This is a genomic window from Tepidiforma sp. (assembly GCF_026419595.1).
GTDB lineage: Bacteria > Chloroflexota > Dehalococcoidia > Tepidiformales > Tepidiformaceae > Tepidiforma.
Map to the genome: position 1 here is coordinate 55349 of NZ_JANZZD010000007.1, position 55873 is coordinate 111221.

The window sequence follows — 55873 nt, forward strand, 5'->3', positions numbered from 1 at the left end:
CGTCGCGCTCGATCTCCCAGGTCGATGCCGATTCCTCGGTGCGGACTAGAAACTTCTCGGCCATCGGCCCATGCCACCTCCGCGGGACGTGAGACCGGCCTGCTGCCGCCGCCAGGCGCCGATGGCGGCGCGGTAGCCGTTGGACGGGGCTGCCTGCCCGTTGAGCGGCTGGTCGCCGCTGTCGCGGTCGCCGCTCGTGACCATGAGCAGGGCGGCGATCTCGGCGATTTCGCGCTGCTCCTCGAAGTGCTCCTCGGCGAGCACCTGGTTCCGGTCGAGGAAGCCGGTATCGATGTCGCCGCTGATGAAGTCGGGCAGGTCGAGAATTTGCTGCAGGTAAGGGATGTTCGTTGCGACGCCGACCACCCGGAACTCGGCGAGGGCGCGCTTCATCCGCTGGCGGGCGCCTTCGCGGTTGCGGCCCCAGGCGGTGACTTTCGCGAGCAGCGAATCGTAGTAGGGCGTCACTTCGATGCCGTCGTACAGGGCGCTTTCGACGCGGATGCCAGGGCCCGCGGGTTCGCGGGCGAAGACGACGCGGCCGACGGAAGGGAGGAAGTTGTTGAAGGGGTCCTCCGCGACGATGCGGCACTCGATCGCCCAGCCGCGGGTGAGGAGGTCGGCCTCTTCGTAGGGCAGCTCTTCGCCGGCGGCGACGAGAATCTGGTCCTTCACGAGGTCGGTGCCGGTGACGATTTCGGTCACCGGGTGTTCGACCTGGAGGCGGGTGTTCATTTCGAGGAAGTAATGCTGGCCGTCCTCGTTGAGGAGGAACTCGACCGTGCCTACGTTATGGTAATCAGCGGCCCGGGCGATGCGGACGGCGGCGCGGGAGAGGGTGCGGCGGAGCTGGGGGCTCACCGCGACCGAGGGGCACTCCTCGATGATCTTCTGGTGCCGGCGCTGGATGGAGCACTCGCGTTCGCCCAGCGGGACGATGTTGCCGTAGCGGTCGCCGATGACCTGGACTTCGATGTGGCGAACCCGCTTGAGGTTCTTCTCGACGTAGATGGCGGGGTTGCCGAAGGCGGCTGCGGCTTCCTGCATGGCGCGGGCGGCGGCGCCCGGGAGCGCTTCGGGCGACTCGATGAGGCGGATGCCGCGGCCGCCGCCGCCCGCCGCGGCTTTGATCATGACGGGGTAGCCGATGCGCTCGGCGAAGGCGAGGGCCTCATCCACCGAGGTGAGTTCGCCGCTGCCGGGAAGGACGGGGACGCCCGCCTGCTCCGCAATGCGGCGCGCGGCGATCTTGTCGCCCAGGAGCCGGATCGACTCGGGCGAGGGGCCGATGAAGACGAGGCCGGCGGCCTCGCAGGCCTCGGCGAACTCGGCGTTTTCGGCCAGGAAGCCGTACCCCGGGTGGATCGCGTCGGCGCCGCATTTTTTCGCGACGTCGATGATGCGCTCCACGTTCAGGTAGCTCTGGCGGGCGTCGGCCGGGCCGATGTAGTGCGCCTCATCCGCATAGCGGACGTGCTGCGACAGGCGGTCCACATCGGAGTAGACGGCCACCGAACGGATATCGAGGTCGCGCAGGCCGCGGACGATGCGGAGGGCGATTTCGCCGCGGTTCGCTACCAGGACCTTGGAAAACATTGCAGGGGCCTTTACTTCTCTCGGGAAACTCGATAGCTCCACAGCATACGCGGAGCGGGCCGGACAGGCGAACAGCGTGTCGTGTTGGTCGGCACTTCGTGTAGCTCGTACACTAACTCCCATGGCCGGCCCGGGAGCTACAGGGGAGCGGTTCGCCGTCATCGTCGTCGGCAGCGGAATTTCCGGGCTGTTCGTCGCGCTGGAGGCGCGGCACCTCGGCCCGGTGCTCGTGCTCACGAAGGGCAGCATCGACGACTGCAACACGCGCTGGGCGCAGGGCGGCATCGCGGCGGCCGTCGGCCCGCTCGATTCGCCGGAGCAGCACCTGGCTGACACGATTGCGGCGGGAGCGGGCCTGGTCGACGAGGAGGCGGCTCGCATCCTGTGTTACGAGGCGCCGGCGCGGATCCGCGACCTCGTCCGCTACGGAGTGTCGTTCGATTCGCTCGGCGGCGAAGTCGCGCTAGGGCGGGAGGCGGCGCACAGCCGCGCCCGCGTGCTGCACGCCGGCGGGGATCGCACCGGGGCCGAGATCGAAACCGCGCTCTCGGAGGCCGCGAAGGACCCGGCGATCACCATCCTCGACCATACGCTCGTCACGCGCGTCATCGTGCAGGAGGGGGAAGCGGCGGGCGTCGAGGCGGTCGCGCTGCAAACGGGCGAGCGCGAGGTGTACCTCGCCGACGCGGTCGTGCTCGGGACGGGCGGCGCGGGCCAGCTCTTTTCCCACACGACGAACCCGGAGGTGGCGACCGGCGACGGCGTGGCGCTCGCCTTCGATGCCGGCGCAGAAATCGCGGATATCGAGTTCTACCAGTTCCACCCGACGGCGCTGCGCGTGCCGGGTGTGCCGACGTTCCTCATTTCGGAGGCGGTCCGTGGCGAAGGGGCGGTCCTCCGCAACCGGGCCGGCGAGGCGTTCATGAAGCGCTACCACCCGCTGGCTGACCTCGCCCCGCGCGACGTGGTCGCGCGTGCGATCGTGCGCGAGATGCGGAGCGAGGGCAGCGACCACGTCTTGCTGGACTGCACCGGGCTGAAATCGGTCGACCTGGCGGTGCGGTTCCCGGCGATCTTTGCCTACTGCATGGGCGCCGGGATCGACATCCGGGTCGATCCCATCCCGGTGGCGCCGGCAGCGCACTACCTGATGGGCGGCGTGCGGACCGACACGTGGGGCCGGACGACGATCCCGCGGCTGTACGCCTGCGGCGAATGCGCGTGTACGGGCGTCCACGGGGCGAACCGGCTGGCCAGCAACTCGCTCATGGAGACGGTCGTCTTCGGCAAACGGGTCGTCGAACACCTCGCGGCCGGGGGCGGCGGCGCGGCCGCAGCGACCCCGGACCGCGCGGCGCTGCCGCTGCCGGCGACTGCCGCACCCTCGCACGCGGAACTCCAGGCGATGATGTGGGAGTGTGCCGGGATCGAGCGCGATGCGGCCGGGCTCGGGCGCGGCCTCCAGGCGATCGCCGGGTGGCCCGCGCGCGGCGAGGGGGCCGTGACCCGGGAGGCCTTCGAACGGCAGCAGATGACGACCGTCGCTGCCCTGATGCTGACGGCCGCGCTGCGCCGTACCGAAAGCCGGGGCGGGCACTACCGCAGCGACTTCCCGCAAACCGACGACCTCCACTGGAAGCGCCGGCAGGTGTTCGTCCGTGAGCGCTGAGCTGGACCCGGGGCTGGTGGAGCGGCTGGCGCGCGCCGCGCTCGAAGAGGATCGCGCCTTCGACGACGTCACGACGCTGGCGACGGTCGACCCCGGGCTCGAAGGGCGCGCGGCGTTCCTCGCGAAGGAAGCGGGCGTGCTCGCCGGGATGCCGGTCGCGGCGGCCTGTTTTCGGCTGGTCGACTCGCGGTGCCGCTTCGACCAGCTCGTCGGCGAGGGCGAGCGGTTCGACCGGGGCGCCGTGCTGGCATCGGTGACCGGGCCCGTGCGCGCGCTCTTGCAGGCCGAGCGGGTCGCGCTGAACTTCGTGCAGCGGCTGAGCGGCACGGCGACGCTCACGCGCGCGTTCGTCGACGCCGTTGCGGGCACGAAGGCGGTCATCCTCGACACGCGGAAGACGACGCCGGGGCTGCGGGACCTCGAGAAGTACGCGGTCCGGTGCGGCGGCGGCACGAACCACCGGCGCGACCTCGCGGCGATGGCGATGGTGAAGGACAACCACCGCGAAGCGATCCGGCGCGAGGGCCGGACGCTTGCCGAGGCTGCGGCGGCGATCCGGGCGCTGCGGCCGGGCGTGGCCGTGGAGATCGAAATCGACGGTCTCGACCAGCTCGACGAGGCGCTCGCGGCGCGGCCGGAGTGGATCCTGCTCGACAACATGCCGCTCGAGGCGATGGCCGAGGCCGTGCGGCGGGTGGCGGGGCGGGCGAAGCTCGAGGCCTCCGGCGGAGTGCGGCTGGAGACGGTCCGGGCGATCGCCCGGACCGGCGTGGATGCGATTTCCGCCGGGGCGCTGACCCACAGCGCGCGGGCGCTGGACATCAGCCTCGAGCTGGAGTTCTAAGCGAGCCCGATGCCCTCGAGGAACGGCCGGGCGGCACGCACGCGGTCGTCCGGCTGATGCTGGTTGATCTCGAGCGTGTGGCTTTCGAGGTGCCCGACGCCGGTGGCGATGTAGTCCCAGCTGACGTCGCCGTCGCCCGGGGCGCGGTGGTCGCCGATGCCGTCGACGTCGTGGAGGTGTGCGCCGATGCAGCGGGACGACCAGCGGCGCAGCCACTCATGCCGGTCGATGAGGCCGAGGCGGTGGAGCACCTCGGCGTGCCCGACATCGTGCCAGTAGCCGGCCTCCGACGGGTCGAAGCCGTCGAGGATGATTTCGTACTCCGCCGGGTGCGGGATTTCGTGGTAGTGGTAGCGGTTTTCGATGCCGATGGCGATGCCGCGCGGGCGCGCGGCGGCGACGAGCTGTTCCAGCGACCGGCGGGCAGCAGCGAGGTGCGGCTCGGCCAGCGCGGCGCGGCGTTCGACCAGCGCGGCGCGGAGGCCCTCGACGCGCGGGCCGCTCCGTTCCCCGGCGTCGAAGGCGCGCCGGAGGGCGAGCTCCTCCTCGAACTGCTCGCGCGGGCTGCCGACGTGACCGAGGTGGACCACGATGCGGCGGGCGCCGACCTCGGCCGCGAGCTCGATCGAGCGGAGCGCGGCCGCGACCGCAGCGGCGCGTTCGCCGTCATCGAGCGCGGCGAGGTTGAGGCTCCCGTTGCCGCGGCCGTTGGGGAGTTTTTCGTAGGGGGCGGGCTGGTGGATGGAGACGATGGGCAGGAGGTTCGCCGCCCGGATGGCGGCGGTCTTTTCGAGCGGTGTCGAGTGGCTGATTTCGATGGCATCGTAGCCGGCTTCGGCGGCGAACCGGGCGAACGCGGCGCCGTCCTCGAAGCGCGGCTGCTGGGCGAACATCGTCGAGAGAGCGAGCTCGCTCATCGCTGGGGCGGCACCTCCGCGTGAGGGCTGGCGGCGGGGGATGGGAGGCGGGCCCACTGCCGCAGCGCCATCAGCGCCAGCGGGACGAGGAACGCAGCGGCGAAGCTCGCAGCGAGGCCGGCGGCGCCGGTCGCCCCGGCGATCGGGACGGCGAGCGCGGCGACGATGCCGGCGAAGAGGCAAAGCGGGAGGTTCCAGAGCCCGGCCCGGCCGCGGGTCGCGACGCTCCAGCCGAGCCACGGCAGGAAGGCGGCGACGCTCCAGCCGAGGAGGTAGAGCCCGACGAAGATGGCGGTGTACATCAGCTCACGAGGCGCGCGATGTCGAAGTACGTGACGATGAGGACGCCGAACAGGAGGAGCGCGAAGCCCATGAAGTGAACGAGCGCCTCCTTTTCGGGGGCGATGCGGCGGCCGCCGCGCAGGATTTCGATGAAGACGAACAGCATGCGCCCGCCGTCGAGCATCGGGATCGGCAGGGCGTTGAAGATTGCGAGGTTGAGGCTGAGGAGCGCGGCCAGCTCGATGAGCGGGCGCCAGCCTTGCTGGTCGATGATCGTGCCGGTCGTCTCGGCGATGCCGACGGGGCCGGTGAAGGCGGGCTGGCCATTCGACATCGAGGCGCCGGAGGTTCCGGCGATCATGACGCGGATTTCGTTGACGGTCAGGCGGAAGGTCTCGCCGAGCGAGCCGATGGCCTTCGGGAACGCCACCCACGGCCAGTCCCAGACCTTTTCGGTGTAGGGATAAAGGAGCTGGCAGGAGGTCGGATTGCCGTCGGCGTCGGTCGTGCAGCTGGCGGGCGCGCCGATGCGGATGCCCGTAGGCCCTTGCCCGGGCGGCGGGTCCCAGCGGGCGTAGACGTAGGCGGTGAGGATGGCGCCGCCGCGGTTGATGACCCAGCGCTGTGTTTCGCCGAGGTTGAGGCGGTTCGCGTAGACGAGTTCGGAGGTGTTGCGGACCTCTTTGCCTTCCACTTCGAGGACGATGTCGCCGGGCTGGAGGCCCTGCTGCGGGAGGGACCCGTCGCGCATCACGCCTTCGATCCGCGCCTCGGCGGCCGGGGAGCCGGGGGCGACTTCGATGACCTGCGCCATCGTGAGGGCGCGCTCGCGGGGGACCATGAAGCCGACGGCGAGGAGGACGATGGCGGTGACGAGGTTCATCATCACGCCGGCCGACATGACGACGAGGCGCTTCCACGCGGCCTGGGCCGCGAGGCTGCGCGGATCGCTCGGGTCCTCCTCGCCGAGGAGGCGGACGAAGCCGCCGATCGGGAGCCAGTTGAGGGTGTACTCGGTTTCGCCCTTGCGGAGGAACGTCCAGGCGCGCGGCGGGAAACCGATGCCGAACTCGAGGACTTTGATGCCGAACGCCTTGGCCGCGAGGAAGTGGCCGAACTCGTGGATGACGACGAGGACGACCAGCATCGCGAGGAAGGGCACCGCGGCCTGCAGGATCGCGAAGGGGTCGATGGCGAGGAAGGTCATGCCGGAACTCCTGCGGGGACGGCGGCCGCGAGCCGGCGCGCCTCGGCATCGGCGGCGAGCACCTCATCGAGCGAGGGGTCGGCCACGGGCCGGTGCTGTTCGAGGACGCGCTCGATGACGCGGGGGATATCGAGGAAGCCGATCTCGCGGCGGAGGAAGCGCTCGACGGCGATTTCGTCGGCGGCGGCCATGGCTGCCGGGACGGTGCCGCCGGCGGCGCCGGCGTCCATCGCCAGGCGGAGGCAGGGGAAGCGTTCGGTATCGGGCCGGCCGAAATGGAGCGTCCCGGCCGCAGCGAGGTCGAGCAGCGGGACGGCGGGCTCGGGCATCCGCTCCGGGTAGCTGAGCGCGAGCTGGATGGGCAGGCGCATGTCCGGAACGCCGAGCTGAGCCTTGACGCTTCCGTCGGAGAACTCGACGAGGCTGTGGACGATGGATTCGCGGTGGAGCACGACGTCGACGGCCGCCATCGGCACGTCGAACAGCCACATCGCCTCGATCGTCTCCATCCCCTTGTTCATGAGCGTCGCGGAATCGACGGTGATCTTGCGGCCCATCTTCCACGTCGGGTGGTCAAGGGCCTGTTCAGGGGTCACGGCGGCGAGCTGGTCCCGCGAGAGGTCGCGGAACGCGCCGCCGCTGGCGGTGAGGATGATGCGGCGGACGCTGCCGGGCGCTTCTCCCCAGAGGCACTGCCAGATGGCGGAGTGCTCGCTGTCGACCGGGCGGAGGTCGCCGCCTCCCTCCTGCATGGCGCGGCGGACCAGGTGACCCGCCATCACGAGCACTTCTTTGTTGGCGATGGCGACGGGTTTGCCCGCGCGGAGCGCGGCGAGCGTGGGCAGCAATCCGGCCGCCCCGGCGGTCGCGACGAGGACGATGTCCACGTCGGGCGCCACAGCGACCTCTTCGGGCGGGATGAACCGGGCGCCGGTTGCAGCCGCGGCGGCTTCGAGCGCGTCGCAGGGCACAGGGGCGTAGACGTAGCGCGGGCGGTGGAGAGCGGCCTGCTCGGCGAGGAGGGCCGTGTTCGCGCCGCCAGCGAGGGCGACGGCCTCGAAGCGCCCCCCGGAGCGGGCGATGACGTCCAGCGCCTGCCGCCCGATGGAACCGGTCGAACCGAGGACGGCGATGCGGCGCGGTGCGGTCACATCATGATCGTACGTCGCTTCGATGCCAGCCGGCCAGTCAGCGGGCGAACGCCGGGATGACCTCGTTCGCCCAGGCGTGCAGCCCGGCCCAGTCGACCGGCGGGCGGATGGCGATGTTGACGCGCGCCGCGCCGGCATCGCGGTAGCCGCCGACGAGATCGACGGCCTGTGCGGGAAGGCCGGTCACGACGCCGCGGCTGCGCATCGCATCGGCGACCGGCCCCCAGGTGGCGCGGAATTGCTCCTCGACCCGGGGAAGGCTGGCGGCGTCGGCCGCCATGTGGAACGAGAGGTTCACGGTCCGCTCGATCGAGGCGGGGTCGCGGCCCTCTGCCTCGCACCAGCGGTCGAGGACGGCCGAGAGCCGGGCGAACTCCTCGGGCGAGGTGTAGGGCGTGTTCCAACCGTCGGCGTGGCGGGCGGCGATGCGCAGGGTGCGCTTCTCGCCGTTGCCGCCGACCCAGATGCGGGGGCGGGGCTGGACCGGCTTCGGGTTGCAGGCCGCGTTTTCGAGCCGGTAGTAGCGCCCGGCGAAATCGGAGCGGTCGCGGGTGGTGAGCAGGCGGACGACCTGGATGCCCTCTTCCAGCATGTCGAGCCGCTCTTTGATGGGCGGGAACGGGATGCCGTAGGCGCGGTACTCGGGCTCGTGCCAGCCGGCGCCGAGGCCGATTTCGAGCCGGCCCCCGCTCAGGTGGTCGATGGTGCAGAGGGCGTTGGCGAGGACCGCCGGGTGGCGGTAGCCCATGCCGAGGACGAGGACGCCGACGCGCACGCTCGACGTCTCGCAGGCCATCGCCGCCATGCAGGTCGTCGCTTCGAAGCAGGAGCCGTTCCCGTCGACGGGCGGCGCTTCGTAGAAGTGGTCCCAGACGTCGACCCAGTCGAAGCCGGCGGTATCGGCCCAGCGCCAAAGGCGGCGGAGCTCGTCCATCGAAATGTTCTGCTGGCCGATGTGCAGGCCGAAGTTCATCGCGGCACCCCCTGAGGTGGGGCCGATTCTACGGGCCGGCTTCGAACCAGGCGCGGACCCGGTGGCGCTGGAGCTTGCCGCTCGCGGTGCGCGGGAGTTCGCCGGCGCGGAGCCAGCGGCGGGGAAGCTTGTAGCCCGCCAGCCGGCCGCGCAGCCAGGTCTCGAGGTCGTCCCAGCCGGCCGCGGCGCCGGGTTCGAAGGCGACGGCAGCGGCGACGACCTGCCCCCAGCGGTCGTCCGGCAGGCCGACGACCGCCGCTTCGCGCACCGCCGGGTGGGCTTCGAGCGCGGCTTCGACCTCGGCCGGGTAGACGTTCTCGCCGCCGGAGACGACGAGGTCATCGCGGCGGTCGAGGACGTAGAGGAAGCCCTCGGCGTCGAGGCGGCCGATGTCGCCGGTGCGGAGCCAGCCGCCCCGGACGGTGCGGGCGGTGGCATCCGGGTCGTCGAAGTAGCCGGCGAAGACGGTCGGCCCGGCGACGAGGATTTCGCCCGGTTCGCCGGGGGGCGCATCGACGCCGACGCGGATGGAGAACAGGGGCTTGCCGGCGGAGCCGAGGTGCCCGAGGGCGTCGGCGGGCGGAAGGGTCGTGACCTGGCTGGTCGCTTCGGTCAGGCCGTAGGTCTGGAGCACGGGCAGGCCGCGTGCTGCAGCCCGTTCGAGGAGGTCACGCGAGACGGGACCGCCTCCGACGAGGACCGCCCGGAGCGCCTCCGGGAACGGGTCGGCGTCGGATTCGAGCATCCGGGCGAGCATCGTCGGGACGACCGAGAGGAGGGTGATGCGCTCGCGCCGGAGGGCGCGGTTCACGGCTGCGGGCTCGAAGCCCGGATGAATGACGATGGTCGTGCCCTGGATGAGGGAGCGCGTGGCGATGGAGAGGCCGCCGACGTGGCAGAGGGGCATGCAGGCGAGCCAGCGGTCGCCCGGGTCGACGCCGATGTTGAAGGCCGACGCTGCGGCGCTCGCGAAGAAGTTCTCGAACGTGAGGCGTGCAGCCTTCGGCCGGCCCGTCGTGCCGGAAGTGAACATGAGGATGAAGTCGCCCGTCCACGTCCCGGGCCAGTTTTCAGCGGACGGGGACAGGGCATCCTCGCGGGCCGTCTCGAGGCTGAGCGCGCGGGCGCCGGCCTCTGCAGCGAGGGCCGCGGCCGCGGCGGCGTAGACCGCGTCGTGGAGAAGGGCGCGGGCGCCTAGCCGCCGGACCTGCCAGGCGAGTTCTGCGTGCGACAGGCGCCAGTTGAGCGGCGCGAGCTGAACGCCGGCCCGGGCCGCGCCGAAGACTGCAGCCACGAACGCGTTCGAATTCGCCGCGAGCAGCGCCGCCCGGTCGCCCGGCTCGAGGCCGGCGCCCAGCAGGAGGGCCGCGACGGCCGACGCGCGGCGGTCGAGTTCGGCGAAGGACCAAACCTCAGCGCCAAATTCCACCGCGGGGTGTCCGGGGAGGACGGCGGCGCGGTGGGCGAGCCAGTCGAACGCCGGGGACTCACCCGGGGCGCTCACCGCGAGGTCTCCCGGGCGACTGCGAGACGGGGAACGACGCCGGCCGGCGGCAGCGCGATGGACCCCGCGGCCGGCCGCGGCACGCCTTCGACGAGGTCGTCGGCGACGGCGAGGGCGGTCGCCAGCCCGTGCGCCGTGCCCGGAGAGCCGAAGGCCGCGGCGAACTCGAGCACAGCGGCGTACCCCGCCCCGGACTCGAACGCGCCGGTGACGATGACTTCGATGCCGGCCGCGCGCGCGGTGCGCGCCAGCCGGGCCGCAGCCGCGAGGCCGAGCTGCGACGGCTTGAGCACGATCGCGTCGCAGGTTTTCGCGGCAACGAGGGCGGCTGCACCGGAGCCGGCGAGGGACTCATCGAGGGCGATACGGAGACCATTGCGCGCCCGCAGCGCCGCGAGGCGGCCCGGCTGCGCGGCTTCCGCGGGGGAAACCGGCTGCTCCACGAGGTCCACGTCTGCGTCGCGCAGGGCGGGGGCAAGGACAAGGAACTCCTCGCCGGGCCACGCGCCGTTGGCGTCGAGCCGCAACCGGACCCGGGAGCCGAGACGTTCGCGGAGGCTGCGGAGCAGTTCGAGGTCGCGGTCCCGGCCGAGCCCGACCTTCACTTTGAGGACGGCGTAGCCCTCGGCGGCGGCCAGCTCGGCCTGCTCCAGCGCGGCGGGGACGTCGGCGGCGTCGACGAGTGCGTTGACCGCGAGGCTGGAGGGGCGCGGCCTGTTCGGTTCGAGCTGCGCCGAAAGCGGGAGGCCTTGCTGCTGCGCGGCGAGGAACCCGACGGCGCTCTCGAGGGCGAACGCCGCGGGCCCGGGCAGCAGCCAGGCGGCCGCCGTGTGCCGTTGGTAGAGGTCCGCGGGCGCGGCGCCGGCGAGCGCGGGCAGGACCTCGCGGAGGGCCGCGACCGCCGCATCGAGCGGGTCACCCGGGCCGGGCAGCGGACAGCAATCGCCGAGCGCCGACCGCCCCTCCGCGTCGGTGAGCTCGAGGAGCACGCCTTCCCGGGAGCTGAAGCCGCCGCGGGCGTCTGTGTGCGGCGCGGCGAGCTGCAGCCGGTACGGCACGAGCCGGGCAGCGGCGATGGACGTCACGGCCTTCGGGGGAACTTCGCGAAGTCGGAATAGGCGGGCTCGCGCTTTTCGAGGAAGGCGTTGCGGCCCTCCTTCGCCTCGTCGGTCATGTAGAAGAGCATGTTGGCGTTGTGGGCGAGCTCGGTGATGCCGACCATGCCATCGAGCTCGGCGTTGAACGCCGACTTGAGCATACGGATGGCGAGCGGGCTCATCTTCAGGATTTGCTTCGCCCAGCGGACGCCTTCAGCCTCGAGCTCCTCGAGGGGGACGACGGCGTTGACGAGGCCCATCTCGAGCGCTTCGCGGGCGTCGTACTGGCGGCAGAGGTACCAGATTTCGCGGGCCTTCTTCTGGCCGACGTTGCGGGCGAGCTGGATGGCGCCGAAGCCGCCGTCGAAGCTGCCGACCTTCGGGCCGGTCTGGCCGAAGCGGGCGTTCTCGGCGGCGATGGTGAGGTCGCAGATGACGTGGAGGACGTGGCCGCCGCCGATGGCCCAGCCGGCGACCAGGGCGATGACGGGCTTCGGGATGGAGCGGATGAGCTTGTGGAGGTCGGTGACGTTGAGGCGCGGGACGTTGTCTTCGCCGACGTAACCGCCGTGGCCGCGGACGCGCTGGTCGCCGCCGGAGCAGAAGGCGCGGCCGCCCTCACCGGTGAAGAGGATGACGCCGACCTCCGGGTCTTCGCGGGCGCGGGAGAAGGCATCGATGAGTTCGAACGTCGTCTTCGGGCGGAACGCGTTGTGGACCTCGGGCCGGTTGATGCTGATGCGGGCGATGCCTTCGGCGCGCTGGAAGATGATGTCGTCGTACTCGTGGACGGTCTGCCAGTCGATCGCAGTCACAGGTGAGCCTCCAGTGGGAGATGGGCGGATTCGGCGAGGAAGCGGGTCACGGCGGCTGCCGTTTCGGCCGGGGCCTCGAGCTGGGCAGCGTGCCCGGCGCCGGGGATGGTCTCCGCCCGCGCATGCGGCGCGAGCGCGGCCATCGCCGCAGCGGCCTGCACGTATTTTGTGTCGAGCTCTCCCGCGAGCGCGAGAAAGGGGACGCGGAGGTCCCGGAGCGCGCCGTGGAACGGCGGCTGCGCGCCGGCTCCCATGCCGCGGAGGCTGTTTGCGAGGCCGCGCGGCCGGTTGGCGAGGCGGATGGCGCGCTGGGCGTCGCGGACGTCGGCGGGCAGCCGCTCCTGCGTCGCCCAAAGGGGGAGCGATTCCCAGTAGACGACGAACGCCTCGATGCCTTCGCGTTCGATGCGGTCGGCGAGCGCCTCGTCGGCGAGCCGGCGCGCCGCGCGCTCAGATGCGTCGGCGATGCCGGGCGACGCGCCGATCGTGACGAGGGCGGAGACCGCACCCGGGTGGAGGCAGGCGACGGCGATGGCGGTGCGGCCGCCCATCGAGTAGCCGAGCCACGGGGCCTGCTCGACGCCGCAGGCGCGCACGGCGGCGACGGCATCGCCGGCCGCAGCTTCGATGCGGTACCGGCTCACGTCATCCGGGGCGTCGGATTCGCCGTGCCCGACGATATCGACCCCGATGCAGCGGAACGAGCGGCCGAGCAGCCGCCCGAACTCACCCCAGGCGCGGGAGGAGCCAGTGAAGCCGTGGAGCACTACGAGGGGCGGCCCCTCGCCCCAGGTTTCGACGTTCAGGCTGAAGCCGGGGGCCAGCTCGACGCGGGTCACCGGCCGAACACTCCTGCGGCCGCATGGCCGGCGGCCTCCCAGGCGCGGCGGTGCATGGCAACGTTCTCCGCCCGGTCGGTTGTGAGTTCGAGGACAGCGGGTCCGCCGCGCTCCAGCCACCCCGCCACCTGCGCGCGGAAGCCGGGCCAGCTTTCGACCCGCGCTGCGGGCAGGTCGAAGAGCGCGGCCGCTCGGCAGACGTCGATCCGCGGCGGTGTCGCGAACCAGCGCTCGAACCGCGCTTCGTGCGCGGCCTGCGGGAGATAGTGGAAGATGCCGCCGCCGTCGTTGTTCACGACGACGATGAGGAGCGGAGGCGCGTACTCCCGGGCCAGCCAGAGCGCGTTGAGGTCGTGGAGGAACGACACATCGCCCACGACGACCACCGTCGGGCGCCCGGCAGCGGCAGCGCCGGCGGCGGTCGAAACGACCCCATCGATGCCGTTCGCGCCGCGATTCGCGCTGATGTCCAGCGGGGCTTCGCGAAGCCCGAAGAAATCGTCGAGGTCGCGGACTGGCATGCTGTTCCCGGCGACGAGCGCAGCGCCAGCCGGCAGCGCCTCGCGAAGCTCGAAAAAGACGCGGCCCTCGAAGGCGCCGTCCTCCTGCCGGCAGGCGGCGTCGAGGGCCGCGCGCGCTTTGCGGTCGGCGTCCAGCCAGGCGGCGCACCAGCCGGGCTCGGCCACGGTGCGGGCATCGCTGAGCGCGGCTGCGACCTGCCCCGGGTCGCCCGGGAGCACCACAGGGACGACGCCGTTCGGCTCCCGGAAGCCGCCGGGGAGGTCGACCAGAATTTGTGGGACACCTGCGAGGGACGCGAGGAACTGGTTGAGCACTTTCGACGTCGGCGGCGCACCAAACCGAAGCACGAAATCGGGCATCGGCGGCGCTACCGTCCGCATCCAGCCGTCGTACGCGTCGAGCACCGGGGCATCCGGGCCGACGCCCGCGCGCAGGCCGCTGAGCGGGTCGGCGAGGACGGGCGCCTCGAGCGCCCGCCCGAGGGCGACGAGCGGCTCCAGCGGCAGGCCGCCGGTCTCGGGACCGGCCACGATGAGCGGGCGGCGGGCTTCCCGCAGGAGCCGCCTGGCGTCCTCGAGCGCCGCCGTGCCGGGCGGATGGCCGGGACGCGCCAGCGGACCCGCCAGGGGACGCCAGTCGGCAGGGTGGTCGGCAGGGGGTTCGACGAGCGGCTCCTCGAAGGGGGCATTGACCTGCACCGGGCCGGGAAGTCCAGCGAGCGCCATGCTCACGGCCCGGCGGCCGGCGACCTCGAACGCCGGGGCGTCGGACGGACTCGCAGGCGCGGGGAGGTCGACCGACCAGCGGACATGGCGGCCGAAGAGGTGGACCTGGTCGATGGTCTGGGCCGCGCCGAGGTCACGCAGCCGCGGCGGCCTGTCGGCGGTGAGCGCGATGACCGGCACGCGCGAGAGGTTCGCCTCGGCGATGGCCGGGAAGAGGTTCGCGACCGCGGTGCCCGACGTGCAGGCGATGGGCACCGGTGTGCCCGTCGCGCGGGCTAAGCCAAGCGCAAAAAAGCCCGCCGACCGTTCGTCGATGACGAGACGCGGGCAGATGACGTCCTGGTCGGCGAGGGCGAAGACGAGGGGCGTCGACCGGCTGCCGGGGGTGACGACGGCATGGCGGACGCCGGCGCGGGCGAGCCCCTCGACGAGCGCGCGGGCGGCTGCGGTGTTGGCGCGGGCGATGCTCACCGGGCGATGACTCCCCGGAGGGCATCGAGCTTGGATTCGATTTCGTCGAGTTCGGCGTGCGGGGTGGAATCGTCTACGATGCCGGCCCCCGCGTACAGCCGCGCGGCGCCGCTGCTGAGCAAGGCGGTGCGAAGGCCGACGACGAATTCGCCGTCCCCGGCGGGGTCGACCCAGCCGATGGGGCCGGCATACCAGCCGCGGTCCATCCCTTCGAGGCGGCGGATGGCGTCGAGGGCCGCGGGGCGCGGCCAGCCGCCGACGGCCGGGGTGGGGTGGAGCCGTTCGACGAGGTCGAGGAGGCCCGCGCCCGGCGCGAGCCGGCCGGTGATCGGCGTATAGAGGTGCTGGATATTGGCGAGCTTCATCACGGACGGCTCAGGCGGGACGTGCAGTCCGCTGACCAGCTCGCCCGCTTCGCGCAGGATCGCCTCGACGACCAGGCGGTGCTCCCAGCGCTCCTTCGGGCTGCCAAGGAGGTCGAGCTCGAGCTGGCGGTCGAGGTCGGGGGACGCGCCCCGGCGGCGCGAGCCGGCGAGCGAGACGAGCTCGACCCGCCCGGCGCTCACGCCGGCGAGCGGCTCGGGGCTCGCGCCGAGCCACGTGCTGCCGCCTGCGCGGAAACTGAAGACGCAGCAGGTCGGGAAGGCAGCGGCGAGCCGGGCGAGGACGTCGGCCGGGGTGACGCCGCCGAGCGGGGCGCTTCGAGACCCCGCGAGGACGACTTTCTCGTAGCGCCCGGCGCGGATTTCCCGCACGGCCTCGGCGATGGCGCCGGCGAGCGTCTCCCGGTCGGCCTCACCAGCGGGCGAGGCGGGCGCCTCCTGCGGCAAGGGGAAGTCGCCGGCGCAGGCGATGCCGGACCAGCGGTCGCCCTCTCGAATGATGGTGATGGCCGGGAGGAGCACCTGCCAGCCGCCGAACACGTCCCAGAGCGGGTCGCGGTGCGGTGCGCCGGGGTCGAAGCTGGCGCCGGCGAAGATGAGCGGCCGGACGGCGGTGCTGGCGACGTCCAGGCGCTGCAGCAGGTCGGTGACTGCGTTGCGGGCCGCCGCGAACCCCTCGCCGCGGGGACCGGCGATGCGTACCGCTACCCCGAGCCCGAAGACGTGCAGGCCGCGGGAGGGACGCTCCCAGGTCACGGCAGCGTGTTCGCGGAGCCAGCGCTCGCCGCGCGCGCGGTACCACGCGACGGTCGCGGGGGAAAGCGGCGTCACGGTGATTCGGCCGGGCGCCGCTGCGGGGCGAGTCGTCGAGGGAGCAGACATCGGCCGTTGAACTTCTTTCTGCGGGGTTCGACAACAGGCTACCGCCCGGGGGCGCTACGGGCTGTACGTGGGCTCACCCCGCCTGGCCGAGGCCGGCGCGCGCGGCGTCGCGGCAGCGGAGGGCACGCTCTATGTCGTCGACGAACTCGAGCACCGTGCGGCGGAGGAGCACCTGATCCCCTGCCCGCTCGAGGAGCTGCCGGGCACGCTCGATGACCGGCTTCTCGACGCGGTAAGCGGGCGCGAGGTTGCGGAAGAAGTCGGTCGCGAACTCCTTGTCGCGCTCGGCGAAGACCGTAGGGACGGCATCGAAGAAGCGGTCGACGTAGGGTTCGAGCAGGGCCCGCTGGTGGCGCCAGTTGAAGCCGGACATGGCTGCAGCGGTGAGGTAGAGCGAGCCGTAGCCCTCGCCGAGGAACTTCGCCCAGGCGGCTTCCTTCACCGCAGGGTCGGGTGCCGACGTCTCGGCGCGGAGGCGGGCGCGGACACCGCGGTCCGAGGGGTCGCGCGCGGTCTCGGCGGCAAGCCGCTCAGCGGCCCCGGGCAGCCCGTAGGCGACGGCCTTCGCGGCGATGGCCCAGCGCATCTCCTGGTCGATGAGGAGACCGGGCACGGTGATCGCTCCATCGGCAAGGCGGCAGAGGGTTTCGACGTCGGGGGCCGTCGCAGCGGCGCCGATGAGCGTCCGGGCCCAGAGTTTCTGCAGGTCGCCCTGCGGAGCCTCGCGAAGGGCGGCGAGGGCGGCTTCGAAGAACTGGCGGGCCTCGGGCTCGATCGCCTCGTCGGGCACGTACCGGCCGAGCGCGAGGAGCGCGTTCGAAGTGACCGCTTCGAGCAGCTCGGGGTGGTGTTCGCGCGGCGCCTTCTCCCGGACGAGGGCGAGGTAGCGGAGCGACGAGAGCTGCTGGTCGCGGACCATGTTCCAGAGCGATGCCCAGAGCTGCAGGCGGAGCAGCGTGTCGTCGACGCGGTCGATGTGGGCGAGCACGTACTCGAGTGAGACCGGGTCGAGCGCGACTTTGCAGTAGCCGTGGTCGCCGTAGTTCGGGAAGACGAAATCCGGCCGCGGCAGGCCGACGGCTTCGGGGAGCTCGGCGCGCGGGCCGCTGATAGAAGCCGGCAGGACGGTGACGCGGAGGCCGGCTTCCTCTTCACGGGCGAGCCCGACGTCGAGGCGGTGCGGGCGGAGGTAGGGATAGTCGGCGGGCGCGGTTTGCTCGAGCGCGAGGGAGGCGACGCGGTCGCCTTCGACGGTCCAGCGGGCGGCGATGGTGTTGAGGGAGGGGGTTTCGAGCCAGAGTCGTGCCCATTCGGCGAGCGGTGTGCCGCTGCCGCGCTCGACGGCGGCGAGGAAGTCGGCGAGCGTGGCGTTGCCATAGGCGTAGCGGCGGAAATACTCCCGCATGCCTTCGCGAAAGCCTTCGAGGCCGACGGCCGCGACGAGCTGCTTGAGGACGGAGGCGCCTTTGCCGTAGGTGATGCCGTCGAAGTTCAGGAACGTCTGGTCCGTGTCCTCGACGGTGCCGGCGATGGGGTGGGTCGTCACGAGCTGGTCCTGCCGGTAGGCCCAGTTCTTGATGGACGAGGCGAAATCGAGCCAGCCGCTATCGAACTTCGTGGCCTGGTCCATGCAGAGGTAGGACATGTAGGTGGCGAAGCTCTCGTTCAGCCAGAGGTCGTTCCACCAGCGCATCGTGACGAGGTTGCCGAACCACATGTGCGCCATCTCGTGGAGGACGACTTCGGCCCGGGAGCGGCGCTGGTTCGTGGTGGGCGGGTCGCGGAAGACCATGTATTCGTTGTGGGTGACGCAGGCGACGTTCTCCATCGCCCCGGAATTGAACTCGGGCACGAACACCTGATCGTACTTGCCGAACGGGTAGGCGACCCCGAAGAAGTCGGCGTAGAAGTCGAGGCCTTGCTTCGAGACTTCGAAGATTTCGTCGGCGTCGAGGTAGCGGGCGAGCGACTTTCGGCAGAAAAGCCCGAGGTCGGTGTCGCCGTGGCGGTCGCGGACGACGTAGTAGGGGCCGGCGACGAGCGCGAAGAGGTAGGTGGAGAAGCGCTTCGTCGGCTGGAACGCCCAGCGGCGGCGGCCGTCGGGAGCGGCTTCGACCGAGGCCGGGGCGGTGTTGTGGATGAGCTCCCAGCCGGCAGGGGCGGTCACGGCGAGGCGATAGGTGCCCTTGATGTCGGGCTGGTCGAACTGCGGGAAGAGGCGGTGGCTCTCGTAGGGTTCGAAGTTGGTGTAGAGGTACTCCTCGCCGTCTTCGGGGTCGATGAACTGGTGGAAGCCGTCGCCCTCGTGGTCGTAGTCGTTTTCGTAGACGATGCGGACCGTATTCGAAGCCGCGAGCGCCTCGGCGGGGAGCCAGAGTCGGTAGCCGTTCCAGCGGAGGGATTCGATGACCCGGCCGTTGACGTCGAGCCGCTCGATGTGGCGGCCGCGGAAGTCGAGGAAGAGGTCGCCTTCGCCCGCGAGGTCGAAGCGGAGGGTCGCATCGCCTCGGTAGCCGGGAGCGCCGGCGGTGAGGTCGAGGTCGAGGACATAGTCGCAGGCGCTGACGCGGGCGGCGCGGGCCTCGGCTTCGGCCTGCGTGAGCACATCGCGCGGGGTCTCGTCCGGGGAATTCGGTGCGGGGTCGTTCGCCATCTTGGGCTCCAGCGCGGCCCGGTGCCGCTCTCAAAAGGATGACGGAGAGCAGGGTAGGCGATTTTCCGCAGTGAGGCACGGGAAAACGGCATGGGGGACTGGCGGAGCGAGCGGCGCGGTGACCCATTTCGTGAACCGGGGTACAATCCGGCCGACCCCAGCGCAGGTGGCCGCACGCCTATGTCCCACATCCCCGCCGTCAATGCCCTCATCACCGCGATCAACTTCGACCGGTTCGCTGAAATCGAGGCGCGCCACCGGCCCGATGCGGTGTTCCAGTCGTTCCGCGGGCCGACCCTGCGCGATTCGGTGGCGATTGCCGACTGGCACCGCGAGTTCCTGCGGGACTACCAGGACTGCAACTACGCCGACCTCGAATACATCGAGGAAGGCAATGCCGTGGCGGTCCGGGCGACGATCGAGGCGAAGGGCTACGACTGGCGGCCGTTCACCCAGCGGGTCATCGAAATCTTCGAGTTCGAGAGCGAGGACGAGGAGGAGGTGGCGCGGCGCCGCCTGTACGCGACGCTGCGGGACATCACCCTCGACAAGCCGGCAACGGCGGCGCTGAACGACGCACTCGGCTACCGGGGCGGCAGCACCTCGCAAACGCGGCAGGTCGTGCAAGGCTTCTACGATGCGCTGCTGGCGGGCGACCGGGATGCGGCGCTGGAGAAGCTGTCGCCGAAAGCGACGGTCATCGACGGGGTCTACGGGGTGGTGACCGGGCCCGAGAACGTGCTCGGGCTGCTGGCCTCGATCCCGATGCCGGCCTTCGGCAAGCTCCGGGTGACGAACCTGATGGCGGGCGACCACATGGCGATGGTCGAGCTCGCGATCGACCCGGCGCGGCCGCGCTTCGCCGACTGGGTGCGGCTGGTCGACGGCAAGATCCAGGTGATCGAGGGGTACGCGATGCTGCGCGAGCTCGGCATCAACCCGTACGAGAACTACGCGCAGGACCGGCACCAGCGCCGGGTCATCATGCCGGCCTGATCCCCGGCTCCCGCCCGGGCGGGGGCGCTCTTCCGCCTCTCCTGACATTTTCCGCGAGGTGAGCCTGCCATGGCCAAGATGTACTACGACGACGACGCCGACCTGAGCCTGCTCAACGGGCGGAAGATCGCCATCATCGGGTTCGGTTCGCAGGGGCACGCGCATGCCCTCAACCTGCGCGACAGCGGCTGCGACGTCATCGTCGGGCTGTACCCGGGCTCGAAGTCGCGGGCTGCTGCTGAGGCGGCGGGCCTCCGCGTGGCGAGCGTGGAAGAGGCGGCGCGCGAGGCGGACATCATCATGATCCTCGCGCCGGACCAGGTGCAGAAGCAGATCTACCAGGCGGGCATCGAGCCGAACCTCTCCGAGGGCAAGATGCTGATGTTCGCCCACGGGTTCAACATCCACTTCCAGCAGATTCAGCCGCCGCCGTTCGTCGACGTGACGATGATCGCGCCGAAAGGGCCGGGCCACCTCGTGCGGCGGGTGTACACGGAGGGCGGCGGCGTGCCCTGCCTCGTCGCCGTGCATCAGGACGCGAGCGAAGTAGCGCTCCAGCTGGCGCTGGCCTACGCGAAAGGCATCGGCGGCACCCGCGCAGGCGTGCTGGAGACGACCTTCCGCGAAGAGACGGAGACCGACCTCTTCGGCGAGCAGGTGATCCTCTGCGGCGGGCTGTCATCGCTCATCAAAGCGGCCTACGAAACGCTGGTCGAGGCGGGCTACCAGCCGGAGAGCGCGTTCTTCGAGACGATGCACGAGCTGAAGCTGATCGTCGACCTCATCTACGAGGGCGGGCTCTCGCGGATGCGGTACTCGATCAGCGACACGGCGGAGTACGGCGATTACACGCGCGGGCCGCGGATCATCACCGACCAGACGCGCGCGGAGATGAAGAAAATCCTCCGGGAGATCCAGACCGGCCAGTTCGCGAAGGAGTTCATCCTCGAGAACATGGCGGGCCGGCCGCATTTCCTCGCGACCCGGCGGCTGGAGGCCGAGCACCCGGTCGAGAAGGTCGGCGCAGAGATGCGCGCCATGATGAGCTGGCTGAACAAGCCGAAGGACTGACCCGGCGCGCAGCGCGGCAGCGGAGGTGCCCGGTGGAGTTCGACACGGCGACCCTCGTGGGCGCGTTCGACCGGGCGGGCATCGTCGCGTTCGCGTTTTCCGGCGTCGAAGTCGGCGCGCGGCGCAACCTGGACGTGTTCGGGCTGCTGGTGATGGGCGTCGTCACCGCGACGGGCGGCGGCGTCATGCGCGACGTCATCCTCGACCGGCTGCCGCTGATCCTCGCGCACCCGGACTACCTCGCCTGGGCCGTCGGGGGCGCGATTGCGGCGGTCGTGCTCATCTGGCGGCGGGCGCGCTACCCCCGCTTCGTGCTTCGGATTGCGGAAGCAGGCGGGCTGGGAGCGTTCGCGGTCGCGGGGGCGCTGACGGCGATCGGGGCCGGGCTGGGCTGGAGCGGTGCGATGCTGATGGCGATCGTGACGGCGGTCGGCGGCGGGGTCATCCGCGACCTGCTCGCAGACCGCGTGCCCGTCGTGCTGCATAGCGAGGTAAACGCCACGGCGGCGGGTCTCGGCGGGCTGGCGACGTGGGCGGTGTACAGCCAGTCGAACAGCGTGGCGGCCCTGTTCGGGCTTTCGGTGGCGGCGCTGGTGTACTCGGCGGGGGCGGCGTTCGACCTGCGGCTCCCGCGGCCGGGGGGCCGCGGCGGGGTGAGGCGGTGAGCCGCGCGGTTCCGTTTTGGGTGGCCGGGGCGTAGGATGGAAAAGAGAACTTTCGGCGAGATTTGCGCCGGGGTATCACCCGTGTCATCTCGTATGACCGCCCTGGAGATATTACATGCTGGCGATAACTGCGATTATCGTCGGCCTCGTGGGGTTGCTGGTTGGTGCGGGGGCGGGCGTCATGTACCGCCGCCGCGTTACCGGGACATCGCTGCAACAGGCGGAGGAACAGGCCAGCCGGATCCTCGCTGAGGCCGAAACGCGACAGAAGGAGCTCCTGCTCCAGGCAAAAGAAGAGACCCTCGCGCTCCGGAATTCGCTCGAAGCGGAGATGAAGGAGCGCCGGGCGGAGATTTCGCGCATCGAGCAGCGGCTCGCGCAGAAGGAAGAGAACCTCGACCGGAAGCTGGAGACGCTCGAGCGGCGTGAGCAATCGCTGCGCGAGCGCGAGGCGCAGATCGAGCAGCTGCGGGCTGAAGCCGAGGAGCTTCGGCAGCGGCAGGCGACCGAGCTCGAGCGGGTGGCGAACCTCTCGGTCGACGAGGCGCGGCAGCAGTTGCTCGCCGCCGTCGAGGTCGAAATCCGCGAAGAGGCATCCCGCCGTGTGCGCGAGATGGAGAAGGAGGTCGAGGCGACGGCCGCGCAGCGCGCGCGGAAGATCCTCGCGACGGCCATCCAGCGGTACACCTCCGAGGTGACGGCCGAGACGACCGTTTCGGTGGTGCCGATCCCGAGCGACGACATGAAGGGCCGGATCATCGGCCGCGAGGGCCGGAACATCCGGGCGATCGAAGCCGCGACCGGCGTCGACCTCATCATCGACGACACGCCGGACGCCGTGACGGTGAGCGCGTTCGACCCGGTGCGGCGGGAGATCGCGCGGCAGGCGCTGACGATGCTCGTGCAGGACGGCCGCATCCACCCGACGCGTATCGAGGAGGCCGTGAACCGCGCCCGGCGCGACGTGGAAGCGACGATGATGGAGGCCGCGGAGGCTGCCGCGGTCGAGGCCGGGGTCCTCAACCTCCACCCGGAGGTGCTGAAGATCTTCGGCCGGCTGAAGTACCGGACGAGCTACGGCCAGAACGTGATGCGCCACTCGGTGGAGACCGCCCACATCGCGGCGATGATCGCGCAGGAGATCGGCGCGGACGTCGAGGTCGCGCGGGCGGGCGGCTTCCTGCACGACCTCGGCAAGGCGGTGGACCATGAGGTCGAAGGGACGCACGCGCTCATCGGTGCCGACATCGCGCGCCGGTTCAAGGTGAAGGAAGCCATCGCGCACTGCATCGAAGCCCACCACGAAGAGGTGGAGCCGCGGACCGTCGAGGCGATCATCGTGATGATGGCGGACGCGATTTCGGGCGGCCGGCCGGGCGCGCGGCGGGAGTCGCTGGAGGCGTACATCAAGCGGCTGGAGACGCTCGAGAACATCGCCAAGAGCTACAAGGGCGTGGAATCGGCGTTCGCCATCCAGGCCGGGCGCGAAGTGCGCGTCATCGTCAAGCCGGAGCTGGTAGACGACCTCGAAGCGATGCGGATCGCGCGAGACGTGAGCCAGAAGATCGAGGAGACGATGGAGTACCCGGGCCAGATCAAGGTCACGGTGGTCCGGGAGACGCGTGCGACCGAGTACGCCCGGTAGCGCGGCGATGCGGCTGCTCTTCCTCGGCGACATCGTTGGCAGCGCCGGGCGCGAGGCGGTTATTCGCACCGTGCCCAGGCTGCGGGACGAACTGAAGCTCGATTATGTCATTGCGAATGGCGAGAACTGTTCGGGCGGGAAGGGGCTCATCCCCCGGCACGCGGACGAGCTGTTCGCGGCGGGCGTGGATGTCATCACCGGTGGAAACCACACCTTCCAGCACCGGGAGCTGTACCCCTACCTCGAATCGACGCCCGGCATCACGCGGCCCCTGAACTACCCGCCGGGCGCGCCGGGGCGTGGCATTGCCGAATGCGGCGACCTCGTCGTCATCAACCTGATCGGCCGGGCGTTCATGCCGGCGGAATACGACGACCCGTTCCGCGCCGTCGATGTGGCGCTCGCCGGGATGCCGGCGAACCGGTTCATCGTGGTCGACTTTCATGCGGAGGCGACGAGCGAGAAGCAGGCGATGGGCTGGCACCTCGACGGGCGCGCCACGTTCGTCGTCGGGACGCATACGCACGTCCCGACGGCAGACTGCCGGCTGCTGCGGTACGGGACGGCGTACTGCACCGACGCGGGGATGTGCGGGGCGAAGGATTCGGTGATCGGCGATGACATCCAGGCGGTGCTGAACCGGTTCCTGACGCAGATGCCGACCCGGCTGGTCCCGGCCGAAGGCCCGGCCGTCATCAACGGTGTGCTGGTCGAGGCCGACGACCGGACGCGCCGGGCGGTGCGCATCGAGCGGGTCGACCGGGAGGTGTGTTGATGGCGATCGGCGATTTCCACCTGCATTCGACCGCATCGGACGGGGTGCAGACGCCGACCTGGGTGATGGAGCGGGCGGCGGCGAACGGCGTACAGGTGCTTTCGCTGACCGACCACGATACGACCGACGGCCTGGAGGAGGCAGCAGCCGCGGCGCGGCGGCTGGGCCTGCGGCTCATCCCGGGGGTGGAAATCAGCACCGAGGTCGGGAAGGCGGATGTCCACCTGCTGGGCTTCGGCTTCGACCCTTCGGGGCCGCGGCTGCAGGAGTTCTTCCGCTGGCAGCGCGAAGGGCGGCTGGCCCGGGTGGAGAAAATCGTGGGCATCCTGCGTGACCACGGGATGCCGCTGGAGACGCAGCGGGTGCTCGAGATCGCGGGCGAGGCGACCGTCGGGCGGCCGCACGTGGCGCGGGCGCTCGTCGAAAAGGGGTACGTCGCCAGTGTGCAGGAGGCGTTCGACCTGTGGCTGGGGAACGGCAAGCCGGCGGACGTGAACCGGGAGAAGCTGGACCCGCAGGACGCCATCGCCATCATCCACGAGCACGGCGGGGTGGTGTTCGTCGCGCACCCGGTGTTCATCGGCGAAAACTACGTCGACGTGATCCGCATGCTCCGGGGCCTCGGCGCGGACGGGATCGAGACCTACTACAAGCACTACCTGCCGGAGACGGTCGCGCGGCACGCCGCGCTGGCGCAGGAGCTGGGCATGGCGGCATCGGGCGGGAGCGACTTTCACGGGCTGGGCAACCCGGATGACCGGGACATCGGCGATATCCCGTTCCCCGACGAGCGGGTGCGGGAATTCGTGGAGTTCATCGACGCGAACTGCGCCTGCGGCGCCATCGAGGTGTGACCATGACCATCGACATCGAGGAGATCGAACGGATCATCCCGCACCGGTACCCGTTCCTGCTGGTGGACCGGGTCATCGAAATCGAGGATGGCCATCGGGGCGTCGGCATCAAGAACGTCACGGCGAACGAATGGTTCTTCGAAGGCCACTTCCCGGGGCGGAAGATCATGCCGGGCGTCCTCATCGTGGAGGCGCTCGCGCAGGTCGCGGCTGTCACGCTGCTCCGGGGGACCGACACGGGCGGAAAGCTGCCGCTGTTCGGGGGGATCGAGCAGCTCCGCTTCCGGCGGCCGGTCGTCCCCGGCGACCAGCTGCGGCTCGAATTCGAGCTGGAGAAGATGCGGGGGCCGGTCGGCAAGGGACGGGTCCGTGCGACGGTTGACGGGCAGGTTGCGGCCGAGGGGACGATTACGTTCGCGCTCGCGGACCCGGCGGGGGCCTGAACTCCCGGGTGGTATACTCGAACGAGGAGTGAAACGTCGCGGCGGTCCGCCCATGGCGGGCCGTCATCGTGTTCGGGAGTTCGATGGACGAGACGGTGCTCGCGCAGCTGGAGCGGGTGAACGCCCGCTTCGATGAGCTCACGGAAGAGATGGGCCGGCCGGAGGTTGCCGCCGATTTCGAGCAGGTCAGCCGGCTCGCGAAGGAGCGCGCGGAGATCGAGCCGATCGTCGAGGTGTTCCGGCAGTACCGGGCGGCGCAGGAGGCGGCGAAAGAGGCGCGCGCGCTGCTGCAGGACGGCGACGCCGAGATGAAGGAGCTGGCCCAGGCGGAGCTGGAGGACGCCGAGCAGCGGATGGAGCAGCTCGAGGGACAGCTGCGGCGGATGCTCCTGCCGAAGGACCCGCGCGACAGCCGGAACGTCATCGTCGAAATCCGCGCGGGGGCGGGCGGCGAAGAGGCGGCGCTCTTCGCGCACGAGCTCTACCGGATGTACCAGCGGTACGCCGAGCGGAAAGGCTGGCAGACGGAAATCCTGAGCGCGTCGGAATCGGACAAGGGCGGCTTCAAGGAAGTGGTGTTCGAGGTTCGCGGCGAGGGCGCGTATTCGCGGCTCAAGTACGAAAGCGGCGTCCACCGCGTGCAGCGGGTGCCCGAGACGGAGGCGCAGGGGCGAATCCACACGTCGACGGCGACGGTGGCGGTCCTGCCTGAGGCGGAAGAGGTGGACGTCGACATCGACGAGAAGGATTTGCGGGTCGACATCTTCCATTCCTCCGGCGCGGGCGGCCAGAACGTCAACAAGGTGGCGACGGCGGTGCGAATCACGCACATCCCGACCGGCATCGTGGTGGTGTGCCAGGACGAGCGTTCCCAGCTGAAGAACCGGATCAAGGCGATGACCCACCTCCGGTCGCGGCTGTACGACCTCGAACAGCAGAAGCAGGAAGCGGAGCTGACGGCGAGCCGCCGGAGCCAGGTCGGCACGGGCGACCGGAGCGAGAAGATCCGGACGTACAACTTCCCGCAGGACCGGATCACCGACCACCGCATCGGCCTGACGGTGCACAACATCTCCCAGCGGCTGGACGGCGACCTCGACGACATCATCGATGCGGTCGCGACGGCGGACGAGGCTGCCCGGCTCGAAGCGATGGCATGAACGCGCGGGAGATCGCCGGGGCGGCCGCACGGCGGCTGGAAGCCGCGGGGCTGGAGGACGCCCGCTTCGAGGCCGAAGTCCTCGTCCGGGAGGCGGCCGGCGTGTCGCGGGCGGCCTACTTCGCCGGCGCCGTGCTCGACGGGGAGGCGCGTGCGCGGCTGGAGCTCTGGCTCGGGCGGCGCGAACGGCGGGAGCCGCTCGCCTACATCACGGGCTGGCGCGAATTCTACGGCCGGCGCTTCGCCGTCGGGCGCGGCGTGCTGGTGCCCCGGCCGGAGACGGAGCTGCTGGTCGACGTCGGGCTCGACGCGGTGCGCGGCGACCCCCGAGCGGTCGTGCTGGAGGTTGGGACCGGCAGCGGCGCAGTCGCGGTCTCGGTCGCTGCGGAAGCGCCTGGGGTGACGGTCATCGCCACGGAGGTCAGCCCCGACGCGCTCCGGTTCGCCGCGCTGAACGCTGCCGCGCACGCGCCGGGCGTCGGGCTGGTCCAGTGCGACCTCGCGGCGGCCATCCGGCGAGCGGACGTCGTGCTGGCGAATCTGCCGTACATCCCGAGCGGCGAGATCGATGCCCTCGAGCCTGAGGTGAGCGCCTGGGAGCCGCGCGTCGCGCTCGACGGCGGAGCGGACGGACTCGGGCTCATCCGCGCGCTCATCGCCGATTGCGCGGAGCGGCTGCGGCCGCGGCTGCTCGCGCTGGAGGTCGGCTTCGGCCAGGCCCGGGCGGTCGCGGAGGCGGGGCGCAGCTTCGGCGCGGAGGTCTCGACGCTGCGAGACCTCGCGGGCATCGATCGGGTGGTGTGCCTCCGGTGGGCGTGAAGCTCGTCGCCCTCGACATCGACGGGACGGTCATCCCGCCGGGCAACGGGCACGGCGACCACGTCCCGCCGCCGCGGGTGCGCGAGGCCGTGCGTCGGCTGACCGCGGCCGGCATTTATGTCGTACTGGCGAGCGGCCGGATGTTCCCGGGAACGCTGCGGGTCGCCAGGGAGCTGCGGCTGCTGACGCCGGTGGTGTGCCAGCAGGGGTGTTCGGTGCACCGGCTGGACGGGGAGATGCTCCACGTCTTCCCGATCGACCGCGGGACGGCGATCGAGGTCATCGATTACGCGCGGTCGATCGGGCGGGACTACGAGTGGTTCAACCCGGTCCGCTACCTGGCGAGCGCGCCGTCGGAGGCGACTCGGCGGTACGGCGAGGTGAGCGGCATCGAACCGGAGTACCGGGCCGACCCGGAGCATTCGGGGGTCGTCCCGACCGGCGTGGGCATCATCTCGGACGCTGCGTGGGCGCCGGGCATCCACCGGGAGCTGACAGCGCGCTTCGGCGACCGGCTGCACGTGCTCGATTTCCCGGAGGTGACCGTCGCCGTCGCGCCGGAGGCGAACAAGGGCCACGCGCTCTCGCTGCTGTGCGAGGACTGGGGCATCGACCGGCACGAGGTGGCCGCTGTCGGGGATTCGGTCAACGATGCCTCGATGCTCGCGTGGGCGGGTCTCGGCGCGGCGATGGCGCACGCGGACCGGTACGCGCTGGACGCTGCGGACCTCGTGCTGGACCCGGGCGAGGCGGGGCTGGCGGCGTTCCTCGAGTCGCTGGCGCGCTAGCTGGGGTCGATGCGGTGCCAGGTGCGCATGAGCACGAGGCCGATGCCGAACACGGCGAGCAGGAGCGCGCCAACGGGGAGGATGGTCCCGGACCAGTCGATGCCGGCGCCGGACTCGGTGCCGGACGGCGGGGCCGCCTGCTGACCGGTCAGGGCGCGGACACGCTGGAGGAGGTCCGCTTCTGCGACCGGCGGGGTCTCGCCGTCGGCGCGGAGGGCCGTGCCATCGCGGAGGACGAAGAGGGCGGAGGCCGCAGGCCAGTGTGCGCCGCCGCCCTCCGTGGAGAGGAAAGCGAGCACCCGGGCGCCGCGCGGGATGGCGGCGGGCGCGCACGAGGGCGGCGTGGCTGCGTCAGCGAAGCGGATGGCCTGGCGCGTCACCGTGCCTTTGAGGAACGATTCCGGGGCGAGCTCCGGCAGCTGGGCGGCGTCGCGGACTTCCGCGATGACGATGAGGTTGGCGGCGAGCACCGCGGGCTCGAGCGCCGACGGGTCGGCTTCGATACACGGACCGGCGGCCCCGGCCGGGTGGGCCGGGACCGCCAGCAGGAGCGCGAACGCGAGCGCGATGCTAGGTGCCAGCCTGCGCAAACTGGTAGATCTTGCCTTCCGTCTTGATGGCCGGGGCGATGACCATTTCGGCCTGCTGGAACTCGCGAATCGTGCGGGCGCCGCACATGCCCATGGCGGTGCGGAGCGCGCCGACGAGGTTCTCGGTGCCGTCGGTGCGGCTGGTCGGGCCGTAGAGGAGCTTCTGGAGGGTGGTGTTGACGCCGACGGCGACGCGGGTGCCGCGCGGCAGGTGGGCATGGGGCGTGGCCATGCCCCAGTGGTAGCCCCGGCCCGGCGCCTCGGTGGTGGCGGCGAACGGCGAGCCCATCATGACCGCGTCGGCGCCGGCTGCGAAGCACTTGCAGACGTCGCCGCCGGTCCGGATGCCGCCGTCGGTGATGATCGGGACGTACCGGCCGGATTCGCGGAGGTAGTAGTCGCGGGCGGCCGCGCAGTCGATGGTCGCCGTGACCTGCGGTACGCCGATGCCGAGGACTTCGCGGCTGGTGCAGGCCGCGCCGGGGCCGACGCCGACGAGGACCGCGGCGACGCCGGTGCGCATCAGTTCGAGCGTGGCTTCGAAGCCGACAGTGTTGCCCACGACGACGGGGATGTGGATTTCCTTGAGCAGCTTTTCGAAGCGGAGGCCTTCGATGCTGGTCGACTCGTGCCGGGCGGTCGTTACCGTGCTCTGGACGACGAGGATGTCGGCGCCGGCTTCCTGGATGAGAGGCGCCCAGCGCTTCGTGTTCATCGGGGTGACGGAGACGGCCGCGACGGCGCCACCGGCCTTGATCTCCTGGATGCGGCGATGGATGAGGTCTTCGCGGATGGGCTGCTGGTAGGCGTGCTGGAGGAGGGCGGTGGCCTCATCGCGGCTGACCGACGCGACTTCCTGCAGGATGGCGCCCGGGTCGTCGTACTTCGTCCAAACGCCTTCGAGGTTGAGGACGGCGAGGCCGCCGGCCTTATGCATCGCGATGGCGAAGGAGGGGTCGACGACGGCGTCCATCGCGGAGGCGATGAAGGGGATCGCGAAGTGGTGCGGGCCGATATCGAGGCCGAGCTGGGTGAGCTCGGGGTTGATGGTCACGGTGCCGGGAACGATGGCGACTTCGTCGAAGCCGTAGGCGCGTCGGAGCTGCTTGAAGGTGGGAGCGGGCTGGTCCCCTTGCGGGTACGGCGCGGGGCCGCGCTCCGGCTCATCGGAGGCGGCGGAGGAGAGGTTGACGGCAGTACTCAATTCAGCGCAATCCCGGGGCTAGAATTGCGGCCTGGCAGCGGCCGCGGCGTTGTCATCGAGTGTAGGAGGGGCAGGTTGACGGGTCAACACAATTCGGATTCGGCGGTGTCGCTTATGTGCAATAGCTCGGATTGGCTGGCTCGATGACGGCGTGGCATCCCGGGCTCTATGTCGTCGCGACCCCGCTCGGGAATCTCGAGGACCTTTCGCCGCGGGCGAAAGCGGCGTTCCAGACCGCGTCGCTCATCGCGGCGGAGGATACGCGGGTGACCGGCCGGCTGGCGCGGGCGGCCGGGAGCACGGCGCGGCTCATCAGCCTGACGGAGTTCAACGTGCGGGAGCGGACACCGGAGGTGCTCGCCGCCGCTGTCGAGGGCGTCGCCGTGCTGGCGAGCGACGCCGGGACACCCGGCGTGTCGGACCCGGGGGCGCGGCTGGTGGCGGCAGCGCACGCGGCCAGGGTGCGGGTCGTGCCCGTTCCGGGGCCTTCGGCGCTGGCCGCGGCGATCTCGGTCGCTGGCTTCGATTCCGCGGTCACCGTCTTCGCCGGGTTCCTGCCGCGGAAGCAGGGCGAACGCCGGGCGCGGCTGGCCGAACTGGCCGGGCCGGACCGGATGGTCGTCTGCTTCGAGTCGCCGGGGCGCGTCACAGCGCTGCTGACTGACGCGGCGGAGGTCCTCGGCGACCCCGAGGCGGTGGTCTGCCGCGAGCTGACGAAGCTGCACGAGGAGGTCGTCCGGGGGCGCGCCTCGGAACTGGCGGAGCGGTTCCGCGATGCCCGCGGCGAGGTCACGGTCGTCATCGGGCCGGCCGAACCTCGAACTGCAGGCTCGCACGCTGACGCGGCGGCCCTGCTCGCGGCGTTCCGGCGGGCGGGGGCGCGGCGCTCGGCTGCCGCGGCCGAGGTGGCGCGGCTGACGGGCGCGGACCGCTCGGCGCTCTACGCGCTGTGGGAAGGGCCCGGCGGGGACGGCGAAGCGTGACCCTGTGGTAGCATGGGCGGGAGACTCCTCCCCAGGTGCACCGTGCCCGACCGCGTTCTCGTCTGCGTCGCGTGGCCGTACGCGAACTACCTGCTGCACGTCGGCCAGGCGGCCGGCGCGTACCTGCCGGCCGACATCTTCGCCCGTTACCAGCGGCTGCGAGGGCGGGACGTGCTCATGGTCTCCGGGTCGGACTGCCACGGGACGCCGATCACGGTCACGGCGGACCGTGAGGGCATCACGCCGCGGGAGGTGGTGGACCGGTACCACCCGAAGATCCTCGAGGTGTGGGAGCGGTTCGGCATTTCGTTCGACCTGTACACCTCGACGCTGACCGAGAACCACTACGCCGTGACGCAGGACGTGTTCCTGCGGCTGCTGGAGCAGGGCTACCTCTACCGGCGGACCGACGAGTACCTGTTCGACCCGGAGGTCGGGCGATTCTTGCCGGACCGGTACGTCGAGGGCACGTGCCCTTCCTGCGGATTCACCGAAGCGCGCGGCGACCAGTGCGACAACTGCGGCAAGACGCTCGACGCGACCGAGCTGCGCGACCCGCGGAGCAAGCTGAGCGGGGCGCGGCCGGTGTTGCGGCCTTCGGAACATTTCTTCCTGAAGCTCTCGGCGTTCGAAGAGCCGCTGAAAGAGTGGGTGGGGCGGCAGCCGCACTGGCGGCGGAACGTGCAGAACTTCACCCTCGGGATGCTGAATGAGGGGCTGAAGGACCGGGCCATCACGCGGGACATCTCGTGGGGCGTGCCGGTGCCCGTGCCGGGCTACGAGGACAAACGTATCTACGTCTGGTTCGACGCGGTCATCGGCTACCTGTCGGCGAGCAAGGAATGGGCGGCAGCCTCCGGCGACCCTGAGGCGTGGCGGCCGTTCTGGCAGGATGGAGCGACGCGGTCGTACTACTTCATCGGGAAGGACAACATCCCGTTCCACACGATCATCTGGCCGGCGATGCTGCTCGGCTACGGCGGGCTGAACCTGCCCTACGACGTGCCGGCGAACCAGTACGTGAACTTCGCTGCCGGGCAGAAGCAGAGCAAGTCGAAGGGCACCGGGACATGGATGCTCGACCTGCTCGACCAGTACGACGCGGACGTCATCCGCTTCTACCTGACGACGATCATGCCGGAGAGCAACGACAGCGTGTTCAGCGAAGACGAGCTCATCCGCGCGAACAACGACGTCCTCATCGCGACGTGGGGCAACCTCGCCAACCGGGTCATCTCGATGATTCACCGGAACTTCGAGGGGGTCGTGCCGGCGGTCGAGCGACCGTCACCCGAGAGCACGGCGCTGCTTGCGGAGTGCGAGGCGATGTTCGACGCCGTGGGCGATGAGTTCGAGCGGTGCCATTTCCGCGGCGGCCTGCAGACGGCGCTCCAGCTCGCCCAATCGGCGAACAAGTACCTCGACGAGCGGGCGCCGTGGAAGGCGGTGAAGGAGGACCGCGGGCACGCAGCGGAGACGCTGGCGACCGCGCTGGACGCGATCAACGCGCTGAAGGTGCTGCTCCACCCGGTGCTGCCGTTCTCGACGGAGCGGCTGCACGGCGACCTCGGGCTGCCGGGGACGGTGCGGGATGGCGGCTGGCGGTTCGCCCGGGTCGCCCCGGGGACGCAGCTCCAGCCGGCGCGGCCGCTGTACACGAAGATCGAAACGCGCGAGGCCGCCGGGACGTGACGGCCGCGCTCTTCGACACCCACGCTCACCTGACGGACCCGAAGCTCGCTGCCGAGGCCGACGCGGTCATCGCGCGGGCGGCTGCGGCCGGGGTCGGCGAGGTGCTGACGCTGGGCTACGACCTGCCGTCGAGCGAGGCGGCGGGCGAGCTGGCTCGGCGCTTTCCCGGGAAGGTCTACGCCGGCGTCGGGCTGCACCCGCACGAAGCCGACACGAACTGGGAGGCGCTGCTGCCCCGCCTGCGCGAGCTGGCGGCGGACCCGGCGGTGGCGGCGGTCGGAGAGCTGGGGCTCGACTTCTACCGGGGCTGGTCGGGCGAAGCGCGGCAGCGGGCGCTGCTCGCGGCGCAGCTCGAGCTGGCGCTGGAGGTGCGGAAGCCGGTCTGCGTGCACTCGCGCGGCGCCGAGACGGCCATCCTCGCGCCGCTTCGGGAGTTCGCGGCCGCGGCAGCCGCGCGAGGGATGGCGACGCCCGGCGTCATGCACTGCTTCGGCGGGACGCTCGAGGAGGCGATGCCGTTCGCCGATCTCGGCTTTCTCGTGTCCATCGCGGGCCCGGTCACCTACCCGAAGAATGACCAGACTCGGGCCGTCGCAGCCGGGTTGCCAGCGCGCTCACTTGTGATCGAAACCGACAGTCCGTACCTTCCCCCTCAAGGGATGCGCGGAAAGAGGAACGAACCGGCCTTCATCGTCGAAACCGCCCGGGCGGTGGCGGCAGCCCGCGGCGTCTCCTTCGAGGAGGTCACGGCGCTGACCACGGACAACGCGCGGCGGCTGGTCGCGGCGGCCGTCAGCGGGGCTTCGCGGCGATGACGGCGACGCAGGTGACGGCGCTCTACGGGCCGGTCGCCGAGGACATGATCCTCGTCGAGGACCTGCTCGAGTCGACCAAGAACGTCGACCTTCCGCCGCTCAAGCGGATGCTCGACCATGCGCTGGAGGCGCGGGGAAAGCGGCTCCGGCCGGCGCTCGTGCTGCTTGCGGGGCATCTCGGCGATTACAACCTGAACCGGCTCGTGCCGCTCGGCGCGGCCATCGAGCTGCTGCACACGGCGAGCCTCGTCCACGACGATGTCGTCGATGGGGCGACGAGCCGGCGCGGGCGGCCGACCGCGAACGCGGTCTTCGACAACGCGCTGACGGTGCTGCTCGGCGACTACATGTTCGCGAACGCGGCCGAGATGGTGACGCGCACCGGCAGCCTCGCGGTCACGCGGCTGTTCGCGCTCGCGCTGATGAAGATGACGAGCGGGGAGCTGGACCAGGACGCGGCCGCGTTCGACGCCGGGAAGGACGTGCAGCACTACCTGTGGCGCATCGGCGGCAAGACGGCAGCGCTGTTCGCGAATGCGACCGAAGGCGGCGCGATGCTGGCGAACTGCGACGAACGCACGGTCGAGGCGATGCGCACCTACGGTTACAGCTTCGGCATGGCGTTCCAGATCGTCGACGACGTGCTGGATTTCGTGGGCGACGAGGCGGTGATGGGCAAGCCGGTCGGCAGCGACCTGCTCGAGGGGACGATCACGCTGCCGGGCCTGCTGTTCCTCGAACGGTACCCGAAGGACAACCCGATTCGGCGGTTCATCCTCGCGCGGCGGGACCGCGAAGCCCGGCTGCGGGAGGCGATCGAGGCGGTCCGCAATTCGGACTGCATCGAGGCCTCGATGGAGATGGCGCGGGACTACATCCGCCGGGCGCAGGAGGCGATTGCCTTCCTCCCCGAATCGGAGACGAAGCGCTGCCTCATCGACCTCAGCGACTACGTGCTGACGCGGAAGAGCTAGCGGCGCAGCGGGCTAGAGGCCGCGCGGGGTGCCCTTCCGGACGACGCGGCCCTGCTCGACGACCTGCGGGACTTCCTCGGGCTTGATTTCGTTGCCGTAGAGGTCGACGAGCTCGCGCTTGGCCGCCAGCTCCTTCATGTCCTGGAGCTCCTGCTTCTCGCCCTTCGTCTTGCGCTTTTTCGGCTCCGGCTTGTTCACTTCGGGGTGCTCGTTCGGCCGGGCGTGGGTGACGAGCTTCGAGACCTTCTTCCCCAGGTGCCAGTACTTGCCGTCGTCGGGGATGCGGCGCGGGTAGCCATCGCGGAACGTAAAGGCCGCGAAGGACGTCGGCATGATCCGCTTCGCGTCCTTGTAGCAGACCGGGCAGGGCACGGGGTCGCTGGCTTCGCGCATGGGGCGGAGCTCTTCGAAGATGCCGTTGCAGGGCTCGCAGTAGTATTCGTAAAGGGGCATCCTCCCCCTCCTCACGGTTCGGGTTTCGGGGTCGTTCCCGGGTGGTGCGGTGCATGCGCATTGTACATGCACGAAGGGTACGGCGCGGGGAAGCCTGCCGGGTTGCTCACGGCCGGGAAACCGTCTCGAAAAAGGTGCTCGAACGGGGCTCGGCATCGAGCGCGGCGCGAAGGGCATCGGCGAGCGCGCTGCGCACCTCGTTGGCGGTCTCGGGGGGCATCCGGAGGGCGGCGAATTCGGCGACAGCGGCGCGGCGGGCGAACCTGAGCACCTTCTGCGCGCGGACCGAGAGCAGGCGGCCGGGGACATCCGCCCGGCAGCGAGCGCAGAGGATGCCGCCTGCCGCGGCGGCGAAGAAGGCCTCGGCCTCGGGGAGGTCGGCCCCGCAGGACGCGCAGGCGGCAACCTGCAGCTCGTAGCCGGAGACGGCGAGCAGGTGGAGTTCGAAGTAGCGGGCGGCTGCCGCCGGGGCAGCGCCGGCGTCGAGGGCAGTAAGGGTGTCGACGAGGAGGTCGTAGAGCTCCGGCTGGGGCGCGTGGGCCGTGGAGAGCCGCTCGGCGAGTTCGCAGCAGTACATGGCGGCGGCGAGCGCTTCGAGGTCGGCTTTCAGCCGCAGGTGGGCGTCGAGCGTCTCCGCCTGGGCGACGACATCGAGGCCGCGGCCGCGGGCGAGGAGGAAGCGGGACCGGGTGATCGGCTCGACGTGGCCGCGGAGCTTCGCCTGCGGCTTTCGGACACCGCGGGCGACGGCGTCGACGCGGCCTTCGCCGGGCGTCAGGAGCACGAGCAGCGCGTCGGCCTCGCCGGAGGGACGCCGGCGCAGCACGATGCCCTCGGCGGCGATCGTGCGGGGCGGCCGCCCGGACATGTCAGAGCTCCTGGCGGCCCTCGAGGGCGCGCGCGAGCGTCATGGTGTCGGCGTACTCGAGGTCGGCACCGGACGGGAGCCCCCGCGCGAGCCGCGTGACCCGGACGCCGTGGGGAGCGAGCACCCGCTGGACGTACATGACCGTGGCCTCGCCCTCGAGGCTGGGGTTCGTCGCCATGATGACTTCGCGCACGTCGCCGGCGCTCACACGCGCGACGAGGGCATCGATGTGCAGGTGTTCGGGGCCGATGCCTTCCATCGGATTCAGGATGCCGTGGAGGACGTGGTAGCGGCCGCGGTAGATGCCCGCGCGCTCGACGGCGAGCACATCGAGCGGCTGTTCGACGACGCAGATGGTGCCTGCGTCGCGGCGAGGGTCGGCGCAGACGGCGCAGGGGTCGCGCTCGGTGAGGTTGACGCAGACGGAGCAGTAGCGGATGCGCTCCCGGGCCTCGATGACGGCGCGGGCGAGCCCCTCGGCTTCCTGCGGCGAGGTACGGACGAGATGGTATGCGAGCCGCTGAGCCGACTTGGGGCCGATGCCGGGCAGGCGGTGGAGCGCCTCGATGAGGCGCTGGATCGGCTCCGGGGTCGCGAGCGATTCGGGCATAGGGCCAGCGTCAGCCGAGGCCCAGCCCCGGCAGGCCGAGGCCGCCGGTGATGGCCCCGAAGGATTTCTGCTGCAGTTCGGTCGTCTTCTGGGTCGCGTCCGCGATGGCGGCCATGATGAGGTCCTGGAGCATCTCGACGTCGTCGGGGTCGACGACCTCGGGCTCGAGCGCGATGCCGAGGATTTTCTGCTCGCCGGACATCGTGATGCGGACGGCCCCGCCGCCGGCGGTTCCTTCGACGGTGGCAGCCGCGAGTTCGGCCTGGGCCTTCGCGAGCAGTTCCTGCGCCTGCGCGAGTGCGTTGGCGTTGCCGCCGCCCATGGAGCTACGGCCGGGCAGGCCGCCGCCGGCGCGGCGGAGGTATCGGTTGTTGCCGCTTCCTTTCGCCATCAGGAATCCTTTCCGACGGGCCGGCCGCCCATGGATTTCGCGGCCTCGACGAGGTGGCCGCGGCGCGGCTCGCGCTTCGGCTGGCCGGTGCCTTCGATGAGTTTCACGGTGAGACGGACTTCGCGTCCGAGGATGGCGGCCGCCTGCTGCTCGACCATCGCGCGGCAGACGGTATCGACTTTTTCGAGCGGCATCTTCCGCTGGAAGCCGAGGACGAGCTCGTCGCCGTCCATCTGGAGAACTTCGAACGAGCCGTTGAGCCACATCGCATGCGACGGGTTGACCATCTTGCAGTGCTCGTAGAGGTCGCGAGCGAAGCGCTCTTCGCGGCTCAGGGCGCTGGTTGCGGCGGGAGCACGGGCCGGAGATTCCGCGCCGCCAGCAGCCTGCCGGGGCGCGGCAGCGGGAGCGGCCGCCAGGGGCGCGGGCGCTGCGGCCGGCGTGGCGGACGGGCCGAGGATGATGGCTGCGCAGGCGATTTCGAGCGGGATGGGGCTGGCGGGGTCGAGGCGGAAGTCGGCGCGGGCGAGCTCGGCGAGCGCGGACGCGAGCACCTGCACGGCGTCCGGGCGGGCGCGGGCGGCAGCCAGCAGCTCGTCGTCGACGGGCGCCGCACCATCGCGGAGCACTGCGCCGAGCAGCTGCCGAACGATGTCGACGGCGCCGCGCGTGAACCGGGCGATATCGAGACCGTCGTCGGCGACGGAGCGGGCGATGTCGAGCGCGGCGGCGAGGTCGGATTCGAGCAAGGCGCGCACGAGGCCGGCGACGCGCGGGTCGTGGACCTGCCCAAGGGCGGCGCGGACGTCGTCGACCGTCGGCGAAGCCCCGTACCGGGCGATGACCTGTTCGAGCATCGTGATGGCGTCGCGCAGGCCCCCGCGGGACTGGACGGCGATGGCGAGGAGCCCCTCCCGGGGAACGGCAACGCCTTCCTGTTCGCAGATGTAGGCGAGGCGGTCGACGATGGCGTCGTTGGGGACGCGGTGGAAGTCGTAGCGCTGGCAGCGGGAGATGATGGTCGCCGGGACCTTGTGGAGGTCGGTCGTGGCGAGGATGAAGATGGCGTGCGGGGGAGGCTCCTCGAGCGTCTTGAGCAGGGCGTTGAAGGCGCCCTCGGTGAGCATGTGGACTTCGTCGAGCAGGTAGACCTTGCGGGCGAGGTCGGAGGGGGCGTAGGCGATTTTTTCGCGGAGTTCGCGGACGTCATCGATGCCGCGGTTGCTGGCGGCGTCCATCTCGATCAGGTCGAGCGCGGAACCGCTGAGGATGGCGCGGCAGGGAGCGCACTCGTTGCAGGGTTCGCCGTCGCGCAGGGACTGGCAGTTGACGGCGCGCGCGAGAATGCGGGCGGTGGTCGTCTTGCCGGTGCCGCGCGGGCCGCTGAAGAGGTAGGCGTGCGCAACCTGCCCGGTCGCGAGGGCGTTCTTCAGGGTGCGAACGATGTGGTCCTGTCCGACGACTTCGGCGAAACCCTTCGGCCGCCACTTTCCGTAGAGCACGAGCGTTCCTGTGCGCGGGGTACCCTGAGTATAGAACAGGTGTGCCACGCCGGCATGGCGCGGGGGCGGTCAGTGGGTGTGGAAGTGGCGGAGGTCGCCCAGGTAGTGCTCCTCCCGGGCGCGCATCTCGGCTTCCTCGTCGGGGCTGTTCACGTGGTCGTAGCCGCAGAGATGCAGGATGCCGTGGACGAGCAGGTGGGCGAGTTCGTCCTGCAGGCTGTGGCCGAGCTGGGCTGCCTGGCGGCGGGCGGTATCGATGGAGATGGCGATGTCGCCGAGGGCGCGGGGCGCGTCCGGCGGGGCGACGAAGTCGTCATCATCCGGGGAGTCTTCAGGGAATGAGAGGACGTCGGTCGGCTCATCGACGCCGAGGAATTCGGCGTTCAGGCGTCGGATTTCTTCGTCGTCGGTGATGACGACGGCGAGCGCGGTGCCGAGAGGAACATCCTCACCGGCCATCACCCGGGCTGCGAGCGATTCGAGCGCCGGCAGGTCGGCGTCCGGGACGTCGACCTCGGTTTCGAACGTGATGTCGTAGGCGGGGTCGGCAGGCACGGCCTAGCGGGCGAAGATTTCGACGGCGTCGCGAGCCGCCGACATCAGGGGCGCGGGCACGATGCCGAAGACGAGCACGCCGGCGGCCGTGGCGGTGAGAGCGACGGCGATCGAGGGCGAGGCGCGGAAGCGCTGCTCGGTGCCGGGTTCGCCGAGGAACATCACGCGGACGACGCCGAGGTAGTAGTAGGCCGATACGACCGAGTTGAGAACGCCGACGATGACGAGCCAGACGAGGTCGGCGCGGACGGCCGCGTTGAAGATGTAGAGCTTCGCCCAGAAGCCGACGGTGGGCGGGATGCCGGTGAGCGAAACGAGACAGAAGGCGAGGCCGAGCGCGAGAAACGGCGACGTCTTCCACATGCCGGCGTAGTCGGCGATGCGGTCGGAGTTGATGCGCTGGGAGATGGCGATGACGGCGACGAACGCGCCGAGGTTCGTGAAGGCGTAGGCGGCGACGAAGAGCAGGATGCCGCTCGCGCCGAGGGTGAACTCTTCGCCGGCGACGGAGATGGCGGCGAGGCCGACGAGGAAGTTGCCAGCCTGGGCGATCGAGGAGTAGCCGAGCATCCGCTTGATGTCGGACTGGACGATGGCCATGAGGTTGCCGAGGGTCATCGAGACGGCAGCGATGACGGCGAAGATCATCGACCAGTCGCTGCTGAGGAAGTCGGCGCCGAGGGCTTCGAAGAAGACGCGGATGGCGACGGCGAACGCGGCCGCCTTCGAGCCGACCGAGAGGAAGGCGGCGACGGGGGTCGGGGCGCCCTGGTAGACATCTGGCACCCACATCTGGAAGGGGACCACGGCCATTTTGAAGCCGAAGCCGGCGATGAGCAGGGTCATCGCGACGATGAGGAGCGCGCGGTAGGATTCGCCGTTCGCCTCGATGGCAGCCGCGATGTCCGGGAGGATGGTGGTGCCGGTGACGCCGTAGAGCAGCGCCATGCCATAGAGCAGGAGCGACGACGCGACGGCGCCGAGGAGGAGGTACTTGAGACCGGCCTCGGACGACTTCGCATCCTTTCCCCAGCCGGCGAGGATGTACTGGGGGATCGAGGAGAGTTCGAGTGCGATGAAGATGGTGATGAGGTCGCGCGCGCCGGCGAGGAGCATGAGGCCGGCGCAGACGGTGAGGACGAGCGCGTAGTACTCGCTTTGCCGGCGGCCTTCGCGGTTGACCCAGTCGATGGAGGCGAGGATCACCGTCGCGGTGACGCCGGCGAAGACGTACTGGAAGAAGACGGCGTACCGATCGAGGGCGATGGTGCCGTCGAAGACCGTCTGGTAGTCGCCGCGGCCGACCCATGAGGTGGTCCAGAGGGCGGCCGTGGCCAGCCCGGCGAGGGCGAGGAAGGGCAGGAGGCGGCGCTGGCCAGGGAAGAGGGCATCGACGACCAGGACGACGCCGGCCGCCACGAGCACGCTGATCTGCGGCCCGAGTACGTCGATTCCGTTCATGCCTGCAACCTCGCAGCCAGGGTGGTCATGGCCGGTTCGATGACGTCCATGAGGAGCGCGGGGTAGACGCCGAGGAGGATGACGAGCGCGGCGAGGCCGGCGACGACGGCGTGTTCCCACCAGTGCCGCTGGTCGGTGAGTTCATCCCATTCGTGGCGGACGGGGCCGAACATCACCCGCTGGAGCATCCAGAGGATGTAGCCGGCGGACAGGACGACGCCGATGATGGCGGCGAGGACGGCCCACTCGAACCGCTGGAAGGCGCCGAGGAAGACGGTGATTTCAGCGATGAACCCGGCGAGCGCGGGCAGGCCGAGCGAGGCCATGCCGGCGAAGACCATCCCGGTGGCGATGAGCGGCATCTGCCGGGCGAGGCCGCCGAGCCGGGCGATGTCGCGCGTGTGGGTCCGCTCGTACATGAGGCCAATCATCACGAACATCAGCCCGGTGATGAGGCCGTGGGCGAGCATCTGGTAGGTCGCGCCGGTGAGCCCGGTCGAGCCGAGCGCCCCGATGCCGAGCAGGACGAGCCCCATGTGGGAGACCGACGAGTAGGCGATGAGCCGCTTCACGTCGGTCTGGCGGAGGGTGATGAAGCCGCCGTAGAGAACGCTGAACGCGCCGATCCCGGCCATCCAAACGTCCCAGTCGTGGGCGACCTCCGGCATCAGGGTGACGCAGAGACGGATGATGCCGTAGCCGCCCATCTTGAGCAGGACGCCTGCGAGCATGACCGAGACCGCGGTGGGGGCGTCGGAGTGGGCATCGGGCAGCCAGGTGTGGAGCGGGACGATCGGCAGCTTCACCGCGAAGCCCACGAACAGGAAGAAGAACACCCAGCCGAGCGGGAGCAGCGTGTCCCGGAACTCGGCCGATGCGAGCCGCTCGATGTCGAACGTGCGGGCGTCGAAGGCGAGCACGAGGATGCCGATGAGCATGAAGGCAGAGCCGGCGATGGTGTAGAGGACGAACTTCGTCGCCGAGTACTCCTTCCGGCCCGAGCCCCAGATGGAGATGAGCAGGTACATCGGGAAGAGCTCGAGCTCCCAGAAGAGGAAGAAGAGCATCAGTTCGAGCGAGACGAACACGCCGACGACGGAGCTGGCGAGGATGAGGAGGCAGGCGAAGTAGGCCCGCGGCCGGTGGGTCACGCTGAAGGAGACGAGGACGGACGCCAGCGTGAGGCAGGTGGTGAGCACGACGAGCGGCAGGCTCAGGCCGTCGACGCCGACGAAGTACTGGAGGTTGAAGGCGCCGATATCGACCCAAGAGTGGCGTTCGACGAACTGGTAGCCCTGCGCGTCCGGGTCGAAGCGGAAGAACATCGCGATGGAGAGCGCGAACATCGCGGCGGCGGTGACGAGCGCGACCCATTTCGCCTGCTGCTCCATCCGCTGCGGGAGGAGGAGGATGACGGCGGCCGCGATGGCGGGCAGGAAGATGAGGATGCTCAGTTCCACCACGACCTCCTAGAGCGGATTCGCCACGATGACGGCGATGAAGATGACGATGACGCCGGCCGCAACGCCGAGGCCGTAGGACTGGACTTCGCCGACCTGGACGGCCCGCAGGCGGCTGCTGGCGGCCCGGCCGAGCTGGCCCGTGCCGTTCACGATGCCGTCGACGATGCGGCGGTCGATCGTTTCGAGCAGGCGGCACCAGCCGCGGTAGAAGATGGTGCGGACGAAGAGGCCCTCATAGAGGTCGTCGAGGAAGTACTTCCGTTCGAAGACGAGGGCGAAGGGCGCGAAGGTGGCGCGGATGGAGGCCGAATCGACCCAGCGGCGGATGTAGATGGCGTAGGCGGTGCCGATGCCGGCGAGCGCGATGATCGTGGAGGAGACCGCAATCCCGATTTCGAAGGTGCTGCCGTGGTGGCCGCCGTGGGGCAGCGCGGCTTCGATGAAGTCTTTGAACATGTGGTCGTAGGCGAACCAGCCTGCGGCGATGGACGGGATCGCGAGGACGATGAGCGGCCCCTTCATCGACCACGGCGATTCGTGGGGGTGGGCCGGGTCACCGTGGAAGTGGTTGTCCGGGTCGTGGTGGTCGACCGGTTCGCCGCCCTTATACGTGCCGTGGAAGGTGAGGAAGATGGCCCGGAACATGTAGAACGCCGTCATGAAGGCGACCACGGCTCCAATGGCCCACAGCGCGCGGTCGTGCCGCCAGGCATCGAGGAGGATTTCGTCCTTCGACCAGAAGCCGGCGAGCGGGAAGATGCCGGCGAGGCTGAGCGAGCCGATGACGAACGTCCAGTAGGTCACCGGCATGTGCTTGCGGAGGCCGCCCATCTTCCGCATATCGAACGTGTTGGTTGCGTGGTTGACCGAGCCGCTGCCGAGGAAGAGGAGCGCCTTGAAGAAGGCGTGCGTGAAGAGGTGGAAGATGGCCGCCACGTACCCGAGCGCGCCGAGGGAAAGCATCATGTAACCGAGCTGGGAGACCGTGGAGTAGGCGAGGACGCGCTTGAGGTCGGTCTGCACGAGCGCGATGGTCGCGGCGAGGATGGCGGTGATAGCGCCAATCCAGGCCACGACGTCGGCCGCGTCGGTCGAGGCTTCGAAGACCGGGAAGAAGCGGGCGACGAGGTAGACGCCAGCGGCGACCATGGTCGCGGCGTGGATGAGGGCCGAGACCGGGGTCGGGCCTTCCATCGCGTCGGGCAACCAGACGTGGAGCGGGAACTGGGCGGACTTGCCGGCCGCGCCCGCGAAGAGGCCGAGCGCGAAGAGGGTCACGATGGTGCTCTTCACTTCGCCGCTGGCGGCCCACTCCTGAATCGCCGTCACGTCGAAGGTGCCGGCGCGGGTCCAGATGAGGAGCAGGGCGGCGAGCAGGCCGAGGTCGCCGATGCGGGTGACGATGAACGCCTTCTTCGCGGCAGCGGCCGCGCTCGGCTTGTGGAACCAGAAGCCGATGAGCAGGTAGGAGCAGAGGCCGACGAGCTCCCAGAAGACGAACATCTGGAAGAGGTTGTCCGCGAGGACGAGGCCGAGCATCGACGTGGTGAACAGGCACATGTGGGCGAAGTAGCGCCCGTAGCCGTGGTCGCCCTGCATGTAGCCGGTCGAGTAGACCTGGACGAGGAAGGCGACGGTCGTGACGACGACGAGCATGACGGCCGTGAGGCCGTCGACCCGGACGCCGATGGGGACGGTGAGGTCGCCGGCGGTGAACCATTCGTGGGTGTACTGCGCCACGCCGCCGCTCGCGTCGATGACGTTGAAGAGCGTGACATAGCTCAGCACCATGGCGGCGCCGATGCCGAGGATGGCCGCGTAGCCGGCGATGGCCGGGAGCTTCCGGAGGTAGAGCGCGATGAGGGCCCAGGCGACGAGGGGGCAGGCCATGATGGCCCAGAGCACGGCCTGGTCGATCGTCGGCGTCGAAGCGGCGGACGGCTCGGCAGCGAGGAACGGCATGGGCTAGATCTTCCTCAGGATTTCGCGGGCGACGTGGGCCTTGCCCGTCGGCACGTAGAGGGTGCGTTCATCGAGCATGGACGCCTTCTCGCCGTAGCCGATGGGCGGGACGATGCGCACCGAGAGGGCCTCGGCGGCGAACAGTTCCGCCCAGGTCTGGGCGACGTAGGCGTTGCGGACCGTCATGAATTCAACCCACATGCTGCTTCACGACCTGAGGAGATTCAGCCGGTCGACGTCGATGGTTTCGCGGTTGCGGTAGACGGCGACGGCGAGTGCAAGGGCGACCGCGGCTTCGGCGGCGGCAACGGTGAGGATGAAGACGACGAAGGTGTGCCCGGTGATCGGATTCGGGCTCACGGCGAAGCGGGAGAAGGTGATGAGCGTGAGGTTGACGGCGTTGAGCATCAGCTCGACGCCCATCAGGACGCCGATGGCGTTTCGCTTCGAGAGCGAGATGGCGAGGCCGAGGCAGAAGAGGAGGGCGCCGACGGTGAGGAAGTGTTCGATGCCGGGAGTCATACGAGGGCATCCTCCGCTTCTTCTTCGGGGCTGCGGGTCAGCATGATGGCGCCGACGAGCGCGGCCGTGAGCAGCACGCTCGCGATTTCGAACGGGACGACCCACGTGGTCAGCAGCGCCGTGCCGAGTGAGCGGGCATCGAGGCCGGCGGGCGCCTCGTCCACAGTGTTCCAGGCGGTGTCGTGAACGACGAACAGGAAGATGGCGGCGAGGCAGACTGCGAGGAGGATGCCGGGGAGCGCCCAGCGGGTTTCGCCGTTATCGCGGCCGGAGCGCGGCGTGAGCAGGACGGCGAAGAGGACCAGCACCGCGATGGCGCCCACGTAGATGATGACCTGGGCCATGGCGATGAAGTCGGCCGAGAGGAGGACGAAGAACCCGGCGACGCCGATGAACGTGAGGATGAGGAAGAGGACAGCGTGGAGCAGGTTGCGGGAGACCATCACCCCGCCGGCAGCGACGAGGGTGAGGGCTGCGAGCACCCAGAAGGCGAGCGAGGGGCCGAAACCTTCCATCAGGAGCGCTCCCCGACGGGGATGTAGCCGCCGGCCTGGTTGACCAGGCGCGGGCGGGTCGGCGTGCGCTCGGGCCGGTAGCCATTGAAGCGGGCCCAGGCATAAACGAGCGCCACCGAGAGGATGATGTTCACGAGGGCGAAGACGTAGATGAGGCCCTTCGCGTAATCCTGCTCCGACCAGATCATCCGCTCGGTGCTGACGATGAGGAGGTTGAAGACGCCGAGCGGGAGGAGGAACTTCCACGCGAACGCCATCAGCTGGTCGGCGCGGAGGCGCGGCAGCGTGCCGCGGGTCCAGATGAAGAGGAAGTAGAAGAGGTGGGTCTTGGCGATGAAGATGAGCCAGCCGGGGACCCACTGTTCGAGCCCGAAGAAGGTCCAGCCGCCGAGGAAGACGGTCGCGGCGAAGCCGGAAGCGGCGAGCGCGTAGCCGATGTCCATGCCGTAGAAGAGGCCCCACTTCATGCCTGAGTACTCGGTGAGGTAGCCCGCAACGATTTCGGACTCGGCCTCGGCGATATCGACGGGGGTGCGGTTCAGCTCGGCGCTGACGCAGATGAAGTAGATGACGAGCGCGAGGGGCTGGACGAAGACCATCCAGATGTTGAACTCATCCGCCCACGCGACCATGCCGGAGAGGCTGATGGTGCCGGTCATCACGACGGCGCCAAGAAGCGCCAGCACGAGCGGCGATTCGTAGCTGATCGCCATCGAGACGATGCGCATCGCGCCGAAGAGGCTGTACTTGTTGTTGGCGCTCCAGCCGGCCATGAAGGTCGCGATGACCGGCAGGGAGGAGACCGCGAGGAAGTACATCAGGCTGACGGGGATATCGGCGATGACCATGTTTTCGCCGAAGGGGATGACGGCCCAGAGGAGCACGGCCGGCATCACGAAGATGATCGGCGCGATGTACATCACGGCGCGGTCGGCGCGCGTGGGCGTGAGGGCCTCCTTCTGGATGAGCTTGATGGCGTCGGCAATCGGCTGGAGGAGGCCGAAGGGCCCGACGCGGTTGGGACCGAGGCGCGACTGCATGCGGCCGATGATGCGGCGCTCGCCGTAGACGCCGACGATGAGCTGCGAGGGGAGGACGAAGAGGAGGAAGCTCGCGACGAAGCCGATGAGCGCGGCGAGGACGTAGACGACGCCGAACGGCAGGATGCGGTCAGCCGCCTCGAGGATTTCGCGGGAGAGGTTGCCGAGGTCGCGGATGTCGTACCACTTGTCCGAGACGAGGAACGGGGTCACCGGTCGATCTCCCCCACGACGATATCGATGGAGCCGAGGACGACGATGGCGTCCGCGACGGTGCCCCCGACGGTCATCTCTTTGAGCGCAGAGAGGTTGATGAACGAGGGCGGGCGGATGTGGAAGCGGTAGGGCGAAGGCCCTTCGTCCGAGACGAGGTAGTAGCCGAGTTCGCCGCGGGGGCTTTCGATGCGGGCGTAGGCCTCGCCCTTCGGCGGACGGAGCGCGAGCGGTACTTCGGTGCGGAATGGACCGCCGGGGAGGCCGTCGAGCGCTTGCTGGATGATCTTGAGGCTTTGCCGCATCTCTTCGAGGCGGACGATGAAGCGGTCGTAGCTGTCGCCGTTGTAGCCGATGGGGATGTCGAAGTCGTACTGCTCGTAGCCGCAGTAGGGGTCGGCTTTGCGGATGTCCCAGGCGATGCCGCTGCCGCGCAGCATCGGGCCGGAGAGGGAGGCGTTGGTCGCCATCTCGGGCGTCAGGACGCCGACGCCGCGCGTGCGGGCGATGAAGATTTCGTTGCCCGAAAGGAGGCCTTCCATCTCGTCGAGGAAGGGCGGGAAGTCGCGGAGGATGCGGCGGACCATCGGCTCGAACTCGGGCCGGAGGTCGAAGGCGACGCCGCCGATGCGCATGTAGTTGCAGGTGAGGCGGGCGCCGGAGGTGACTTCGAAGATGTCGAGGATCTTCTCGCGCTCGCGGAACGCCCACATGACGGGGGTCTGCCAGGCGCCGGTGTCGTTGGCGAAGGCGCCGATGGCCATGCAGTGGCTGGCGAGCCGCTGGAGCTCGGCCATGATGACGCGGATGGCGTTGCCGCGGGGCGGCACTTCGATACCGGCGAGCTTTTCGACCGCGAGGCAGTAGCCGAGGTTGTTCGACATGCTGCTGAGGTAGTCGGTGCGGTCGGTGAAGGGGATGTTCTGGGTGTAGGTGCGCTCCTCGGCGAGCTTCTCCATCGAGCGGTGGAGGTAGCCCATCACCATCTCGGCATCGATGACCTTTTCACCGTCGACGGTGGCCTTTATGCGGAAGACGCCGTGGGTGGAGGGGTGCTGGGGCCCGATGTTGATGACGAACGGTTCGCTCTTGATGATCCCGGTCATTCGATCACCTTCACGGGCGGCTCCTGGCGGCGGGCGACGCCGGCGAACTCGCCGAGCCCCGGCTGGAGGCCGCCGGGCATCGCGAGGAAGTCCTTGCGGAGCGGCCAGCCGGGATAGCCTTCCCAGAGGAGGATGCGGTAGAGGTTGGGGTGGCCTGCGAAGCGGATGCCGAAGAGGTCGTAGGCCTCGCACTCCTGCATCCAGGCGCCGTGGAAGACGGGCGTGACGCTGGGAACCTCGGGGTTCTCGCGGCCCCACGCCTCGACCTTGAAGCAGGCGAGGTGGTTCTTTTCGAACGACTGGATGTGGTAGACGACTTCGAAGTGGTCCCAGTAGTCCACGCCGCAGAGGTTGGTGAGGTGGACCAGATTCGCGTCCGGGTCGTCGCGGAGGGCGCGGAGGGTTTCGACGAGCTTCTCGGGCTTGAGGTAGCAGGCGGTCTCCGTCGTGCGGTCGACGGAGCCGGGGACGAGCGCTTCGGCGAGCGCGGCGGCTTCGGAACCGGTGAGTTCGCGGGTCACAGGCGCCACTCCAGGGCTCGTTTTCGCCAGGCGTAGATGCCGCCGACGATGAACGTAGCGATGAAGAGCAGGCCTTTGCCGTAGCCGACCCAGCCGACGGTGTCGAAGACCATCGCCCAGGGGAAGAGGAAGATGATTTCGACGTCGAGGAGGACGAAGAGGAGGGCGATGTAGTAGTAGCGGAAGTTGAACTGGACGAGGCTCGGCCCTTCGGTGCGGAGGCCGCATTCGTAGATGTCGTCGCGGACGAGGTCGGGGCGGAATTTCGGCCGGATGCGGGCAAACTGGAGCGCCCACGACGTGACGACGGCGCCGAGCGGGAAGATCAGCGCGATGATGACGAGGATGCCGATGTGTCCGTATTCGTACAGCACGCGGGGGCCGTTTGTGAAATTCGTCCCTAAGGACCGGCGCTGACTATAGCACGGGCTCCCCTGCCGGACAAAGGCAGCGGAGGAGGCAGCGTCAGCGGCGGAGGCGGACGATAGGGCCCTCGGCGTAGAGCTGGCCGACGGGGATGCCGAGGCGCTGGTGGACGTTGAGCGGAATGCCGATATCCGCGAGGTAGAGCTCGCCGACCATGCCGCGCGCCTGGGGGTCGAGGCAGCCGCGCTTGGGGAGGTCGAGCATGAGCGTGGTCACGGCGCGGATGGCGGGCGTGCTGACTTCGCCGGTGGTCGCGTTGACACCCGTGGGGATGTCGAGGGCGAGGATGGGGCGGCGCGATTCAATCGCGAGGCGCGTGACCGCCGCGGCCACGCCGACCGGGGGGCCTTCGAGGCCGTAGCCGACGAGGGCGTCGATGACGAGGTCGGCGCCGGCGAGCTGCTCTTCGAGGCGGACTTCGCTGGTCTCGAGGTCGGCGGGCTGCAGCAGGCCCGTCTGGCGGAGGATGTGGAGCTGGCGGCGGGCCGTGAAGGAGACCTCCTCTTCGACGCCGCCGATGACAGGCTCGACGCGGCAGCCCCAGTTGGCGAGGTGGCGGATGGCGGCGAGGCCCGCGGCGCCCTTGTTGCCCCCGCCGGCGAGGACGACGACGCGCTGGCCGCGGCCGCGGCCGCCCAGCATCGCGAAGGCGAGGATGGCCGCGCTCCGGCCGGCGTTCTCGGTGAGCTGGAGGATATCGAGGCCGAATTCCTCCTGGGCGAGGCGCTGGACGTCGCGCATCTGCGCGGCGGTGACGGAGCAGACGTCGGAGCAGCGGCGCTGGGGGAACCCGGCGGGGTCGGGCTTGACGGGCATACGCACCTCACGGCCCCACCGGGGGCCACGGGCTCTGGAGTCTACGGAATCGTCCGGGGCCGCGTCATGCCCCGGCAGGCCGAGACGGGTACGAAGCAGTGACACGGGCGCTGATGCCTCCGCGGGTGTTGAATTCGCCGGTGACGGTGGCCGAGCGAGGCTGCACGGCGGCGACGATGTCATCGAGGATGGTGTTCACGACGTCCTCGTAGAAGATGCCGCGGTTGCGGAAGGCGTGGAGGTAGAACTTGAAGGAGCGGAGCTCGATGCACTTCCGGTCCGGCACATAGGTGACGCGGATGGTACCGAAGTCCGGCTGGCCGGTCATGGGGCAGACGCTGGTGAACTCCGGCGCGATGAATTCGATGACGTAGTCGCGCCCGGGAAACTGGTTGTCGAAGGCGTCGATGGTGCCGTCGGTGCGGAAGGTGTTGTTCGGGTTCATGGCGTGTCACCTGCAGGTTCGGACGGCGGCCGCGCAGGCGCAAGGTCAGCCGCGGGGCAGGCCGAGCCCGCGGGTGGCGATGATGTTCCGGTTCACCTCGCTCGTGCCGCCCGCGATGGTGTAGCTGGGCGCAGCGAGCGCCCAGCGCTCGACCCTGCCGCGGAGAGGGGCCCAGCGGGAGCCGGGCTCGAGCTGCCCGGGCAGGCCGAGGACGCGGAGGCCGGTGATGCCCATCTGCCGCTGGAGTTCGGTGCCGAAGATTTTCGAGACCGAGGCCTCGGCGTTCGGGACTTTTCCCTCGCTCTGCATCTGGGCGACGCGGTAGCAGAGCCAGCGGCCGATTTCGAACTCGAGGTAGCGCTCGGCCAGCTCGTGCCGGATTTCGCCGCGGCGGAGGTGCGGATGCTCGCGGACGTAGTCGATGAGCGCGTAGAGGGTGCTGCGCGTCATGACGACCCGGTTGATGCTCGAACGCTCCTGGTCGAGCGTCGTGGTGGCGATGTACCAGCCGCGGTTCTCCTCGCCGACGAGGCAGTCGGCGGGCACCCGGACGTCGTCGAAAAAGACTTCGCAGAAGTGGTGGCTGCCCATGAGGTTGACCAGGGGACGGACGGTGATGCCGGGCAGCCGCATATCGACCATGAAGTAGCTGATGCCGCGGTGCTTGGGGGCTTCCGGGTCGGTCCGGGCGAGGAGGATGCCCCAGTCGGCTTCCTGGGCGCCGCTCGTCCAGATTTTCTGGCCGTTGATAACGTACACGTCGCCGTCGCGGACGGCGCGGGTCTGGAGGCTGGCGAGGTCGGAGCCTGCGCCGGGCTCGGAGAAGAGCTGGCACCAGTGGTCTTCGGCGGTGCGCATGCCGGGGAGCCAGCGCTGCTGCTGGGCGGAAGTACCGTGCATCATGAGGGCGGGGCCGGCGAGCCAGACGCCCTGGTCGTAGGCTCCGGGGGCGCCGGCGGAGCTCATCTCCTCCATGTAGACGGTCTGGGTCATGTAGCTGGCGCCGGCGCCGCCGAACTCTCGGGGCCAGCCCATGGTGAGCCAGCCGCGTGCGGCGAGCTTCTTGCGGAACTGGCGGGTGAACTCTTTCTCCTCGGGCGTCATCTCCTCGCGGTCGTTGCGCATGTCCCACGTTTCGCGGGGGAGTTCGGCATCGAGGAAAGCGCGCACCTCGGCGCGGAAGGCGGCGTGTTCGGGGGAGTCGCGGAAGAGCATGGGGCCATCCGGGCTGTCAGGATCTGGGCAGGCCGAGTATAGCCGGGCGGGAGGCAGCGGGCGGTGGGCAGGCCGGCGCCGGTGGCGTAGGCTTCGCTCACCCTACCCTGACGGAGACAGCCCGATGCACTTTCGCGACATCCTCTATGACGTCCATGAGGGCGTGGCCCGGATTACGCTGAACAAGCCCGAGAAGCTGAACGCGCTCTCGTGGGGCTCGTGGGCCGAGATCGAAAACGCGGTGGCGATGGCCGAAGCGGACGACGCCGTGAAGGCGGTCGTGTTCACCGGCGCAGGGCGCGGCTTTTGCGCGGGCACCGACCTCACGACGGCGACCCGGGAGGAAGACTGGCCGGCACGGCCGTTCACCGGGCGCGCCGGCATGATGCGGTCACGGTTCCTGGCGACGGCGCAGGTGTACCACTGCCGGAAGCCGACGATTGCGGCGGTCAACGGGCCGTGCGTGGGCGCCGGCTTTTCGCTGGCGATGGCCTGCGACATCCGGGTCGCGGCGGAATCGGCGCGCTTCAGCGCGATTTTCGTGAAGCGCGCGATCGTGGCGGACACGGGCTCGACCTGGCTGCTGCCCCGGCTCGTCGGCCCGGAGTGGGCGTACCGGCTGCTCTACACGGGCGAGATCATCGACGCGCGGCAGGCGGAGCGGATCGGGCTCGTGAGCCAGGTCGCGCCGGATGAGGAGCTGCCGGCGGCCGCGGGCGCGCTCGCCGGGGCGATCGCGCGGGGGCCGAGCGTGGCGATCGAGCTGATGAAGCGGCTGGTGCAGGAAGGCGCGACGCGGGGGCTCGACGAACAGATCGAACTCGAGCAGTTCCTGCAGCAGATCACCCACGCGACGGAGGACGCTGCCGAGGGCCGCCAGTCGTTCCTCGAGAAGCGGGAGCCGCGGTTCAAAGGGCGCTGAGGCGAAGTGGCGTCACCGGCTTTCCACCGTGCGGCCCCCTTGCTGTTCCCGCGCCGCGCAGCGCGAGGCCTGAGACTTATGGCATGAACCTGCTGTCTGCCATCGCGCCGACGTCGGTGCCCGCGGACCCGGTGGAGGGGATCGCGGGGCGGGTCGCCTTCACCGCGGCCGTCAAGGCGGTGAAAGCCGCTGCGGAGGTCCAGGCGGAGCTCGTGCGGCTGCTGGACCCGAACGTCGGGAAGCACCTCGACCGGAGCGCCTGAGGAACGAGCGGGGCTCGGCTGCTACGCTCTGTGCATCACCACTGTGGGATGCGCATGCGAGAGGTTCCGGCTGAGCTGATAACGGAAACGGTGGCGCGGCTCGCCATCGAAGCGACGCACTTTCTGCCCGAGGACGTCGAGGGGGCGATCCGGGCGGCACGCCAGACGGAGCGGTCGCCGCTGGCGGTCCAGATCATCGACGAGATTCTCGAAAACGCGCAGGTGGCGCGGGAGCGGATGCTGCCGCTCTGCCAGGACACGGGGACGGCGGTCGTCATCCTCGAGATCGGGCAGGACGTGCACATCACCGGCGGTTACGTCATCGACGCCGTCAACGAGGGCATCCGGCGCGGCTACAGCGAAGGCTATCTGCGGAAGTCGATCGCCGCGCGGCCGTTCAGCGCGCGGGTGAACACCGGCGACAACACGCCGGGCGTCATCCACACGGAGATCGTGCCGGGCGACAGGATCAAGGTGATGTTCATGCCGAAGGGCGGCGGCTGCGAGAACATGTCGCGCTACCAGAACTTCCTCCCGGGCATGGGCAAGCAGGCGGTCATCGACTTCGTCTGTGAGACGGTCGACATGTCGGGCGGGAACCCGTGCCCGCCGCTGGTCATCGGCGTCGGGGTGGGCGGCACCGCCGAGAAGGCGATGACGATGGCGAAGCACGCGCTCTTCCGCAAGATCGGCGAGCGGAGCCCCGACCCGGAGGTCGCGGAACTGGAGCAGGAGCTGCTGCAGGCGGTCAACGAACTCGGGGTCGGGCCGCAGGCGGTAGGCGGCAGCACGACGGCGCTGGATGTGTTCGTCGAGACGTACCCGACACACATCACCGCACTGCCGGTCGCCGTGAACATCCAGTGCCACAGCGCGCGGACGAAGCAGGCGGTCATCTGAGATGGCGGAGACGGCGCTGCTCCGGCTCGCGCCGGCTGAGGCGATTGACGCTGAGGCGGTGGCAGACCTCGTGAACCGGGCGTACGCGCGGTACCGGCACCTGTTCGCGGGGCAGCGGACGACGCCGGCCGAGCTGCTGGCCGAGGCCGGGCCGGGCGCGCGCTTCATCCTCGCGGAGGAGGACGGCGCCCTCGTCGCGAGCGCGCTGCTCGCCGCCGCGGAGCGCTTCATCGAGCCGGACATGCTGGGGCCGGCGGGCACGCCGCGACCGGAGCCTGGCGCCATTCCCGCCGGGCACCCGTGGGAGGGCGCGCTCTACTTCGGGATGGCTGCCGTCGAGCCGGCGCGGATGAACGGCGGCCTCGGCCGGCGGATGGTCGCGTTCGCGGAAGAGCTGGGCCGGAAGGAAGGGTACCGCGCCGTCGCGCTCGGCACGGTGCGGGAGTTCGGGCTGGTCGACTACTACGAACGGCTCGGCTACCGCGTCATCCACGAGGTCGAGCACCCGGCGGGACACTGGGATTTCCTCGTCCCGCACCGGTACTGCGAAATGGTGAAGCCGCTGTGAGCCCGGACACGCTGGTCATCGAAGAGGCAGGCCCGTGCGACGCGGTCGCGCTGGCGCGCCTGATCAACGTTGCGTACCGGGTGGAGGACTTCTTCAAGGCGGCCGACCGCACGTCGCTCGACGAGGTGCGCGAGCTGCTCGAGCGGGAGACGTTCCTCGTGGCGCGGGAGGCCGACGGGAGCATCGTCGGTTGCGTCCGTGTCGCGGCGGAACCGCCGGAGGGTCACTTTGGGATGCTCGCGGTCGACCCGGAGGCGCAGGGCACGGGGCTCGGGCGGCGGCTCGTCGCAGCGGCGGAGGCGCGGGCGCGGCGTGCCGGGTGTTCGCGGATGTCGCTCGAGGTGGCGAGCCCGCGCGCCGAGCTGCCGGGCTACTACGCGCGGCTCGGCTACCGCGTCACGGGCGCGAAGCCGTGGCCCGCCGAGGCGCTCCACGAGCTGAAGGCGCCGGCCCACTTCATCGTTATGTCGAAATCACTGGGGGACGACCCCGCGGAGGAACGAGATGGCTGATTCGGTACGGCTGACGACGCCGTTGACGGACGACGTGATCGAGGGGCTGACGATCGGGACGCACGTGACGTTCAGCGGCGTGATCTACACGGCGCGCGACGCGGCGCACAAGCGGATGATCGAGCTGATGAAGCGGGGCGAGCCGCTGCCCATCGACCTGCGCGGGCAGGTCATCTACTACGTCGGGCCGACGCCGCCGCGCCCGGGCGCGGTCATCGGCTCCGCCGGACCGACCACGGCGATGCGGCTCGACCCGTACACCATCCCGATGCTGGAGGCCGGCCTGAAGGGCATCATCGGCAAAGGCGGCCGGGGGCCGGCCATCCGCGAGGCGATCAAGCAACACCACGCGGTCTACTGCATCGCCGTCGGCGGCACGGGCGCGCTCCTGAACCGGCACATCAAGTCGGCCGAAGTCGTCGCCTTCGAGGACCTCGGTACGGAGGCGATCCGCCGGCTGGAGGTCGAGGACTTCCCGGCCATCGTGGTGAACGACTGCCACGGGGGCGACCTGCTCGAGGCAGGCAAGCGGCAGTACCGGACGAGCTCGCGGCCGATCCCGGCGGTGCAGTCGCTCGGGGGCTAGCGGGCGGCGCTCAGCGGCGGCCGAACTGGCGCTCGATGGCCTCGGTCCCGAGGTGGATGAGCGTCGGCCGCCCGTGGGGGCAGGTGCGGGGCGTGGCCGTGGCGGCGAGGTCCTCCACGAGCCGGCGCATCTCCTCCATCGAAAGGGCCATCCCGGCGCGGACGCTCGAATGGCAGGCGATGGTCGCAGCGGCCCGGCCGAAGCCGGCGGGCACGCGGTCGTCGCGCTCGATGGCTTCGAGGACACCCCGGACGGCGGTCACCGGGTCGTCGGCGCGGAACCCGGCAGGCACCTGGCGCAGGAGCAGCACGCCGTCGCCGAACGGTTCGAGGACGAGGCCGAGCGCGGCGAGGTCGGCAGCGGCCGCCTCGGCGACGGCGGCGAGCGCGGCGCCGACATCGACGAGCACCGGCTCGAGGAGGGGCTGGACGGGCGGCTGCCCGGCAGCTGCCCGGCGGGCGAGGATGCGGTCGTACACGACCCGCTCGTGGGCGGCGTGCTGGTCGACGAGGTACATCCCGTCGGGGCCTTCGGCGACGATGTACGTCGCGTTCAGCTGGCCGACGACGCGGAGGAGCGGGAGGAGGTCGCGATGCGGCGCCGGGATAGGGCCGGCCGGCGCCGGCTGGGCCGGGCGGGTGAGCGCGAGCACGCCCTGGGTCGGAACCGGACCGCGCAGGGCGGGCGGCGGTTCCGAGGGTGCAGGGGGGGCGGCGGCCGGTTTCAGCGCAGGCCCGGGCAGAGGCACGTGGCCGAGCGACGGGGGCGCGGCCGGCGCCGCAGACGGGACGGCCGGGCTCCAGCTCACCGGGGCCGCCGCTTCGAGCGCGGCGCGAACCGCGGAGCGGATGGCACGGGCCACGAGCCGCTCATCCCGGAAGCGGACCTCGGCCTTGGCGGGGTGGACGTTGACGTCGACTTCGTCGTCCGGCAGGCGGAGATGGAGCGCCGCGACGGGGAACCGTCCGACCGGGAGCTGCGACTGGTAGGCCTCGGTGACGGCGAAGAGCAGCGGACGGGACTGGACCCAGCGGCCGTTCACGAAGATGGAGATGCCGCCCCGGTTCCCGCGGTGGAGCGCGGGCGGGCCGGCAAGCCCGGAGACGCCGACCGGGCCTTCGCCCGCGGCGACATCGAGGACCTGGCGGGCGAGGTCCGCGCCGTAGACCGCGGCGAAGGCGTGGCGGATATCGTCGTCCCCCGGCGTGCTGAGGACGCGGCGGCCGTTGTTGAGCACGTGGAAGGCGATGCCGGGGTAGGCGAGCGCGTAGTGTGCCGCGAGGGTGGTGATGGCGCGGGCCTCGGCGGCGGGAGAACCGAGGAACTTCCGGCGGGCGGGGACGCGCGCGAAGAGGTCGCGCACGGTGATGGTCGTGCCTTCGGGCGCGGGGCGGGCCATCCGCCGCACGGGGCGGCCTTCGGCGAGGGCGAGGAAGACGCCGACCGGTTCGCCGCGCGCGCGGGTCAGGATTTCGACATCAGCGGCGGCCGCGATGGACGGGAGCGCCTCGCCGCGGAAGCCGAGGGTGTGCACCCGGTGGAGGTCATCGACGGAGGCGATTTTCGACGTGGCGTGCCGTTCGAAGGCGAGTTCGACATCGGCGGGCGGGATGCCGCGGCCGTCGTCGCTGACTTCGATGCGGGCGATGCCGCCGTCGTCGAAGGCGAGCTGGATGCGCGTCGCGCCGGCGTCGATGGCGTTGTCCAGCAGTTCGCGGACGACGGAGACGGGCCGCTCGACCACCTCGCCGGCGGCGATCCGGGCCGCGACTTCCGGGGGGAGGACGCGGATCGTGCCGGCGGTCACCGGGGCACCCGGCCGGCGCGGGCGCGGGCGCGCAGCTCGTAGAGCTTCTGGATGGCTTCGATGGGCGTCATGCCGTCGACATCGAGCCCGGCCAGCTCCTCTTCGATGGGCGAAGACGCAGCGAACAGGGCCGGCTGGAAGGCGCCGGGCGAGCCGCGGCCGTTCGCTGGCGGCGCCGGCGGGACGGCCCCGGGCTGGCGCTGCGCTTCGAACTCCGAGAGGAGGTGT

The 55873-nt window shown here is 70.3% G+C and carries 59 protein-coding genes (2 of these 59 cut by a window edge); 22 read left to right on the forward strand and 37 right to left on the reverse strand.

Translation table 11 applies throughout. The annotated features are described in order from the left end of the window. A protein-coding gene (locus tag N2041_RS05650; protein WP_297676682.1) for a biotin/lipoyl-containing protein crosses the window boundary here: on the reverse strand, positions 1 to 64 show its 5' end (the start). It extends 455 nt beyond the left edge of the window; 64 of the gene's 519 nt are visible here — the first part of the coding sequence; it begins with the start codon at positions 62 to 64; its stop codon lies beyond the left edge, outside the window. After that, positions 46 to 1596: an acetyl/propionyl/methylcrotonyl-CoA carboxylase subunit alpha gene (locus tag N2041_RS05655; RefSeq protein WP_297676684.1), complete on the reverse strand. Its 1551-nt coding sequence runs from the start codon at positions 1594 to 1596 to the stop codon at positions 46 to 48. The genes N2041_RS05650 and N2041_RS05655 overlap by 19 nt, the downstream gene beginning before the upstream one ends. Positions 1597 to 1717: 121 nt before the next feature. Between N2041_RS05655 and N2041_RS05660 the strand changes: the two genes are divergently transcribed. Next, complete coding sequence (locus N2041_RS05660; RefSeq protein WP_297676686.1) at positions 1718 to 3265, forward strand: L-aspartate oxidase; 1548 nt, start codon at positions 1718 to 1720, stop codon at positions 3263 to 3265. After that, positions 3255 to 4109, forward strand: a complete 855-nt coding sequence (gene nadC / locus N2041_RS05665; protein WP_297676688.1) for a carboxylating nicotinate-nucleotide diphosphorylase — start codon at positions 3255 to 3257, stop codon at positions 4107 to 4109. The genes N2041_RS05660 and nadC overlap by 11 nt, the downstream gene beginning before the upstream one ends. On the opposite strand, the gene N2041_RS05670 is transcribed toward nadC, so the two are convergent. The 12 genes from N2041_RS05670 to pepN all read right to left on the reverse strand — a co-directional run bounded on the left by N2041_RS05670 (position 4106) and on the right by pepN (position 18530). Next, a complete protein-coding gene (locus tag N2041_RS05670; protein ID WP_297676691.1) occupies positions 4106 to 5026 on the reverse strand; it encodes a sugar phosphate isomerase/epimerase in 921 nt (306 codons plus the stop codon). The two genes, nadC and N2041_RS05670, sit on opposite strands and share 4 nt — an antisense overlap. After that, positions 5023 to 5328, reverse strand: a complete 306-nt coding sequence (locus tag N2041_RS05675; RefSeq protein ID WP_297676693.1) for a hypothetical protein — start codon at positions 5326 to 5328, stop codon at positions 5023 to 5025. Before N2041_RS05675 ends, N2041_RS05670 begins: the two co-directional genes overlap by 4 nt. After that, the gene (locus tag N2041_RS05680) at positions 5328 to 6515 is read right to left on the reverse strand and encodes an RIP metalloprotease (protein WP_297676695.1); all 1188 of its coding nucleotides are present in this window, start codon (positions 6513 to 6515) and stop codon (positions 5328 to 5330) included. The genes N2041_RS05675 and N2041_RS05680 overlap by 1 nt, the downstream gene beginning before the upstream one ends. Next, positions 6512 to 7666 carry a 1-deoxy-D-xylulose-5-phosphate reductoisomerase gene (locus N2041_RS05685; protein WP_297676697.1) on the reverse strand — a complete coding sequence of 385 codons (1155 nt, stop codon included), beginning with the start codon at positions 7664 to 7666 and terminating at the stop codon, positions 6512 to 6514. The genes N2041_RS05680 and N2041_RS05685 overlap by 4 nt, the downstream gene beginning before the upstream one ends. Positions 7667 to 7703: 37 nt before the next feature. Then, positions 7704 to 8639, reverse strand: coding sequence for a TIGR03560 family F420-dependent LLM class oxidoreductase (locus tag N2041_RS05690; RefSeq protein WP_297676699.1), 936 nt, complete (start codon positions 8637 to 8639; stop codon positions 7704 to 7706). 28 nt (positions 8640 to 8667) lie between these two features. Then, the gene (gene menE / locus N2041_RS05695) at positions 8668 to 10143 is read right to left on the reverse strand and encodes an o-succinylbenzoate--CoA ligase (RefSeq protein WP_297676701.1); all 1476 of its coding nucleotides are present in this window, start codon (positions 10141 to 10143) and stop codon (positions 8668 to 8670) included. After that, entirely contained in the window at positions 10140 to 11228 is a 1089-nt protein-coding gene (locus N2041_RS05700; protein ID WP_297676702.1) for a mandelate racemase/muconate lactonizing enzyme family protein, read from the reverse strand. Before N2041_RS05700 ends, menE begins: the two co-directional genes overlap by 4 nt. Then, the gene (menB, locus tag N2041_RS05705; RefSeq protein WP_297676788.1) at positions 11225 to 12046 is read right to left on the reverse strand and encodes a 1,4-dihydroxy-2-naphthoyl-CoA synthase; all 822 of its coding nucleotides are present in this window, start codon (positions 12044 to 12046) and stop codon (positions 11225 to 11227) included. Before menB ends, N2041_RS05700 begins: the two co-directional genes overlap by 4 nt. A gap of 5 nt (positions 12047 to 12051) precedes the next feature. Next, positions 12052 to 12894: a 2-succinyl-6-hydroxy-2,4-cyclohexadiene-1-carboxylate synthase gene (menH, locus tag N2041_RS05710; RefSeq protein WP_297676704.1), complete on the reverse strand. Its 843-nt coding sequence runs from the start codon at positions 12892 to 12894 to the stop codon at positions 12052 to 12054. Further along, on the reverse strand, positions 12891 to 14612 hold the full coding sequence (menD, locus tag N2041_RS05715) for a 2-succinyl-5-enolpyruvyl-6-hydroxy-3-cyclohexene-1-carboxylic-acid synthase (RefSeq protein WP_297676706.1): 1722 nt from the start codon (positions 14610 to 14612) through the stop codon (positions 12891 to 12893). Before menD ends, menH begins: the two co-directional genes overlap by 4 nt. Beyond that, entirely contained in the window at positions 14609 to 15826 is a 1218-nt protein-coding gene (locus N2041_RS05720) for an isochorismate synthase MenF (RefSeq protein WP_297676708.1), read from the reverse strand. Before N2041_RS05720 ends, menD begins: the two co-directional genes overlap by 4 nt. A gap of 124 nt (positions 15827 to 15950) precedes the next feature. Continuing rightward, a complete protein-coding gene (gene pepN, locus N2041_RS05725) occupies positions 15951 to 18530 on the reverse strand; it encodes an aminopeptidase N (RefSeq protein ID WP_297676711.1) in 2580 nt (859 codons plus the stop codon). A 180-nt stretch (positions 18531 to 18710) separates the two neighbouring features. Here pepN and N2041_RS05730 point away from each other — a divergent pair, with 180 nt between their 5' ends. From N2041_RS05730 to N2041_RS05775, 10 genes are all read left to right on the forward strand, one after another. After that, positions 18711 to 19526, forward strand: coding sequence for a nuclear transport factor 2 family protein (locus N2041_RS05730; protein WP_297676713.1), 816 nt, complete (start codon positions 18711 to 18713; stop codon positions 19524 to 19526). Positions 19527 to 19595: 69 nt separating this feature from the next. Continuing rightward, entirely contained in the window at positions 19596 to 20597 is a 1002-nt protein-coding gene (ilvC, locus tag N2041_RS05735) for a ketol-acid reductoisomerase (protein WP_297676715.1), read from the forward strand. A 32-nt stretch (positions 20598 to 20629) separates the two neighbouring features. Then, positions 20630 to 21262, forward strand: a complete 633-nt coding sequence (locus tag N2041_RS05740) for a TRIC cation channel family protein (RefSeq protein WP_297676716.1) — start codon at positions 20630 to 20632, stop codon at positions 21260 to 21262. A gap of 115 nt (positions 21263 to 21377) precedes the next feature. Further along, entirely contained in the window at positions 21378 to 22907 is a 1530-nt protein-coding gene (rny, locus tag N2041_RS05745) for a ribonuclease Y (protein WP_297676718.1), read from the forward strand. Between the two features lie 7 nt (positions 22908 to 22914). After that, positions 22915 to 23682 carry a TIGR00282 family metallophosphoesterase gene (locus N2041_RS05750; protein WP_297676720.1) on the forward strand — a complete coding sequence of 256 codons (768 nt, stop codon included), beginning with the start codon at positions 22915 to 22917 and terminating at the stop codon, positions 23680 to 23682. Beyond that, entirely contained in the window at positions 23682 to 24536 is an 855-nt protein-coding gene (locus N2041_RS05755; protein WP_297676721.1) for a PHP domain-containing protein, read from the forward strand. The genes N2041_RS05750 and N2041_RS05755 overlap by 1 nt, the downstream gene beginning before the upstream one ends. Positions 24537 to 24538: 2 nt before the next feature. Beyond that, on the forward strand, positions 24539 to 24979 hold the full coding sequence (gene fabZ, locus N2041_RS05760; RefSeq protein WP_297676722.1) for a 3-hydroxyacyl-ACP dehydratase FabZ: 441 nt from the start codon (positions 24539 to 24541) through the stop codon (positions 24977 to 24979). Between the two features lie 83 nt (positions 24980 to 25062). Continuing rightward, on the forward strand, positions 25063 to 26139 hold the full coding sequence (gene prfA, locus N2041_RS05765) for a peptide chain release factor 1 (RefSeq protein WP_297676723.1): 1077 nt from the start codon (positions 25063 to 25065) through the stop codon (positions 26137 to 26139). Continuing rightward, positions 26136 to 26957, forward strand: a complete 822-nt coding sequence (gene prmC, locus N2041_RS05770) for a peptide chain release factor N(5)-glutamine methyltransferase (protein WP_297676725.1) — start codon at positions 26136 to 26138, stop codon at positions 26955 to 26957. The genes prfA and prmC overlap by 4 nt, the downstream gene beginning before the upstream one ends. Then, positions 26948 to 27745, forward strand: coding sequence for an HAD family hydrolase (locus N2041_RS05775; RefSeq protein WP_297676727.1), 798 nt, complete (start codon positions 26948 to 26950; stop codon positions 27743 to 27745). The genes prmC and N2041_RS05775 overlap by 10 nt, the downstream gene beginning before the upstream one ends. On the opposite strand, the gene N2041_RS05780 is transcribed toward N2041_RS05775, so the two are convergent. Together N2041_RS05780 and N2041_RS05785 are read right to left on the reverse strand one after the other, a co-directional pair. After that, positions 27742 to 28335: a hypothetical protein gene (locus N2041_RS05780; protein ID WP_297676729.1), complete on the reverse strand. Its 594-nt coding sequence runs from the start codon at positions 28333 to 28335 to the stop codon at positions 27742 to 27744. The two genes, N2041_RS05775 and N2041_RS05780, sit on opposite strands and share 4 nt — an antisense overlap. Then, positions 28316 to 29539 carry a GuaB3 family IMP dehydrogenase-related protein gene (locus N2041_RS05785; protein WP_297676731.1) on the reverse strand — a complete coding sequence of 408 codons (1224 nt, stop codon included), beginning with the start codon at positions 29537 to 29539 and terminating at the stop codon, positions 28316 to 28318. Before N2041_RS05785 ends, N2041_RS05780 begins: the two co-directional genes overlap by 20 nt. 143 nt (positions 29540 to 29682) lie before the next feature. On the opposite strand from N2041_RS05785, the gene rsmI reads away from it, so the two are divergent. From rsmI to N2041_RS05805, 4 genes are read left to right on the forward strand one after another with little or no spacing between them, the layout of a single operon-like run. After that, positions 29683 to 30522, forward strand: a complete 840-nt coding sequence (rsmI, locus tag N2041_RS05790; RefSeq protein ID WP_297676733.1) for a 16S rRNA (cytidine(1402)-2'-O)-methyltransferase — start codon at positions 29683 to 29685, stop codon at positions 30520 to 30522. Positions 30523 to 30564: 42 nt separating this feature from the next. Next, positions 30565 to 32214 (forward strand): methionine--tRNA ligase, encoded by a 1650-nt coding sequence (gene metG, locus N2041_RS05795; protein WP_297676735.1) that lies wholly within the window; start codon positions 30565 to 30567, stop codon positions 32212 to 32214. Next, positions 32211 to 33029, forward strand: coding sequence for a TatD family hydrolase (locus N2041_RS05800; protein ID WP_297676737.1), 819 nt, complete (start codon positions 32211 to 32213; stop codon positions 33027 to 33029). Before metG ends, N2041_RS05800 begins: the two co-directional genes overlap by 4 nt. After that, positions 33026 to 34003 (forward strand): polyprenyl synthetase family protein, encoded by a 978-nt coding sequence (locus N2041_RS05805; RefSeq protein ID WP_297676739.1) that lies wholly within the window; start codon positions 33026 to 33028, stop codon positions 34001 to 34003. Before N2041_RS05800 ends, N2041_RS05805 begins: the two co-directional genes overlap by 4 nt. Positions 34004 to 34015: 12 nt before the next feature. Here the strand turns inward: N2041_RS05805 and N2041_RS05810 are convergent, their stop codons facing one another. From N2041_RS05810 to N2041_RS05900, 19 genes are all read right to left on the reverse strand, one after another. Further along, positions 34016 to 34456, reverse strand: a complete 441-nt coding sequence (locus N2041_RS05810) for a zinc ribbon domain-containing protein (protein WP_297676741.1) — start codon at positions 34454 to 34456, stop codon at positions 34016 to 34018. Between the two features lie 106 nt (positions 34457 to 34562). Then, entirely contained in the window at positions 34563 to 35324 is a 762-nt protein-coding gene (gene recO, locus N2041_RS05815; RefSeq protein ID WP_297676743.1) for a DNA repair protein RecO, read from the reverse strand. A 1-nt stretch (position 35325) separates the two neighbouring features. Next, on the reverse strand, positions 35326 to 35934 hold the full coding sequence (gene recR / locus N2041_RS05820) for a recombination mediator RecR (protein ID WP_297676744.1): 609 nt from the start codon (positions 35932 to 35934) through the stop codon (positions 35326 to 35328). 10 nt (positions 35935 to 35944) lie between these two features. Next, entirely contained in the window at positions 35945 to 36325 is a 381-nt protein-coding gene (locus tag N2041_RS05825) for a YbaB/EbfC family nucleoid-associated protein (RefSeq protein WP_297676746.1), read from the reverse strand. Continuing rightward, positions 36325 to 37827, reverse strand: coding sequence for a DNA polymerase III subunit gamma/tau (dnaX, locus tag N2041_RS05830; protein ID WP_297676748.1), 1503 nt, complete (start codon positions 37825 to 37827; stop codon positions 36325 to 36327). The genes N2041_RS05825 and dnaX overlap by 1 nt, the downstream gene beginning before the upstream one ends. A 69-nt stretch (positions 37828 to 37896) precedes the next feature. Then, positions 37897 to 38358, reverse strand: coding sequence for an rRNA maturation RNase YbeY (gene ybeY, locus N2041_RS05835; RefSeq protein ID WP_367187691.1), 462 nt, complete (start codon positions 38356 to 38358; stop codon positions 37897 to 37899). A 27-nt stretch (positions 38359 to 38385) separates the two neighbouring features. After that, positions 38386 to 39843, reverse strand: a complete 1458-nt coding sequence (locus N2041_RS05840; protein ID WP_297676752.1) for an NADH-quinone oxidoreductase subunit N — start codon at positions 39841 to 39843, stop codon at positions 38386 to 38388. Further along, positions 39840 to 41303, reverse strand: a complete 1464-nt coding sequence (locus N2041_RS05845) for a NuoM family protein (protein WP_297676754.1) — start codon at positions 41301 to 41303, stop codon at positions 39840 to 39842. The genes N2041_RS05840 and N2041_RS05845 overlap by 4 nt, the downstream gene beginning before the upstream one ends. Before the next feature lie 9 nt (positions 41304 to 41312). Further along, positions 41313 to 43268 (reverse strand): NADH-quinone oxidoreductase subunit L, encoded by a 1956-nt coding sequence (nuoL, locus tag N2041_RS05850; RefSeq protein WP_297676756.1) that lies wholly within the window; start codon positions 43266 to 43268, stop codon positions 41313 to 41315. 3 nt (positions 43269 to 43271) lie between these two features. Continuing rightward, positions 43272 to 43454 (reverse strand): hypothetical protein, encoded by a 183-nt coding sequence (locus N2041_RS05855; protein WP_297676758.1) that lies wholly within the window; start codon positions 43452 to 43454, stop codon positions 43272 to 43274. 21 nt (positions 43455 to 43475) lie between these two features. Continuing rightward, the gene (gene nuoK / locus N2041_RS05860; protein ID WP_297676760.1) at positions 43476 to 43790 is read right to left on the reverse strand and encodes an NADH-quinone oxidoreductase subunit NuoK; all 315 of its coding nucleotides are present in this window, start codon (positions 43788 to 43790) and stop codon (positions 43476 to 43478) included. Then, a complete protein-coding gene (locus N2041_RS05865) occupies positions 43787 to 44305 on the reverse strand; it encodes an NADH-quinone oxidoreductase subunit J (RefSeq protein ID WP_297676761.1) in 519 nt (172 codons plus the stop codon). Before N2041_RS05865 ends, nuoK begins: the two co-directional genes overlap by 4 nt. Continuing rightward, positions 44305 to 45558: an NADH-quinone oxidoreductase subunit NuoH gene (gene nuoH, locus N2041_RS05870; protein ID WP_297676763.1), complete on the reverse strand. Its 1254-nt coding sequence runs from the start codon at positions 45556 to 45558 to the stop codon at positions 44305 to 44307. Before nuoH ends, N2041_RS05865 begins: the two co-directional genes overlap by 1 nt. Beyond that, positions 45555 to 46655, reverse strand: a complete 1101-nt coding sequence (locus tag N2041_RS05875) for an NADH-quinone oxidoreductase subunit D (RefSeq protein ID WP_367187692.1) — start codon at positions 46653 to 46655, stop codon at positions 45555 to 45557. Before N2041_RS05875 ends, nuoH begins: the two co-directional genes overlap by 4 nt. 5 nt (positions 46656 to 46660) lie before the next feature. Beyond that, the gene (locus N2041_RS05880; RefSeq protein WP_297676767.1) at positions 46661 to 47185 is read right to left on the reverse strand and encodes an NADH-quinone oxidoreductase subunit C; all 525 of its coding nucleotides are present in this window, start codon (positions 47183 to 47185) and stop codon (positions 46661 to 46663) included. Beyond that, positions 47182 to 47559 carry an NADH-quinone oxidoreductase subunit A gene (locus tag N2041_RS05885; RefSeq protein ID WP_297676769.1) on the reverse strand — a complete coding sequence of 126 codons (378 nt, stop codon included), beginning with the start codon at positions 47557 to 47559 and terminating at the stop codon, positions 47182 to 47184. Before N2041_RS05885 ends, N2041_RS05880 begins: the two co-directional genes overlap by 4 nt. A gap of 91 nt (positions 47560 to 47650) precedes the next feature. Then, positions 47651 to 48427: an NAD(P)H-hydrate epimerase gene (locus N2041_RS05890; protein WP_297676771.1), complete on the reverse strand. Its 777-nt coding sequence runs from the start codon at positions 48425 to 48427 to the stop codon at positions 47651 to 47653. Positions 48428 to 48491: 64 nt separating this feature from the next. Next, positions 48492 to 48872: a preQ(1) synthase gene (gene queF, locus N2041_RS05895; RefSeq protein WP_270056527.1), complete on the reverse strand. Its 381-nt coding sequence runs from the start codon at positions 48870 to 48872 to the stop codon at positions 48492 to 48494. A 45-nt stretch (positions 48873 to 48917) separates the two neighbouring features. After that, positions 48918 to 50087: an acyl-CoA dehydrogenase family protein gene (locus N2041_RS05900; RefSeq protein WP_297676774.1), complete on the reverse strand. Its 1170-nt coding sequence runs from the start codon at positions 50085 to 50087 to the stop codon at positions 48918 to 48920. 124 nt (positions 50088 to 50211) lie between these two features. Between N2041_RS05900 and N2041_RS05905 the strand changes: the two genes are divergently transcribed. The 6 genes from N2041_RS05905 (at position 50212) to N2041_RS05930 (ending at position 53838) form a co-directional block, all read left to right on the forward strand. Continuing rightward, positions 50212 to 51009 (forward strand): enoyl-CoA hydratase-related protein, encoded by a 798-nt coding sequence (locus N2041_RS05905; RefSeq protein WP_297676776.1) that lies wholly within the window; start codon positions 50212 to 50214, stop codon positions 51007 to 51009. 83 nt (positions 51010 to 51092) lie between these two features. Continuing rightward, entirely contained in the window at positions 51093 to 51272 is a 180-nt protein-coding gene (locus N2041_RS05910) for a hypothetical protein (RefSeq protein WP_297676777.1), read from the forward strand. A 54-nt stretch (positions 51273 to 51326) separates the two neighbouring features. Continuing rightward, positions 51327 to 52172: a fumarate hydratase gene (locus N2041_RS05915; protein ID WP_270056531.1), complete on the forward strand. Its 846-nt coding sequence runs from the start codon at positions 51327 to 51329 to the stop codon at positions 52170 to 52172. A 1-nt stretch (position 52173) separates the two neighbouring features. Then, positions 52174 to 52740: a GNAT family N-acetyltransferase gene (locus N2041_RS05920; protein WP_297676780.1), complete on the forward strand. Its 567-nt coding sequence runs from the start codon at positions 52174 to 52176 to the stop codon at positions 52738 to 52740. Next, complete coding sequence (locus tag N2041_RS05925; RefSeq protein WP_297676782.1) at positions 52737 to 53252, forward strand: GNAT family N-acetyltransferase; 516 nt, start codon at positions 52737 to 52739, stop codon at positions 53250 to 53252. Before N2041_RS05920 ends, N2041_RS05925 begins: the two co-directional genes overlap by 4 nt. Next, positions 53245 to 53838 carry a Fe-S-containing hydro-lyase gene (locus N2041_RS05930; RefSeq protein ID WP_270056534.1) on the forward strand — a complete coding sequence of 198 codons (594 nt, stop codon included), beginning with the start codon at positions 53245 to 53247 and terminating at the stop codon, positions 53836 to 53838. Before N2041_RS05925 ends, N2041_RS05930 begins: the two co-directional genes overlap by 8 nt. A gap of 10 nt (positions 53839 to 53848) precedes the next feature. Here the strand turns inward: N2041_RS05930 and mutL are convergent, their stop codons facing one another. Further along, positions 53849 to 55645, reverse strand: a complete 1797-nt coding sequence (mutL, locus tag N2041_RS05935) for a DNA mismatch repair endonuclease MutL (protein WP_297676784.1) — start codon at positions 55643 to 55645, stop codon at positions 53849 to 53851. Then, positions 55642 to 55873 carry part of the coding region annotated (gene mutS / locus N2041_RS05940; RefSeq protein ID WP_297676786.1) for a DNA mismatch repair protein MutS on the reverse strand (this coding region is incomplete at its 5' end). Its footprint extends 1127 nt past the window's final position, so 232 of the 1359 annotated nt are shown. The genes mutL and mutS, both read right to left, overlap by 4 nt.

Bases quoted from the DNA above. Each gene is read 5' to 3' on its own strand.
- N2041_RS05690 (WP_297676699.1), bottom strand. From the start codon at position 8,639: ATGAACTTCGGCCTGCACATCGGCCAGCAGAACATTTCGATGGACGAG.
- N2041_RS05825 (WP_297676746.1), bottom strand. From the start codon at position 36,325: ATGGCGAAAGGAAGCGGCAACAACCGATACCTCCGCCGCGCCGGCGGC.
- N2041_RS05730 (WP_297676713.1), top strand. From the start codon at position 18,711: ATGTCCCACATCCCCGCCGTCAATGCCCTCATCACCGCGATCAACTTC.
- N2041_RS05680 (WP_297676695.1), bottom strand. From the start codon at position 6,515: ATGACCTTCCTCGCCATCGACCCCTTCGCGATCCTGCAGGCCGCGGTG.
- N2041_RS05930 (WP_270056534.1), top strand. From the start codon at position 53,245: ATGGCTGATTCGGTACGGCTGACGACGCCGTTGACGGACGACGTGATC.
- N2041_RS05660 (WP_297676686.1), top strand. From the start codon at position 1,718: ATGGCCGGCCCGGGAGCTACAGGGGAGCGGTTCGCCGTCATCGTCGTC.
- N2041_RS05910 (WP_297676777.1), top strand. From the start codon at position 51,093: ATGAACCTGCTGTCTGCCATCGCGCCGACGTCGGTGCCCGCGGACCCG.
- N2041_RS05670 (WP_297676691.1), bottom strand. From the start codon at position 5,026: ATGAGCGAGCTCGCTCTCTCGACGATGTTCGCCCAGCAGCCGCGCTTC.
- N2041_RS05810 (WP_297676741.1), bottom strand. From the start codon at position 34,456: ATGCCCCTTTACGAATACTACTGCGAGCCCTGCAACGGCATCTTCGAA.
- N2041_RS05915 (WP_270056531.1), top strand. From the start codon at position 51,327: ATGCGAGAGGTTCCGGCTGAGCTGATAACGGAAACGGTGGCGCGGCTC.
- N2041_RS05655 (WP_297676684.1), bottom strand. From the start codon at position 1,596: ATGTTTTCCAAGGTCCTGGTAGCGAACCGCGGCGAAATCGCCCTCCGC.
- N2041_RS05675 (WP_297676693.1), bottom strand. From the start codon at position 5,328: ATGTACACCGCCATCTTCGTCGGGCTCTACCTCCTCGGCTGGAGCGTC.
- N2041_RS05755 (WP_297676721.1), top strand. From the start codon at position 23,682: ATGGCGATCGGCGATTTCCACCTGCATTCGACCGCATCGGACGGGGTG.
- N2041_RS05840 (WP_297676752.1), bottom strand. From the start codon at position 39,843: ATGAACGGAATCGACGTACTCGGGCCGCAGATCAGCGTGCTCGTGGCG.
- prfA (WP_297676723.1), top strand. From the start codon at position 25,063: ATGGACGAGACGGTGCTCGCGCAGCTGGAGCGGGTGAACGCCCGCTTC.
- N2041_RS05890 (WP_297676771.1), bottom strand. From the start codon at position 48,427: ATGCCCGTCAAGCCCGACCCCGCCGGGTTCCCCCAGCGCCGCTGCTCC.
- N2041_RS05905 (WP_297676776.1), top strand. From the start codon at position 50,212: ATGCACTTTCGCGACATCCTCTATGACGTCCATGAGGGCGTGGCCCGG.
- N2041_RS05900 (WP_297676774.1), bottom strand. From the start codon at position 50,087: ATGCTCTTCCGCGACTCCCCCGAACACGCCGCCTTCCGCGCCGAGGTG.
- N2041_RS05920 (WP_297676780.1), top strand. From the start codon at position 52,174: ATGGCGGAGACGGCGCTGCTCCGGCTCGCGCCGGCTGAGGCGATTGAC.
- nuoL (WP_297676756.1), bottom strand. From the start codon at position 43,268: ATGCCGTTCCTCGCTGCCGAGCCGTCCGCCGCTTCGACGCCGACGATC.
- N2041_RS05865 (WP_297676761.1), bottom strand. From the start codon at position 44,305: ATGGAAGGTTTCGGCCCCTCGCTCGCCTTCTGGGTGCTCGCAGCCCTC.
- ilvC (WP_297676715.1), top strand. From the start codon at position 19,596: ATGGCCAAGATGTACTACGACGACGACGCCGACCTGAGCCTGCTCAAC.
- queF (WP_270056527.1), bottom strand. From the start codon at position 48,872: ATGAACCCGAACAACACCTTCCGCACCGACGGCACCATCGACGCCTTC.
- recR (WP_297676744.1), bottom strand. From the start codon at position 35,934: ATGCCCGAATCGCTCGCGACCCCGGAGCCGATCCAGCGCCTCATCGAG.
- N2041_RS05750 (WP_297676720.1), top strand. From the start codon at position 22,915: ATGCGGCTGCTCTTCCTCGGCGACATCGTTGGCAGCGCCGGGCGCGAG.
- pepN (WP_297676711.1), bottom strand. From the start codon at position 18,530: ATGGCGAACGACCCCGCACCGAATTCCCCGGACGAGACCCCGCGCGAT.
- fabZ (WP_297676722.1), top strand. From the start codon at position 24,539: ATGACCATCGACATCGAGGAGATCGAACGGATCATCCCGCACCGGTAC.
- N2041_RS05805 (WP_297676739.1), top strand. From the start codon at position 33,026: ATGACGGCGACGCAGGTGACGGCGCTCTACGGGCCGGTCGCCGAGGAC.
- nuoK (WP_297676760.1), bottom strand. From the start codon at position 43,790: ATGACTCCCGGCATCGAACACTTCCTCACCGTCGGCGCCCTCCTCTTC.
- rny (WP_297676718.1), top strand. From the start codon at position 21,378: ATGCTGGCGATAACTGCGATTATCGTCGGCCTCGTGGGGTTGCTGGTT.
- N2041_RS05855 (WP_297676758.1), bottom strand. From the start codon at position 43,454: ATGACGGTCCGCAACGCCTACGTCGCCCAGACCTGGGCGGAACTGTTC.
- recO (WP_297676743.1), bottom strand. From the start codon at position 35,324: ATGTCCGGGCGGCCGCCCCGCACGATCGCCGCCGAGGGCATCGTGCTG.
- prmC (WP_297676725.1), top strand. From the start codon at position 26,136: ATGAACGCGCGGGAGATCGCCGGGGCGGCCGCACGGCGGCTGGAAGCC.
- rsmI (WP_297676733.1), top strand. From the start codon at position 29,683: ATGACGGCGTGGCATCCCGGGCTCTATGTCGTCGCGACCCCGCTCGGG.